General features: G+C 68.1%; 34 protein-coding genes and 1 riboswitch (1 of these 35 only partly in view). Of the genes, 16 read left to right on the top strand and 18 right to left on the bottom strand.

Translation table 11 applies throughout. The annotated features are described in order from the left end of the window. Nucleotides 1-182 precede the first annotated feature (182 nt). The 7 genes from pbpC to prpB all read right to left on the bottom strand — a co-directional run bounded on the left by pbpC (nt 183) and on the right by prpB (nt 15,229). Entirely contained in the window at nt 183-2,558 is a 2,376-nt protein-coding gene (gene pbpC, locus ABE546_RS08705) for a penicillin-binding protein 1C (RefSeq protein ID WP_346463309.1), read from the bottom strand. A gap of 45 nt (nt 2,559-2,603) precedes the next feature. Further along, a complete protein-coding gene (locus ABE546_RS08700; protein ID WP_346463307.1) occupies nt 2,604-7,523 on the bottom strand; it encodes an alpha-2-macroglobulin in 4,920 nt (1,639 codons plus the stop codon). 156 nt (nt 7,524-7,679) lie between these two features. Beyond that, entirely contained in the window at nt 7,680-9,137 is a 1,458-nt protein-coding gene (locus ABE546_RS08695; RefSeq protein WP_070471381.1) for a bifunctional 2-methylcitrate dehydratase/aconitate hydratase, read from the bottom strand. A 20-nt stretch (nt 9,138-9,157) separates the two neighbouring features. Beyond that, a complete protein-coding gene (gene prpF / locus ABE546_RS08690) occupies nt 9,158-10,342 on the bottom strand; it encodes a 2-methylaconitate cis-trans isomerase PrpF (RefSeq protein WP_346463306.1) in 1,185 nt (394 codons plus the stop codon). Nucleotides 10,343-10,398: 56 nt separating this feature from the next. Further along, nucleotides 10,399-13,014 carry a Fe/S-dependent 2-methylisocitrate dehydratase AcnD gene (gene acnD, locus ABE546_RS08685; protein ID WP_346463304.1) on the bottom strand — a complete coding sequence of 872 codons (2,616 nt, stop codon included), beginning with the start codon at nt 13,012-13,014 and terminating at the stop codon, nt 10,399-10,401. Nucleotides 13,015-13,153: 139 nt separating this feature from the next. After that, a complete protein-coding gene (gene prpC / locus ABE546_RS08680; protein ID WP_088432970.1) occupies nt 13,154-14,311 on the bottom strand; it encodes a 2-methylcitrate synthase in 1,158 nt (385 codons plus the stop codon). Between the two features lie 27 nt (nt 14,312-14,338). Beyond that, nucleotides 14,339-15,229 carry a methylisocitrate lyase gene (prpB, locus tag ABE546_RS08675; RefSeq protein ID WP_346463302.1) on the bottom strand — a complete coding sequence of 297 codons (891 nt, stop codon included), beginning with the start codon at nt 15,227-15,229 and terminating at the stop codon, nt 14,339-14,341. 157 nt (nt 15,230-15,386) lie between these two features. Between prpB and prpR the strand changes: the two genes are divergently transcribed. Beyond that, complete coding sequence (gene prpR / locus ABE546_RS08670) at nt 15,387-17,009, top strand: propionate catabolism operon regulatory protein PrpR (protein ID WP_346463300.1); 1,623 nt, start codon at nt 15,387-15,389, stop codon at nt 17,007-17,009. Between the two features lie 12 nt (nt 17,010-17,021). Here prpR and aac(6') read toward each other — a convergent pair whose 3' ends face one another. Then, complete coding sequence (aac(6'), locus tag ABE546_RS08665) at nt 17,022-17,477, bottom strand: aminoglycoside 6'-N-acetyltransferase (protein WP_313210945.1); 456 nt, start codon at nt 17,475-17,477, stop codon at nt 17,022-17,024. After that, nucleotides 17,474-18,073: a pyridoxamine 5'-phosphate oxidase gene (pdxH, locus tag ABE546_RS08660; protein ID WP_313210947.1), complete on the bottom strand. Its 600-nt coding sequence runs from the start codon at nt 18,071-18,073 to the stop codon at nt 17,474-17,476. Before pdxH ends, aac(6') begins: the two co-directional genes overlap by 4 nt. A gap of 41 nt (nt 18,074-18,114) precedes the next feature. Here pdxH and ABE546_RS08655 point away from each other — a divergent pair, with 41 nt between their 5' ends. Next, a complete protein-coding gene (locus ABE546_RS08655; RefSeq protein WP_313210949.1) occupies nt 18,115-18,942 on the top strand; it encodes a kinase in 828 nt (275 codons plus the stop codon). Between the two features lie 26 nt (nt 18,943-18,968). On the opposite strand, the gene ABE546_RS08650 is transcribed toward ABE546_RS08655, so the two are convergent. After that, nucleotides 18,969-19,172 carry a dodecin family protein gene (locus ABE546_RS08650; RefSeq protein WP_123730473.1) on the bottom strand — a complete coding sequence of 68 codons (204 nt, stop codon included), beginning with the start codon at nt 19,170-19,172 and terminating at the stop codon, nt 18,969-18,971. Nucleotides 19,173-19,267: 95 nt separating this feature from the next. Between ABE546_RS08650 and ABE546_RS08645 the strand changes: the two genes are divergently transcribed. The 5 genes from ABE546_RS08645 to mdtD all read left to right on the top strand — a co-directional run bounded on the left by ABE546_RS08645 (nt 19,268) and on the right by mdtD (nt 24,296). Further along, nucleotides 19,268-19,810, top strand: coding sequence for a shikimate kinase (locus tag ABE546_RS08645; protein WP_346463298.1), 543 nt, complete (start codon nt 19,268-19,270; stop codon nt 19,808-19,810). Continuing rightward, nucleotides 19,807-20,916 carry a 3-dehydroquinate synthase gene (gene aroB / locus ABE546_RS08640; RefSeq protein WP_346463296.1) on the top strand — a complete coding sequence of 370 codons (1,110 nt, stop codon included), beginning with the start codon at nt 19,807-19,809 and terminating at the stop codon, nt 20,914-20,916. Before ABE546_RS08645 ends, aroB begins: the two co-directional genes overlap by 4 nt. Before the next feature lie 71 nt (nt 20,917-20,987). Then, the gene (locus ABE546_RS08635) at nt 20,988-21,239 is read left to right on the top strand and encodes a WGR domain-containing protein (RefSeq protein ID WP_346463295.1); all 252 of its coding nucleotides are present in this window, start codon (nt 20,988-20,990) and stop codon (nt 21,237-21,239) included. A 53-nt stretch (nt 21,240-21,292) separates the two neighbouring features. After that, a complete protein-coding gene (gene hemE / locus ABE546_RS08630) occupies nt 21,293-22,375 on the top strand; it encodes a uroporphyrinogen decarboxylase (protein ID WP_346463294.1) in 1,083 nt (360 codons plus the stop codon). Nucleotides 22,376-22,892: 517 nt separating this feature from the next. After that, complete coding sequence (gene mdtD, locus ABE546_RS08625; protein ID WP_346463292.1) at nt 22,893-24,296, top strand: multidrug transporter subunit MdtD; 1,404 nt, start codon at nt 22,893-22,895, stop codon at nt 24,294-24,296. A 38-nt stretch (nt 24,297-24,334) separates the two neighbouring features. Here the strand turns inward: mdtD and ABE546_RS08620 are convergent, their stop codons facing one another. From ABE546_RS08620 to ABE546_RS08605, 4 genes are all read right to left on the bottom strand, one after another. Then, nucleotides 24,335-27,865: an ATP-binding protein gene (locus ABE546_RS08620; protein ID WP_346463290.1), complete on the bottom strand. Its 3,531-nt coding sequence runs from the start codon at nt 27,863-27,865 to the stop codon at nt 24,335-24,337. Between the two features lie 53 nt (nt 27,866-27,918). Next, entirely contained in the window at nt 27,919-31,428 is a 3,510-nt protein-coding gene (locus ABE546_RS08615) for a response regulator (RefSeq protein ID WP_346463288.1), read from the bottom strand. Next, complete coding sequence (locus ABE546_RS08610; RefSeq protein WP_346463287.1) at nt 31,425-34,931, bottom strand: ATP-binding protein; 3,507 nt, start codon at nt 34,929-34,931, stop codon at nt 31,425-31,427. Before ABE546_RS08610 ends, ABE546_RS08615 begins: the two co-directional genes overlap by 4 nt. 194 nt (nt 34,932-35,125) lie before the next feature. Next, nucleotides 35,126-38,674: an ATP-binding protein gene (locus ABE546_RS08605; protein ID WP_313210968.1), complete on the bottom strand. Its 3,549-nt coding sequence runs from the start codon at nt 38,672-38,674 to the stop codon at nt 35,126-35,128. 228 nt (nt 38,675-38,902) lie between these two features. Between ABE546_RS08605 and ABE546_RS08600 the strand changes: the two genes are divergently transcribed. Genes ABE546_RS08600 through ABE546_RS08590 form a run of 3 tightly spaced genes read left to right on the top strand, consistent with a single transcriptional unit; the run spans nt 38,903 to nt 40,721 of the window. Beyond that, nucleotides 38,903-39,583: a YceI family protein gene (locus tag ABE546_RS08600; protein WP_313219757.1), complete on the top strand. Its 681-nt coding sequence runs from the start codon at nt 38,903-38,905 to the stop codon at nt 39,581-39,583. Further along, entirely contained in the window at nt 39,580-40,152 is a 573-nt protein-coding gene (locus tag ABE546_RS08595; protein WP_346463285.1) for a cytochrome b, read from the top strand. The genes ABE546_RS08600 and ABE546_RS08595 overlap by 4 nt, the downstream gene beginning before the upstream one ends. 2 nt (nt 40,153-40,154) lie before the next feature. Further along, nucleotides 40,155-40,721, top strand: a complete 567-nt coding sequence (locus ABE546_RS08590) for a YceI family protein (protein ID WP_019186059.1) — start codon at nt 40,155-40,157, stop codon at nt 40,719-40,721. A gap of 149 nt (nt 40,722-40,870) precedes the next feature. Here ABE546_RS08590 and ABE546_RS08585 read toward each other — a convergent pair whose 3' ends face one another. Next, on the bottom strand, nt 40,871-41,089 hold the full coding sequence (locus ABE546_RS08585) for a glutaredoxin family protein (protein WP_313210975.1): 219 nt from the start codon (nt 41,087-41,089) through the stop codon (nt 40,871-40,873). Nucleotides 41,090-41,186: 97 nt separating this feature from the next. Between ABE546_RS08585 and ABE546_RS08580 the strand changes: the two genes are divergently transcribed. After that, nucleotides 41,187-42,569 carry an L-serine ammonia-lyase gene (locus ABE546_RS08580; protein WP_346463283.1) on the top strand — a complete coding sequence of 461 codons (1,383 nt, stop codon included), beginning with the start codon at nt 41,187-41,189 and terminating at the stop codon, nt 42,567-42,569. Nucleotides 42,570-42,880: 311 nt separating this feature from the next. Next, a complete protein-coding gene (locus ABE546_RS08575; RefSeq protein WP_313210988.1) occupies nt 42,881-43,882 on the top strand; it encodes an alpha/beta hydrolase in 1,002 nt (333 codons plus the stop codon). Between the two features lie 120 nt (nt 43,883-44,002). Here the strand turns inward: ABE546_RS08575 and ABE546_RS08570 are convergent, their stop codons facing one another. The 3 genes from ABE546_RS08570 to ABE546_RS08560 are packed head-to-tail and all read right to left on the bottom strand — an operon-like array spanning nt 44,003 to nt 47,339. Beyond that, the gene (locus ABE546_RS08570; RefSeq protein ID WP_313210978.1) at nt 44,003-45,070 is read right to left on the bottom strand and encodes a homoserine dehydrogenase; all 1,068 of its coding nucleotides are present in this window, start codon (nt 45,068-45,070) and stop codon (nt 44,003-44,005) included. Further along, entirely contained in the window at nt 45,067-46,311 is a 1,245-nt protein-coding gene (locus tag ABE546_RS08565; protein WP_346463281.1) for an O-succinylhomoserine (thiol)-lyase, read from the bottom strand. Before ABE546_RS08565 ends, ABE546_RS08570 begins: the two co-directional genes overlap by 4 nt. Continuing rightward, a complete protein-coding gene (locus ABE546_RS08560) occupies nt 46,308-47,339 on the bottom strand; it encodes a homoserine O-succinyltransferase (protein WP_313219753.1) in 1,032 nt (343 codons plus the stop codon). Before ABE546_RS08560 ends, ABE546_RS08565 begins: the two co-directional genes overlap by 4 nt. A gap of 77 nt (nt 47,340-47,416) precedes the next feature. After that, nucleotides 47,417-47,537: riboswitch (SAM riboswitch) on the bottom strand. 150 nt (nt 47,538-47,687) lie between these two features. Here ABE546_RS08560 and ABE546_RS08555 point away from each other — a divergent pair. The 4 genes from ABE546_RS08555 to ABE546_RS08540 form a co-directional block, all read left to right on the top strand. Then, on the top strand, nt 47,688-48,557 hold the full coding sequence (locus tag ABE546_RS08555) for a M23 family metallopeptidase (protein WP_346463313.1): 870 nt from the start codon (nt 47,688-47,690) through the stop codon (nt 48,555-48,557). Between the two features lie 75 nt (nt 48,558-48,632). Continuing rightward, nucleotides 48,633-50,237, top strand: coding sequence for a peptide chain release factor 3 (locus tag ABE546_RS08550; protein WP_313210984.1), 1,605 nt, complete (start codon nt 48,633-48,635; stop codon nt 50,235-50,237). A 99-nt stretch (nt 50,238-50,336) separates the two neighbouring features. After that, a complete protein-coding gene (locus tag ABE546_RS08545; protein WP_172407499.1) occupies nt 50,337-50,978 on the top strand; it encodes a hemolysin III family protein in 642 nt (213 codons plus the stop codon). A 455-nt stretch (nt 50,979-51,433) separates the two neighbouring features. Further along, on the top strand, nt 51,434-52,376 hold the beginning of the coding sequence (locus ABE546_RS08540) for an AsmA family protein (protein ID WP_346463279.1). 1,040 nt of this gene lie beyond the right edge of the window; the window shows 943 of its 1,983 coding nt (coding positions 1-943); it begins with the start codon at nt 51,434-51,436; its stop codon lies beyond the right edge, outside the window.

Genomic DNA, 52,376 nt, shown 5'->3' with positions numbered 1-52,376 from the left:
CTCCTGCAGCATCCGAACGGCGTGCAATGCCGGCCAGCGGCCGGCACTACCGTTCATGGTGTGATGCCGGCCAGCGGCCGGCACTACCGTTCATGGTGTGATGCCGGCCAGCGGCCGGCACTACCGTTGATGGGATGATGCCGGCCAGCGGCCGGCACTACCCGATCGCGGGCAGCAACCCGTCAGCGCAGGATCCGGAACCGCACCTGCGTCCACGCACCATCGGCGGCCAGCGCGGTCAGCGTGTGCTCACCCACCTCGTCGAAATCGCGCTGGAACAGCCGCGCGCCTTCAGTGCGGGCGATCCAGCGGTCATCCAGCAGCCAATCCACGGTCGTTTCATTGCCCAGTGCACGCAGTTGCAGGCGAACGCCGCGCTCGGCATTCGGCGCGCGTGCGAGGGTGGCGCGGTCGTTGAGCCCCTCGATATGCAGCGTCCCACCACTCTCTCGACCATCGTCGCTGCAGTCCGGGGACAACGCAGGCAACTGCGAGGCCTGACGCTGCGCGTGCGGCAACCACGGCGACAACAGCGCCGGCCAGCGCGCGATCTCACGCGACTCCGCCGCATGCGGTCGGCTGCACTCCGGCGACAGCCGCAGCCCCGTGCGCGCATCCACCTGGAACCGCTGCAGACCCGGCTGCCACAGCCGCGCCTCGCGCTCGGCGAAGGTCGGCGGCACCGCCCCATCGAGCACGAACGCCGGCATCCGCCGCTGGCACAGCGCGGGCGCCATCTGCTCGGCCAGACCACCGGTCGGCCAGCAGATATCGGCCTGCGCCACGCTCGCCGGCATCGGCGCCGCACGGGCATCGCCGGCCTGGCGCGGCAGACTGTCGACCACCTCGAACATCAGCGGCAACGCGGTGACCGCGCCGTACTGCCCGGGCAGCGGCGTGCCATCCGGGCGCCCCACCCACACACCTACCGTGTAATGGCGCGTCGTGCCGATCGCCCAGGCATCGCGGTAGCCGTAGCTGGTGCCGGTCTTCCAGGCCACACGCGGGCGCCCGGTGACATCGAAGGTGCCGGTGCCGTAGCCCGGGCGGGGATTGGACTCGAGCACCTCGCGGGTGATCCACGCCGCGCCGGGGGACATCAGGCGGCGCTCGATCACCGCATCCCCGGCGGTATAACGCACCCGCCCGGCGATACCGTTGCGGTTGAACGCGGCGAAGGTGCCGACCAGATCCTCCAGCCGCGCGCCGGTGCCGCCGAGAATCAGCGAGAGATTGGGCGCACTGCCGTGCGGAAAGCGCAGATTGATGCCCGCATGCGACAGGCGTGCCGCGAAGCGCGCCGAGCCGACGCGATCCAGCAGGTCCACCGCCGGCACATTGAGTGACAACCGCAGCGCCGTGGCGGCACTGACCGGCCCGTTGAAGGCCGCATCGAAGTTGCCCGGCCGATACCCGCCGAAGCTCTGCGGCGCATCCACCATCAGGCTTTCCGAATGGATCAGGCCATCATCCAGCGCCATGCCGTACAGGAACGGTTTCAGCGTTGAGCCCGGTGAGCGCCACGCCTGCACCATGTCCACATGGCCGAGCCGCTGTTTGTCGCCGAACGCCACCGAACCGACGTAGGCACGTGCCTCCAGTGTGCGGTTGTCCACCACCAGCAACGCCGCCGAGGTGCGCTCGGGCAGCTGTGAAAAGTAGGACGACACACGCTCTTCCAGCGTGCGCTGCAGGCCGATATCCAGCGTGCTCTCGATCCGCGCCGCCCGCGGCTGCGCCGAGCGCAGGCGCTGCGCCAACAACGCCGCATGCAGCGGGGGCTGCAGGGCGCGGGTGACCACCGGCTCGATGCGCGCATCGTCGACCTCCTCGCGTGACCACACACCGAGTGACACCATGCGTTCGAGCACCTTGTCACGCGCCCGCTGTGCCGCCTCCGGATGGCGGTCCGGACGCAACCGGCTGGGCGACTGCGGCAGCACCGCCAGCAACGCCGCCTCGGCATGCGACAACTGCGAGGCTGGCTTGCCCAGATAGGCCCAGCTCGCCGCCTCCACGCCTTCGATGGTGCCCCCATAGGGCGCACGTTCCAGATACAGCGCCAGGATCTGCGCCTTGCTCAGGTGCAGTTCCAGCTGCACCGCGCGCAGCAGCTGCTTGGCTTTGCCCCACGGCGTGCGCGTATGCGGATCGAGGATTCGCGCAACCTGCATGGTCAGCGTTGAACCACCGGAGACGATCCGCTGCTCGAACAGCCATTGCTTGCCCGCGCGCAGCAGGCCCCACGGGTTGATGCCGGGATGCCGCCAGAACCAGCGGTCTTCGTAGTTCAGCAGCGCCTGCAGATACAGCGGCGAGACGCTGTCGGCGGAGGCCGGGTAGCGCCACACCCCGTCCGCATCGGCGAACGCACGCAGCGGCGTGCCATCGCGCGCAACGACCAGGGTACTGGTGTCGCGTTGCCTGGGCAGCGGCGGCGGGAACGCGAGGTCCAGCACCAGCAGCAGTGTGAGCAGCGCCGCCGTTCCCCAGCGCAGGCAGGGCAGCACGTTGCGTCGCACGGATGCCCACGACCGTTTGGAAAAAAGAGACATCATGTCCATTCAGCAGGCGGGCCGTCATCGCGACGGCCCGCCCTGCGATCAGGGCTGCACCACGGTCAGCGAGGCCGGGAGGCTGCGCCCCACCCCGCGCAGGTCGGGACGGTACATGTCCTCCACCAGCGGCGGCGGCACGCGGTAGGTGCCCGGCGTGACCGCACGCACCAGATAGAACACCTTGGCAGTGCTGCCCCGCGAGAGTTTCAGCGCGGCCACATAGCGGTCATCGCGGAACTCCTCGTGCTTGATGTTGGCCGCATCGCCGCGGTCGTTGACGCTCAACCCGTCGACCACCACATCGGCCCACTGCTTGGCATCGCCCAGGTTGAAGTTCTCGATCTCCAGCCCGGCCGGGAGCAGATCGGTCAGCAGCGCATCGGGCATGTCCACGTTCGGGGTGACGCTGACCCGCACGATCAGGGCCTCGCCTTCCTTCAGCGGACGCGGCGTCCACGGCTTGCCATCAGTGGTGTACCAGCTGCGCTCCACGCCGAGCGTGCGGCTGTCCGGCTCCGGCGGGTTGCGCGGAATGCCGGCCACTTCCAGGCTGGCGAACATCGGCGGCTCCCCCTGCGGGGTGAAGCGCACGCCCTTGGCCAGCGCGGCGTAGTCGACGCTGCGGCCGAACATGCGGCGTGCCGAGATGCTCTCGCTCTCGCCCCCCACCACCAGTTCGCCCGAGACCAGCTTGGTCTGGTTGGCCGACAGCGCCTTGCCCATGCGCGCCAGCGCCACCTGCTCCTGGGTGCTCAGCCACATCCAGCCACTGTTGCGGCGGGCGTCCAGCGCGCGACCGAGATCGACCGCGCGTGCATCGTAGGCCGGCTTGGACAGCTTGCGTTCGTGCAGCAGCGCGATCATCAATGCGTCATCGCGCACCGCGCTGCCGTAATCGCCGAAGTAGGCCGGACGGTCGTCCGCGCTCTTGGCGAAGCCGGCGGCAATGGCCGCATCGCCGCGCTTGTGATCGCCCTGCAGGGACAGCGCGATGCCCAGGTGCACCAGCGACAGGCCGGTCAGCGACTTGCTGCGTTCGTTGTCGTACAGCGCGCGCAGGGTACCCAGCGGCGCGCGGTTGACCCGGGCCAGCACGTAGCCCGAATACGCCTGGTTGGCGAACTTCAGGTTCTCGCGGCGGTCCTCGCCGTAGAACTGGTTGCCACCGGACAGCAGGTCTTCACTCAGGCGGTTCAGCGCTTTCTGCAGCACGTTGTCCGGTACGGCGAAGCCGGCGTCCTTGGCGTCGAGCAGGAACTCGGCGATATACGGCGTCAGCCACGGATTGATGTAGCCGTCGTCGCCCCACATCGAGAAGTTGCCGTTGGCGACCTGCATCGAGGCCAGGCGGCCGAAGGCACCTTCCATGCGCTCGCGGCGGGTCTTGGCATCCAGCCCGTCTGCACCCAGCATGGCCGAGGTCGCTTCATCCAGCATCAGCGCGGCATAGCCCTTGCTGGTGGTCTGCTCGGCGCAGCCATACGGATAGTTGAGCGCGCCATTCAAGGCACTGGCGAACGGAATCGGCGGCAGCGCGCTGACCAGCATGCGTGCGGTCACCGAGTCGTTCATCAGACCATCGGCCAGGCCGGCGTCCATCGTGACGGCGGCCAGCGGATCCAGCGTGCGGGTCTGTGCGCGCAGCACCTGCGGCCACGCCGCGCGCACCGGCAGGTCATAGCGGCGATCGACCTTGAAGCCGTTGCCGTCCACGCGCACGCGGACCTTGGCTACCGTGTAGCCCTCGCGCGCGGTCAGCGGGAAGCTCAGCGTGCTCTTGGCGTCGGCGTTGAGCTTGAGCGTGCGGCTGGCGTCGCCCAGGGTCAGCGGCCCGATGCCATCGACCTGCACCTTGAACTCGCCCGGCGTGCCGGTGAAGTTCTGCACATCCAGGGTGACCGTGCTGGTATCCCCGGGCGCCATCACGCGCGGCATGCTGGCTTCGGCCAGGATCGGCGCGCGCACCACGGTCTCCACATCGCGCTTGCCGTACTGGTCATCGGCGTACACCAGCGCCGAGACGCGCAGGGTGCCGTTGAAATCCGGCACCTTCAGCGCGATCCGCGCGATGCCCTTGGCATCGAGTTTCACCGGGCCGGAGAACAGGTCCACCGTCTGCACCCGCGCGGTCGGGCGCTTGGCCTGCGGCATCGCGGCCAGCGCCATGTCGCCACCGAACTTCAGCTTGCCGCTGCTGCCGTCGAAGCTTTCGATCACGCGGCTGTAGATGTCATACGCATCCACGCCCAGACGACGCTGCGCGAAGAAGTGCGCAGCGGCATCGGGCACCGGGAAGCGGGTGATGTTGAGGATGCCCACATCCACCGCCGAGACCGTCACATGCGCGACCTTGCCGGCCAGCTGTGGGGCACTGACGGTGACCGGCAGCGTCTGCTCCGGGCGCATCTGCTTCGGTGCCACCAGGCCGACCGCGATCTGCCGCGCCTTGCGGTCCATCGGCACATGCACCACGCCGACCGCACGGGCCGGGGTGATCTTGCTCGGGGCACTGCCGCCACGGAACACCAGCGCGGTGATGTAGACGTCGTGGCGTTCCCATTCGGCGGTGACCGGAATGTCGTAGGTGCTGCCCGGCTTGGCGTCGATATCCTGGACGTAGAGCATCTTGTCGCTCTCGACCATCAGCACGCCCTTGCCGGCATGCGGCGGGGTCACGGTGACGCGCACGGTATCGCCGGCCTTGTAGCCGGTCTTGTCCAGCGCCAGCTTGACCTTGTCCGGGCGTGCATCCAGGCCGCGGTTGTCGTCGTTCCAGCTCCAGCCGGCGTTGAACGGATAGCGGCTGGTCAGCCCGGTGGCCGGATCGAACACGTCCAGCCGGTACTCGCCCCACTCCACCGGGACATCAACGCCGACCGCCGCACTGCCGGCATCGACGGTGCGGGTGTCCTTGTTCTCGAAGCGGCGGGTGAAGTCGTAATCCCAGCGGTTGTCGTTGAAGGTCCAGTGGTAATCGCGCAGCTCGCGCACCAGCGTGACCTTCAGGCCCTTGGCCGGCTGCGGCTTGCCCGCCGCGTCCACGCGCATCAGTTCGAAGCGCGCGTTGCTGTTGGCATCCGCGCCATCCTTGGGATCAAACAACGGGCGCACACCGACCAGCGCGGCGGCCGGCCACATCACCCGCTTCAGGGTGCGGGTCACGGTGCGGCCACCGGTTTCATACACGCTGCCGGAGAGCACCACGGCGATCGGTGCGGTCGGCTTGACCTCCGCCGGCAGCTCCACGTCCTGGCGCAGTTTGCCGTCGGCCGGGAATTCGGTATCGATGACGTCACGCGCCTCGCGCGGCAGCGCGGTGGTCGGGTCGCCGAAGAAGTAGCCCGGCAGCGACTCGACCGGCGACTGCTCGGCCGCCACGGCCAACCGTGCGGTGAAGCGGTTGCCGTCGGCCGGCGCGCCGTACAGATACGCGGCATCGGCCTGCAGCTTGAGCGGCTCGCCCGGCTTGAGCGTCTTCTGCACGCTGTCCAGGTCCAGCTTCATGCGCTCGGGCAGGAACTCCTCGATCCGCAGGGTCATACCCTGGATCGCTTCCTTGCTGGCCGGGTTGGTGCGGAACTCCACCTGCCAGCGCCCGGTCGGGGCCTCGGCGGGGATCAGCTGCTCGAAGCTGAAGTAACCCTGCTCGCCCGGGGTCAGGCGGGTCTCGCGGAAGGTCTTGCCGTCCGGCTGCTTCAGGCGCAGGAAGACGGGCTGCGGCTTTACCGGCTTGCCGTCGTTGTCGCGCAGCAGTGCGGAAATGCGCACGGTCTCGCCGGGACGGTACAGGTCGCGGCCCGACCAGGTGAACACGTCGAACCAGGCGTTGTCGCGCCCGGCCACGGCGAACTCGCTCAGGTCCAGCGCGGGCTGGTTGAACGGCAGCATCGAGGTATCGCCGCCACTGCTGGCGATCAGCACATGGCTGGCATCCAACGTGTAATTGAGCAGCGCATTGCCGTTGCCGTCGGTTGCGCCCTTGAGCACCACCTCACCCTTGCCATCGAGGATGCGCAGCTCGATCTTCTTCAGCGACGCCCCGCTCTGCAGCGAGGCGGTGTGCACGAACAGCTTGTCCTTGTAGGCACGCGTATGCAGGCCGATGTCGCTGACGGTGAAGAAGGCGGTGTCGTACTCGCCTTCGAACGAACCGCTGCGCTTCATCACCGCGAAATACAGGCCGGGCTGCTGCAGCTCCTTGATGTCCTGGGTCGGCAGGTAGGTGAGCACGCGCTCGTTCTGCTTGCCGCCGATCACGAAGCGGTTGACGTACACCGGCTCGGCCAACTGCGACATCGGCGTCTTGTCGCCGTAGTCGCTGTCCAGCTCCCAGCTGCCGCGGCGCCCGCCGCGCTGGTACTGGCTGAAGAAGTTCGGCAGTTCCTTCTCGCGCACGCGCAGGAACTCCACGTCCACTTCCGGCACGTTGACCGAGACCACCGGCAGGCCGCGGCTGTCCTTGGCGGGCAGCACGCTGCCCTGCGAGGCGAACCCGGCCACCGGCTTGAGCTCGCCGGTGAAGACCTTCTGGCGCAGCTCCTTGCCGATCCGGCTGCCATCGGCGGCGAGCAGATCGGGCGAAACGATCAGCGAATATTCCTTGGCCGCCTCCACGAACGGATAGCGCAGGGTCTTGCCGTCATCGGACAGCGACCAGCTGCTGTCCTCGGTGCCGACCTTCTCGGCGAAGCGGACCAGTGCATCGAAATCCTGGGTGCCGACCAGCGGGCGCGAGAACTCCAGCGCCAGCGACAGGCCGTCGCTCTTCTGATCGGGGTAGGCCCGGACCAGGGTGAACTCGGTGACCGCCTCGGCCTTGGCCGTGATCGGCGCGCCGGACGGGGCTGGTAGCTGGCCGCTGTCGTTGCGCTTGCAACCCCCGACGCCGATGGCCAGGCCGGCGACCAGCGCCAGGCCCGCGATTCCCTTCCAGCTCCACTGCCCGAACCGACTGCGGCTAGCCATGACGTCACTCCTTGAACAAGGCGGCCAGTATACGGGCCGTCCCCGTCCGTTCGCGGGCGACCCCGGGCGATCCGGGCGTCATGGGTGACCGGCAGGGCCACCGCCAAGGGCAGCCGCCAAGAGCCATCGCTAAGGGCAGCCGACCAACGGTCGGCTCTACCCGGCGACGTAGAGGTCGACGTACTCGTGCACCGGCATCGCTTCCAGCGCGACCGGGTCCAGCGACGCCTCGATGATCCGGCGCTGCTGCACGGTCGGGAACACCCCGGCCAGGTGCCGGCGGAACTTGTCCTCCAGCAGCGGGATGCCCTCGGCCCGGCGCCGGGCGTGGCCCAGCGGGTACTCGACCACGGCCTCCATCGTGCTGCCATCGGCGAAGGTCACGTGCAGCGCGTTGGCGATGCTGCGCTTGTCCGGGTCCAGGTAGTCGGCCGTGAACTGCGGCTCTTCCACGCAGGTGATCGTCGCCCGCAGCGGATCGATGCGCGGATCGGCCGCCACGTCGTCCTCGTAGTCCTCGGCAACCAGCCGGCCGAAGATCAGGCCGATCGCCACCATGTACTGCACGCAGTGATCGCGGTCGGCCGGGTTATGCAGCGGGCCGGGTTTGTCGATGATGCGCAGGCAGGCCTGCTGGGTGCGCAGGGTGATCTGCGCGATGTCTTCGCTGCGTTTGCCGCTGGCGCGCATCTGCGCATGCACCTGCATCGCCGCTTCGACCGCCGTCTGGCCATGGAACTCGGCCGGATAGCTGATCTTGAACAGCACGTTCTCCATCACGTAGCTGCCGTACGGCCGCTGGAAGCGGAACGGCTGCCCGCCGAAGGAGACATCGTAGAAGCCCCAGGTCGGCGCGGTCAGCGCGCTGGGATAGCCCATCTCACCGGCCGCGGCCATCAGCGACAGGCGCACCGCACGGCTGGTGGCATCACCGGCCGCCCAGCTCTTGCGCGAGCCGGTGTTGGGCGCGTGCCGGTAGGTGCGCAGCGACTGCCCATCCACCCAGGCCAGCGACAGCGCATTGAGCATGCGCTCACGATCCAGACCAAGCAGGTGTGACACCACCGCGGTGGAGGCGACCTTGACCAGCACCACATGATCCAGCCCGACCCGGTTGAACGCATTCTCCAACGCCAGGCAACCCTGGATTTCATGCGCCTTGATCATCGCCTCCAGCACATCGCGCATGGTCAGTGGCGCCCGGCGCAGCGCCTCGGCATTGCGGCTGAGCCAGTCGGCGGTAGCCAGGATGCCGCCGAGGTTGTCGGAGGGATGCCCCCACTCCGCGGCCAGCCAGGTGTCGTTGAAATCCAGCCAGCGGATCATCGCGCCGATGTTGAAGGCGCCCTGCACCGGATCCAGCTCGAAGCGCGTCCCTGGCACCCGGGCGCCGTTGATCACCTGCATGCCGGGCACCAGCGGCCCGAGCAGCTTGCTGCAGGCCGGGAACGATAGCGCCGCCAACCCGCAGCCCAGCGTATCGATCAGGCAGTGCCGCGCGGTGGTGTACGCCAGCGGCGAGCTGACCGGGTAGTCGCGGACGTAATCGACGATGTCGGTCAGGACCGTGTCCCATGGCGGGCGCTGGTTGCTGTGGCTGTCATGACCGGACATCGCGATTCTCCTGTTGGGACTTACAAGGTGGTGGCAGGCACCCTTACCGCACCGTCCATCAAGACGCGGGCACTGCGGCTCATGATGGCCTTGGTGACCGTCCACTGACCGTCAACGAGCGCCGCCTGCGCGCCCACGCGCAACGTGCCGGAGGGATGACCGAAGCTCACCGATTCACGCTCACCGCCACCGGCGGCCAGGTTCACCAGCGTGCCCGGGATCGCGGCGGCAGTGCCGATGGCGACTGCGGCGGTGCCCATCATCGCGTGGTGCAGCTTGCCCATGGACAGCGCGCGCGCGTGCAGGTCGATCTCGCCCGCGGCGATCTGCTTGCCACTGGAGGACACGTAGTCCTGCGCCGGGGCGACGAAGGCGACCTTCGGTGTGTGCTGACGGGTCGCGGCCTGCTCGATGGTCTCGATCAGCCCCATGCGCACCGCGCCGTGCGCGCGGATCGCTTCGAAACGCGCCAGGGCGGCCTTGTCCTCGTTGATCGCCGGCTGCAGTTCGGTGCCGGTGTAGCCCAGATCAGCCGCGTTGAGGAAGATGGTGGGAATGCCGGCGGTGATCATCGTGGCCTGGAAGCTGCCCACGCCGGGCACGTCGAGCGTGTCGACCAGATTACCGGTCGGGAACATCGCCCCGCCCTCGCCATCATCGGAGGGATCCAGGAACTCCAGCTGGATCTCCGCGGCCGGGAAGGTCACGCCATCGAGGTCGAAATCGCCGTCCTCCTGCACCTGGCCCTCCACGATCGGCACGTGCGCCAGGATGGTCTTGCCGATGTTGGCCTGCCAGATCCGCACGGTGCACAGGCCGTTGTGCGGAATCCGCGCCGGATCGATCATTCCGTTGCTGATCGCGAACGGGCCCACCGCCGTGCTGAGGTTGCCGCAGTTGCCACTCCAGTCGACAAATGCCGTCTCGATCGCCACCTGGCCGTACAGATAATCCACGTCGTGCTCCGGCACCGACGGCGTGGAGATGATCACGCACTTGCTGGTGCTGGAGGTCGCGCCGCCCATGCCATCGGTGTGCTTGGCATACGGGTCGGGCGAGCCGATCACGCGCATCAGCAGCGCATCGCGGGCCGGGCCCGGCACCTGCGCGGCGGCAGGCAGGTCGCTCAGCTTGAAGAACACACCCTTGCTGGTGCCACCGCGCAGGTAGGTGGCCGGAATGCGGAGCTGGGGGAGAAACGCCATATCGAAGTCCTGATGGAAAGACGGCCCGTTGCCGGGCCGTCGTGATGCGGGTGGGATCAGGCGACCTGCGCCGATTCCAGGAAGTCCTGGGCGAACCGCTGCAGCACGCCGCCGGCCTCGTAGATCGAGACCTCTTCGGCGGTATCCAGCCGGCAGGTGACCGGCACCCGCAGCTGTTCACCGTTGCGGCGATGGATGACCAGGCTCAGCTCGGCGCGCGGCACGCGGTCGCCAAGCACATCGAAGGTTTCGGTGCCATCGATGCCCAGGGTCTTGCGGTTGACGCCTTCCTTGAACTCCAGCGGCAGCACGCCCATGCCGATCAGGTTGGTGCGGTGGATGCGCTCGAAGCCTTCGGCGGCGATCGCTTCCACACCGGCCAGACGCACGCCCTTGGCGGCCCAGTCACGCGAGCTGCCCTGGCCGTAATCGGCACCGGCGATGATGATCAGCGGCTGCTTGCGGCCCATGTAGGTTTCGATCGCTTCCCACATGCGGGTGACCTGGCCTTCCGGCTCCACGCGCGCCAGCGAGCCCTGCGTGACCTGGCCATCGATCACGGCCATTTCATTGATCAGCTTCGGGTTGGCGAACGTCGCGCGCTGCGCGGTGAGGTGGTCACCGCGGTGGGTCGCATAGGAATTGAAGTCTTCCTCGGGCAGGCCCATCTTCGCCAGGTACTCGCCGGCCGCGCTGCTGGCCATGATCGCGTTCGACGGCGAAAGGTGGTCGGTGGTGATGTTGTCGCCGAGCACGGCCAGCGGTCGCATGCCGGTCAGGCTGCGGGCACCGGCAAGCGCGCCTTCCCAGTAAGGCGGGCGGCGGATGTAGGTGCTCTGCGGGCGCCAGTCGTACAGCGGGCTGATCGGGGCGCCGTGCTCCACCTTGAAGGTGAACATCGGGTCGTAGACCTTGCGGAACTGTTCCGGCTTGACGCAGGCCTTGACCACCGCGTCGATCTCGGCATCGCTCGGCCACAGATCCTTCAGCGTGATCGCGTTGCCGTCGGCATCATGGCCGAGCGCATCCTTTTCAATATCGAAGCGCACCGTGCCAGCGATCGCATAGGCCACCACCAGCGGCGGCGAGGCCAGGAAGGCCTGCTTGGCGTACGGGTGGATGCGGCCGTCGAAGTTGCGGTTGCCCGAGAGCACGGCGGTGGCATACAGGTCGCGATCGATCACTTCCTGCTGGATCTTCGGGTCCAGCGCGCCGCTCATGCCGTTGCAGGTGGTGCAGGCAAAGGCCACGATGCCAAAGCCCATCTGCTCCAGTTCGGTCAGCAGGCCGGCTTCTTCCAGATACAGCTGCACGGCCTTGGAACCGGGCGCCAGCGAGCTCTTCACCCACGGCTTGCGGGTCAGGCCGGCGCGGTTGGCGTTGCGCGCCAGCAATGCCGCGGAGATCACGTTGCGCGGGTTGCTGGTGTTGGTGCAGCTGGTGATCGCGGCGATGATCACCGCGCCATCGGGCATCAGGCCATCGGCCTGTTCCTGCCTGCCCGAGGCCAGCTTGCCTTCATCGGCGATGCCGCGCGCAGCCAGGTCGGTCGTCGCCACACGCTTGTGCGGGTTGGACGGGCCGGCCATGTTGCGCACCACGGTGGAGAGGTCGAACTGCAGCACGCGCTCGTACTGCGCGGTGGCCAGGTCGTCGGCCCACAGGCCGGTGGCCTTGGCGTAGGTTTCCACCAGCGCGACCTGGGCATCTTCGCGGCCGGTCAGGCGCAGGTAGTCCAGGGTCTGCTGGTCGATGTAGAACATCGCCGCGGTGGCGCCGAACTCCGGCGTCATGTTGGAGATGGTGGCGCGGTCACCGATGGTCAGCGCGTTGGCGCCCTCCCCGTAGAACTCGATCCACGCCCCCACCACGCGCTCCTTGCGCAGGAACTCGGTCAGCGCCAGCACCACGTCGGTGCAGGTGATGCCCGGCTGCGGTCGGCCGGTCAGCTCCACGCCGATGATGTCGGGCAGGCGCATCCAGGACGCACGGCCGAGCATGACGCTCTCCGCTTCCAGGCCGCCCACGCCGATCGCGATAACCCCCAGCGCGTCCACATGCGGGGTATGGCTGTCGGTGCCGACGCAGGTATCCGGGAAGGCCACGCCCTCGCGCACCTGCACGACCGGCGACATCTTCTCCAGATTGATCTGGTGCATGATCCCGTTGCCCGGCGGAATCACGTCGACGTTCTTGAACGCCTTCTTGGTCCAGTTGATGAAGTGGAACCGGTCTTCATTGCGGCGGTCCTCGACGGCGCGGTTCTTCTCGAACGCGGCCTTGTCGAAGCCGGGGAATTCCACCGCCAGCGAGTGATCCACGATCAGCTGGGTCGGCACTACCGGATTGATCTGCGCCGGGTCACCGCCGGCATCGGCGATGGCATCGCGCAGGCCGGCCAGATCGACCAGGGCGGTCTGGCCGAGAATGTCATGGCACACCACGCGGGCCGGGAACCACGGGAAATCCAGGTCCTGGCGGCGCTCGATCAGCTGCCGCAGTGACGCATCCAGGGTGGCCGGGTCGCAGCGGCGCACCAGGTTTTCGGCCAGCACGCGCGAGGTATACGGCAGCGTGGCATAGGCGCCGGGCTGGAGCGCGTCGACCGCGGCCCGGGTATCGAAATAGTCCAGCGCGGTGCCGGGAAGGTTCTTGCGGTACTGAGTATTCATGGCTGGCGATAGCTGCTTGTTGGCGGGCCGGGGCGTCGTGACACCGGCGAAGAAGGAGTAGCGACGCCGCAACGGAGCAGACCGGCATCGCGCCGGCCTGGTCCGCAAGGCACCCGCGAACGGGTGCGGTACGTCTGTCTTACTTGCGCTGGTCGATCGGCACGAAGGCCTGGTCTTCCGGGCCGGTGTAGTTCGCACTCGGGCGGATGATCTTGCCGTCGATGCGCTGCTCGATGATGTGCGCGCTCCAACCGGAGGTGCGCGCGATCACGAACAACGGAGTGAACATCGCCGTCGGCACGCCCATCATGTGGTAGCTGACCGCGCTGAACCAGTCCAGGTTCGGGAACATCTTCTTGATATCCCACATCACCGATTCCAGGCGCTCGGCGATGTCGTACATCTTGACGTTCTGCTGCTCGGCGGACAGGTCCCGTGCCACGTCCTTGATGATGCTGTTGCGCGGATCGCTGACGGTGTAGACCGGGTGGCCGAAACCGATCACGACTTCCTTGCGCTCCACGCGGGCCTTGATGTCGGCCTCGGCATCGTCGGGGCTGTCGTAGCGCTTCTGCACTTCGAAGGCCACTTCATTGGCGCCGCCGTGCTTGGGACCGCGCAGTGCACCGATGCCGCCGGTGATCGCGCTGTACATGTCGCTGCCGGTGCCGGCGATGACGCGGCAGGCGAAGGTCGAGGCGTTGAACTCGTGCTCGGCGTACAGGATCAGCGAGGTATGCATCGCCTTGACCCACGAATCCTGCGGCTTCTCGCCGTGCAGCAGGTGCAGGAAGTGGCCACCGATGGAGTCATCATCGGTTTCCACGTCGATCGCACGACCGTTGTGGCTCCAGTGGTACCAGTACAGCAGCATCGAACCCAGGCAGGCCATCAGCTTGTCGGCGATATCGCGCGCGCCGGGATGGTTGTGGTCGTCCTTCTCCGGCGACACGCAGCCGAGCACGGAGACGCCGGTACGCATCACGTCCATCGGGTGCGCCGACGGCGGCAGTTCTTCCAGCGCGGCCTTGACCGCGGCCGGGATGCCACGCAGCGACTTCAGCTTGGTCTTGTAGGCGACCAGCTCGGCGCGGGTCGGCAGCTTGCCATGGACCAGCAGATGCGCGATTTCCTCGAACTCGCTGGTGTTGGCCAGATCGGCGATGTCATACCCGCGGTAATGCAGGTCGTTGCCGCTGCGGCCGACGGTGCACAGCGCGGTGTTGCCGGCGGCGGTGCCCGACAGGGCGACGGATTTCTTCGGCTTGAAGCCGGGGGCGGTAGTGGTGTCGCTCATGATCCCTCCAGAAAACAGTGTGCGGTCTTACTTCTTGGCGGCGAACAACGCATCGAGCTGCTGCTCGAAGGCGTGGTAACCGATACGGTCGTAGAGTTCCTCGCGGGTCTGCATCGCCTCCACCACATTACGCTGGTGGCCCTCGCGGCGGATGATCTCATACACGTTCTCTGCCGCCTTGTTGGCAGCGCGGAACGCGGACAGCGGGAACAGCTGGATGGCGACGCCGGCCGAGGCCAGCTCGTCGCGGCTGAACAGCGGCGTGGCGCCGAACTCGGTGATGTTGGCCAGCACCGGCACCTTCACCGCATCGACGAAGCGGCGGTAGGTATCCAGATCGTAGGCGGCCTCGGCGAAGATGCCATCGGCACCGGCCTCGACGCAGGCGATGGCGCGTTCGATCGCGGCATCCACGCCATCGACCTGGATGGCATCGGTGCGTGCGATCAGGAAGAAGTCCGGATCGGTCTTGGCATCGGCGGCGGCCTTGACCCGGTCCACCATCTCGCCCTGCGACACGATCTCCTTGCCCGGGCGGTGACCGCAGCGCTTGGCGCCGACCTGGTCTTCGATATGGCAGGCGGCCGCGCCGGCCTTGATCAGCGACTTGACCGTACGCGCGATGTTGAACGCGCTCGGACCGAAACCGGTGTCGATATCCACCATCAGCGGCAGGTCGCACACATCGGTGATACGTCGCACGTCGATCAGCACGTCTTCCAGCGTATTGATGCCCAGGTCCGGCAGGCCCAGCGAGCCGGCCGCGACGCCGCCGCCGGAGAGGTAGATCGCCCGGTAGCCGGCGCGCTTGGCCAGCAGCGCGTGGTTGGCGTTGATCGCGCCGATCACCTGCAACGGCGATTCGGCGGCCAGTGCGGCGCGGAAACGGGCGCCAGCGGAAGAAACGGGGGTGCTCATGCGACATTCCATCGTGATTGACCCATTGATAGGCGCAAAGGCCGTGCCAGGTGACAAGTGTCTGATTTCATTGAGGCAGCGAGGTGACTGCGACGTTTCACCTTGAAACATTGAAACATCTGTAACATGGCTGAAACTGAACCATTGAAACAGCCTCATGTCGATCAGCCTGCCCCGCCACCGCGCCCGCCTGTCCGATCCCGATGCCGGCCAACTGCCGGTGATCTGGACCGTCAGCGTGTCGCGCCTGACCGGACTGCTGGGGGATGTGATTCCCGAGTTCGACCGCCGCGCCCGCATCGTGCCGATCAACCTTGGTTTCGAGGAGGCAGTGGATGTCATCGGCCAGCGCCTGCGCCGCGAACACTGCGATGTGGTGATCGCCGGTGGTTCGAACGCGGCCTACCTGCGCAGCCGGCTGGAGGTGCCGCTGGTCCCGATCCAGGCCAATGGCTTCGATCTGATGGAAGCGCTGGCGCGCGCGCGCCGGATCGCCCCGCGGATCGGTCTGGTCACGCATGCCACCGACGTGCCGACGTTCGGCAGCTTCCAGCACAGCTTCGGGCTGGACATCGAGCACCGCCGCTTCGTCACCCGTGAGGATGCGCGCGACTGCATCGCCGATCTACGTGCCAACGGCATCGAGGTGATCGTCGGCACCGGCATGGCGATCGACCATGCCGAGCAGGTCGGCCTGCCCGGGGTGCTGCTGTACTCGGCCGATTCGGTGCGGCAAGCCTTCGAACATGCCTTGGAGCTGACCCAGACCCTGGCCCGTTCCGGGGCATCGTCACTGCGGCGGCGGGCACCGGCCAAGCGCCGGGATGCCGACCACGCCCTGCTCGGTGACAGCGCGCCGATGCAGCAGGTGCGCGAGCACATCGCGCTGTACGCCCCGTACGACAGCACCGTGCTGGTGACCGGCGCGACCGGCACCGGCAAGGAGCTGGTGGCGCGGCAACTGCATACCGCCAGCGGCCGCCGGGGCCGTTTCGTCGCGCTGAACTGCGGGGCGATCAGCGAGTCACTGCTGGAAGCCGAGCTGTTCGGTTACAACGAAGGCGCCTTCACCGGCGCACGTCGTGGCGGTCGTGTCGGTCTGGTCGAAGCCGCCGAGGGCGGCACCTTGTTCCTCGATGAAATCGGCGAACTTCCGCTGCCGTTGCAGACCCGGCTGCTGCGGGTACTGGAAGAGCGCGAAGTGCTGCGCGTGGGCGCTACCGAGCCGACGCCGGTGGACGTCCGCGTGGTCGCGGCCACGCTGCAGACGCTGGAATCGCTGGTGGACACACAACGCTTCCGCCGCGATCTGTACTACCGCCTGGCCGCGCTGCGCATCGCGCTGCCGACGCTGCGCGACCGGCGCGCGGATGTGCCCTTGCTGGTGAGCCACTTCTTCCGGCAGCTCGCGGATACGGATTCGCCGCTCTCGCCGGAGGCGCTCGCGCGGCTGCGCGACTACGCCTGGCCGGGCAACGTGCGTGAGCTGCGCAACATGGTCGATCGCCTGCGCATCCACTGGCAGCAACAGCCGGGCGCGCTGACGTTGCCGCAGATGCTGCAGTGGTTGCCGGAACTGCACGCGGCGCAGCGGCCACTGGCGGTTCCAGGCGGCGGCATCCCGGCAGCCCTCACTGCTGCCTCGACGGCGCGACCGGATGCGACCGCGCTGCGGCGGTTGCTGGCCGACTGCGGCGGCAACCGCGAGCAGGCGTGCGCGCTGCTGGGCGTATCGCGGACAACGCTGTGGCGGTGGCTGCGCGAGGGGTCGGTGGGTTGAACAGACCGCGCGTCAGCCAGCCGGATCCAGCGGCAGCCGGAAATACACCACGCGCTCGGTTTCCTCGAATCCACAGGCCCGGTGCGCCGCCTGGGCAGTCACGTCTTCAAGCCGGCTGTCGGAGGCCAGCTCACTGCAGCCCTTTGCGCGCGTCCACGCCTTGGCCGCCGCCAGCAGCGCGCGGCCCAGGCCACGTCCCTGCCAGTCCGGCTGCACGTACCAGCCTTCCAGGAAGCCGACCGGCGTGGTCTCGGTTCCGTTGACGTAGTCGTGCCGGAGCCGCACCTCGGCAAATCCGACCGCTGCATCGGCGCAGGCCAGGAAGACGGCAGCGTCGGCGTCAGCCAGGGCGTCCTGGAGCTCCCCCAGCGTCTCATCGGCATCAGGCCACAGACCCCGCCGCAGGCTTGCCCACGCCGTGGCGTCCACACGCGTCGCGTGCCGGATGACCGGCGCGGCGGCGTTCACGGGAACAACATCCGCTTGCTCCACTGCCCGTCCACACCGGTCTCATAGCACCAGCGCTCGTGCAGACGGAACTGCGCGCCGTACCAGAACTCGATCCGCTGCGGCACCACGCGCAGGCCGCTCCAGCCGTCCGGACGCGGCACGTCGCGGCCCTCGAAGCTGGCCTCGGTGGCCGCCACGCGTGCGTCGAATGCTTCGCGCGAGGCCAGCGTCTTCGATTGCAGTGACGCCCACGCGCCGATCTGGCTCATGCGCGGGCGCGAAGCGAAGTACGCATCGGCCTCGGCGTCGCTGACCTTCTCCACCCCGCCTTCGATCCGCACCTGGATGCCGGCTTCGCGCAGGCTGCGCCACAGGAACAGCAGCGCGGCGCGTGGATTGGCCTGCAGTTCACGCCCCTTGTGGCTGTCCAGATGGGTATAGAACACGAAGCCGCGCTCGTCGAACGCCTTCAGCAACACGGTCCGCGCGGAGGGCTGGCCGTTCGGGTCGGCCGTGGCCACCGTCATCGCATTCGGTTCGACTTCGCGGCTTGCCTTGGCTTCTTCGAACAGCCCGGCAAAGGTGGACAACGCTTCGGCATACAGATCGGTCATGGCGGTTTTCTTGTCACGCGGTTTGGGTTTATTGTCGCTGCATGCCTGCACCTGCGTACATGCCCCCGACGAAAGGTTTTCCGGATGCACTGGTCGCGCAGGCGCTGGACGACGCGCTGAACTGCGGCGCGGCCGTTCCAGTATTGGCGATCAGCGGCCTGCAGGGGAGCGGCAAATCGACGCTGGCGGCCCAGGTGGTCGCATTGGCGGCATCGCGCGGCCTGCGCGCGGCCATGCTCTCCATCGACGATGTGTACCTCACCCGTGCCCAGCGCCAACGTCTGGCGCGGCAGGTGCACCCGCTGCTGCTGACCCGCGGCCCGCCGGGCACCCACGATCTGGCCCTGGCCCATGCCACCTTGGACGCGGTCGCGGCCGGCGGCCCGGTCGCCCTGCCCCGTTTCGACAAACTGGCCGACGAGCGCCTGCCCGAAAAGGACTGGCCGCGCCTCGACGGCCCGCTCGACCTGCTGGTGTTCGAAGGGTGGTTCCTCGGGACCCCGGCCCAGGACGAGGCCGACCTGGATCCACCGCTCAACGCACTCGAGCGCGACGCCGATGCCGACGGCCGCTGGCGCCGCTGGTGCAATCACGCGCTCGCTCAGGACTACCCCGCGCTGTGGCAGCGTTGCGACCGGCTGTGGTTCCTGCAGCCGCCGGACTTCTCGGTGATCCCGCGCTGGCGCTGGCAGCAGGAGCAGAACCTGCAGGCCGCCCAACCCGACCGCAGCAGCATGAGCCGCGCCCAGCTGGAGCGCTTCGTGCAGTACTACGAACGGGTCAGCCGGCAGGCGCTGCGTACGTTGCCGGCGCTGGCCGATACGGTGATCGCACTGGACGAACAGCGCCGGATCGTCGCGCCGCGCTGACCGCGGCATCGACGGAAACGCAGCACTCAGCCGACCAGGAAGGTCACCCGCAGATTCACCCGCCATTCGGTGATGTTGCCCTCGCCATCGGTGACGACCTTGGTTTCATTGATCCAGGCGCCCTGGATGCCCTTGACCGTCTCGGCCACCTTCTTCAGGCCGCTGCGTACCGCGTCCTCGACGCTGGTCTTGGAGGACGCGTTGATCTCGATGATTTTGGCGACGGACATGGGGCGCTCCGGTAGCGCGCGGGAGAGTCCGCGCCGGCCCACCATGGGGGCCGGCACGTAAAGGCGATGGCACGGAGATGTTAGGATCGAGGGTAATGAATCCCGCGCCGAACCTCATCCTGATTGGCCCGATGGGCGCCGGCAAAACCTGCATCGGGCGCCGGCTGGCCGAGCGCTTCACGCTGGACTTCGTGGACGCCGACCAGGCCATCGTGGACAGCACCGGCGCCAGCATTCCGGCGATCTTCGAGCACTCCGGGGAAGCCGGCTTCCGCCAGCACGAGCGCCAGGTCCTGCATGGCCTGCTGGATGGGCACGGCCAGTTGATTTCCACTGGCGGTGGCGCGGTGTTGGACCCGGACAACCGTGCGGCGATCGCCCGCCGCGGTTTTGTGGTCTACCTGCGGGTCAGCGTGCCGGCCCAGTTGGATCGCTTGGCCCGTGACCGCGGCCGCCCGCTGTTGCAGCGCCCGGACCGCGAGCAGGTGCTGCATGAGATGGCTGCCGCCCGTGACCCGCTGTACCAGAGCCTGGCCGACCTCACCCTGGATACCGACCTCTACACGCCCGCCGAGGCCACCGCGCAGCTGGTGCTGCGCCTGGCCGCGCAGTGGCAGCGACAGGAAACACCTGAATGACCCCCGCCCCGCGTACCGTTGCCGTCAGCGGCGACACCCCCTACACCATCCACATCGGCCCGGGCCTGCTCGGCCAGGGCGAGCTGCTGGCCCGCCATGTACGCGGCCGCCATGTGCTGCTGCTCAGCGATTCCTCGGTCGCGCCGCTGTATCTGGCGAAGGTGAAATCGGCGCTGCAGGCTGCGCGCCCGGACCTGCTGATCGGGGAGCTGGTGCTGCCGGCGGGCGAAGCCTCCAAGACGCTGGCCCACTTCGGCGATGCGATCACCGCACTGGCCGCGCTCGGCGCCACCCGCGATGCCTGCGTGATGGCGCTGGGTGGCGGGGTCGCAGGCGATCTGGCCGGCTTCGCGGCCGCCTGCTGGATGCGCGGTGTCGACTGCGTGCAATTGCCAACCTCGCTGCTGGCGATGGTCGATTCCTCGGTGGGCGGCAAGACCGCGGTGGACATCCCCGAAGGCAAGAACCTGGTCGGTGCCTTCCACCCGCCGCGTGCCGTCATCGCCGATACCGCCGCCCTGCGCACGTTGCCCCCGCGCGAGCTGCGCGCCGGCCTGGCTGAAGTGATCAAGTACGGCGCGATCCGCGACCCGTTGTTCTTCCAGTGGCTGCAGGCCGAACACGCCGCGCTGCTGGCCGGTGACGGCACCGCGCTGGCCCAGGCCATCGCCCGCAGCTGCGAGCACAAGGCCGAGATCGTGGCGCGCGATCCGCTGGAAAAGGGCGAGCGCGCCCTGCTCAACCTCGGCCACACCTTCGGCCACGCGATCGAGACCGAACAGGGCTACGGCGCACCTGGCAACGACAATCTCAACCACGGCGAAGCCGTCGCGGTCGGCATGGTGCTGGCCGCCCGCCTGTCGGCCCAACTGGGCATGAGTGACGACGCCGACACCGACCAGCTGCGCGAGCTGCTGCTGCGCTATGAACTGCCGGTGGCCATTCCGGCCGGCCTGCAGCCCGAAGCGCTGCTGGCCCGGATGCGGCTGGACAAGAAGAACGTGGCCGGCCGCCTGCGCCTGGTGCTGTGGCGTGGCATCGGCCGGGCCGAAGTGGTCGGCGATGTCGACGAGGCCGACGTGCTGCGAGTGCTCGCCGCCGGCTGAGCCTGCGACGTTACGCCGCACCTGTCCCGTCGCTGACGGCCGCGTGCGGCGTTCACGGCTACAATCGGGGCATGCGCGTCTTCCTGCACCAACACGCCCGCGGTGCCGATCCGGCCCGCTATCTCCAGCTCACCCTGCAACCGGATCTGTTCGGTGGCTGGGAGCTGCTGATCGAGTCCGGCCCCATCGGCGGGCGCGGGCAGCTGCGCCGCGAGCTGTACCTGCAGGAAGACCTGGCACTGGCCGCGTTCGAGAAAGTGCGCGATGCACACCTGCACCGCGGCTACGACGTGACCTATACCAGCGGCGATCTGCCGCCCTGAGCGGCCCCCCGCCGCCCTGACCCCATTCGGCCCCGCGCCACCAGATACCAAGGATGCGTTCCGTGACCAGCCCCTCCCGCCATGATCGCCTGCTGCGCGCCCTGCGCCGCGAACCGGTGGATTGCACCCCCGTCTGGCTGATGCGCCAGGCCGGCCGTTACCTGCCCGAGTACCGCGCCACCCGCGCCAAGGCCGGCAGCTTCCTGGCGATGGCCAAGAACCCGGACATCGCTTGCGAAGTCACCCTGCAGCCGCTGCGCCGCTTCGACCTCGATGCCGCGATCCTGTTCTCGGACATCCTCACCATCCCCGACGCGATGGGCCTGGAGCTGTACTTCGTCGAAGGCGAAGGCCCGAAGTTCCGCCACCCGGTCCGCGACGCCGCCGCCATCGCCAAGCTGGCGGTGCCGGACATGGAAACCGAACTGCGCTACGTCATGGACGCCGTCCGCGTGATCCGCCGCGAACTCGATGGCAGCGTGCCCCTGATCGGTTTCTCCGGCAGCCCCTGGACGCTGGCCTGCTACATGGTGGAAGGCGGCGGCAGCAAGGACTTCGCCCGCATCAAAGCGATGGCCCTGAACGAACCGGCCGCCCTGCACCAGCTGCTCTCGGTCGTCACCGATGCTGTTATCGCCTACCTCGCCGCCCAGCGCGCGGCCGGCGCCCAGGTGCTGCAGGTGTTCGACACCTGGGGCGGCGTACTCAGCCCGACCATGTACCGCGAATTCTCCCTGCGCTACCTGACCCGCATCGCCCAGGAGCTCGAACGCGGTGAAAATGCCGAACGCACCCCGCTGATCCTGTTCGGCAAAGGCACCGGCCTGCACCTCGGCGCCCTGGCCGACACCGGCGCCGACGCCCTCGGTGTCGACTGGACGCTGGACCTCGCCGACGCCGTCGCCCGCACAGGCGGCCGCGTCGCCCTGCAGGGCAACCTCGACCCCACCACCCTGTACGGCAATCCCGCCGCCATCGAACGCGCCGCCGGCCAGGTGCTCGACAGCTACGCCCAAGGCAACGGCGGCTCGCGCGAAGGCCACGTCTTCAACCTTGGCCACGGCATGTCGCCCGACATGAATCCCGACCATGTCCAGGTGCTGGTGGAAGCTGTACACCGCTTGAGCCGACGCTGATCGCCATCGGCAGGTAGCCGGCCAGCGGCCGGCACTACCCTGGCTTGGCCGACGACGCACGCGTTCTGCATCCAGGACGCGTGAGCTCGTTTCCACCCTCGAGACGCACCACACGTGCCGTCCGCAGGCGATGGGTGCCAATCATTGCCGCGCTGCGCGCGGCCATCCACGCATGGCGTGGATCTACCCATGTCAGTCCCGGCATTACATCCATTCCAGACGAGCGACTGGTTTCCTGCATGTCCGCTCTTCCCCTGACAGCCAGACAACGGTCATGGGTGTGGCACGGGTGGGTTGGCGGGACCATGAGCGCCATGGATGGCGCGACATGAGCCTCCATGGACGGATTTACGGCGTGTCCCGCCAACCCACCCGTGCCGCACCCTCTCCGCGACACCGACCGAGCCGATGCTTCGGCTTCGGCTTCGGCTTCGGCTTCGGCTTCGGCTTCGGCTCTTGACCACACCCTGATCCCACATCGGCGATCATATCGCCCTCGTTGACGAAGGCCCGCACCATGACGACCAGCAGCTACGCCTCGATCCGGCCCCTGTTGTGGCTCGTATCGCTGGCCATCTTCATGCAGATGCTGGACTCCACCATCGTCAACACCGCATTGCCTGCCATGGCCCGCAGCCTCGGCGAAAGCCCGCTGCAGATGCAGTCCGTCGTCTTCAGCTACGCCCTGGCCGTCGCCACCTTCATCCCTGCCTCCGGCTGGATCGCCGACCGCTTCGGCACACGACGCACCTTCCTTGTCGCGATCATCCTGTTCACCCTCGGCTCGCTCGCCTGCGCGCTCGCCCAGACCCTGCACCAGCTCGTCGGCGCACGCGTCCTGCAGGGCATCGGTGGTGCCATGCTGTTGCCGGTCGGCCGCCTGGCCGTCATGCGCTCGGTGTCCCGCGAAGAATTCCTTCGCGCCATGAGTTTCATCGCCATCCCCGCCCTGATCGGCCCGCTGATCGGCCCCACCCTGGGTGGCTGGCTCGTCGAAGTCGCCTCCTGGCACTGGGTGTTCCTGATCAACCTGCCGATCGGCATCATCGGCTACGTCGCGGCGATGAAGATCATGCCGGACCACTACGCCGAACACCGCACACGCTTCGACATCGCCGGCTACCTCATGCTGGCCTTCGGCATGGTCGTACTGTCCCTCGCGCTGGACGGCATCTCCGGCATGGCCACCCCGCATGCACTGGTCATGCTCATGACCGTCGCCGGCCTGGCCGCCCTCGTCGGTTACTGGCTGCACGCCGCCAACTCCACGGCGCCGCTGTTCTCGCTCGCGCTGTTCCGCGTGCCCAGCTACCGCATCGGCATCCTCGGCAACCTGTTCTCACGTATCGGCAGCAGCGCCATGCCGCTGCTGATTCCACTGCTGTTGCAGGTCGGCATGGGCATGAGCCCGATGAATGCCGGCCTGTTGATGATCCCGGTCGCCGCGGCGGGCATGGTCTCCAAGCGGTACGCGGTCAAGCTCGTCGAGCGCTTCGGCTATCGCCGCGTGCTCATGGTCAATACCGTGCTGGTCGGCCTGGCGATGGCCAGTTTCATCTTCATGACGCCCGGCCAGCCGCTGTGGATCCGCATCATCCAGCTGGCCCTGTTCGGTGCCGTCAATTCACTGCAGTTCACGGTGATGAACACCGTGACCCTGCGCGATCTGGACCGCGACTTCGCCAGTGCCGGCAACAGTCTTCTTTCGATGGTGATGATGCTCGCAACCGGCTTTGGTGCGGCCGCTGCCGGCAGCCTGCTCGCCGCGTTCAATCATCTCGATGCTTCGCATGGCGCGACGGCTGCGCTGCACGCCACCTTCGTCTGCGTCGGCGCCATCACCCTGACCTCCACACTGATCTTCTGGCAACTGCCGGACACGCGGCCCTCGCCACGCGACGTTGAGGAAGTCGCCGAGTAACGGCGGGCACGCACCGTCAGCGGACCACCGGTCCGCTGCTACCGGGTGGCGTGCAATACGCGCGCGATCGCCTCCACCAGCAGATCGCCGGTGACCGGCTTGCGCAGGAAGGCATCGAAGCCTGCGTCGCGGGCCTGCTGCTCGATCGATGGATCGGTGCGCGCCGTGACCGCGATCAGCGGCATCTCGAACCCTTGGCTGCGCAGGTGCTCAGCCAAGGCGATGCCGCCCAGTCCTGGCAGATCCAGATCCATCAACACCACCTCGAACGGTGCCTCGCTGACCTCGCGCAGCGCCGCCAATGCGTGCTCGGCATGGACCACCTGGTGGCCACGCGCCGATAGCAGGCCACTGACCACCTCGGCCACGGTCAGATCGTCCTCCACCAGCAGGATGCGCAGCGGCGGCAATACCCATTGCTCGCCCTCGGCCGCGCCCGGCGCGCCGGTGGTTCCCTGCTCCAGGGGCAACGGCAGGGTCACCGTGAAACGCGTTCCCACGCCGAGCTGGCTCTGCACGCCGATCTGCCCCTGCATCGCCAGTGCCAGCTCGCGGCAGATCGCCAGACCCAGCCCGCTGCCCCCGTACTGCGCGGCGGTGCGGGCGCCATCGGCCTGCTCGAAGCGGCGGAACAGTCGCTCCTGTTGATCGGTGCTGATGCCCGGCCCGGTATCGGATACCTCGATGTGCAACCCGCGGCCGGCCGTGATCGCGCGCAACGTCAACCGTACTTCGCCGTGGCTGGTGAACTTGACCGCGTTGCCCAGCAGGTTCAGCAGGATCTGGCGCACGCGCAGCTCGTCACCGACCGTGCGGGTGCCGGCCGGCAAGGTGTTGTCGACCACGAACCGCAGCCCCTTCTGCCCGGCCAGCGCGGCCATCAACGCGCAGACGTCGTCGATCGGTCGCTGCAGCTGGAACGGCTGCGCCTGCAGTTCCAGGCGCCCCGACTCGATCCGGGCCAGGTCCAGCGCGTCGTTGACCAGATGCAGCAGGTGCTCGCCTGCGTGGCGGATCGACTCGGTGTAGCCGCGCTGCTGGGGGTTCAATGGCGAGGACAAGAGCAGCTCGCTCATGCCCAGCACCCCGGTCATCGGCGTGCGCACCTCATGGCCCAGGTTCGCCAGGAAACGGGTCTTGGCCATCGAAGCCTGCTCGGCCAGCTCCTGCTTCTGCAGTGCCAACTGGTACGCATGCCGGCGCTGCAGCCGGCGCCGGTACAACCAGGCGAACAGACTGAGCAGCAGCAACACGGCCGAGGTCAGCAGCAACAGGCCCGACAGGCTGCGCCACCACGGCGGCAGCACCCGGAACTCCAGCACCTGCACCCGCGACCAGATGTGGTCGGCCGAACGGGCCTGGATTTCCAGCCGGTAGCGGCCCGGCGGCAGGCGCGAGAACAGGCGTTCGCCGCCGGGCCCCACTTCCACCCAATCCGGGTCGTAGCCGGCCAGCCGGTAACGGTAGTTGTTCGAGGTGGAATCGGCGAAGGACAGCAGCCGCGCGACGATCCGCAGATCGCGGTCGCCGTCGGCGATGTCCAGCGGAACCGCATGGGTCAGGTCCAGGACACGCTCGCCACGACGCACCTCGACCCGCTCGATCACCAGGGGCGCGCGTCGCGTCGCCGGCTTGACCTGTGCCGGATCGAATACCACCACCCCGGCAGGCGTGCCACCCACGATCCGACCACTCGGGGTCAGCGTCAGCGTGCGGCGGCGAAATTCCTGGCTGGGCAGGCCATCATGTACGCCGTATTGGCGCACGCTGCCCGCCTCCGGATCGACACGCACCAGGCCCCGAGCATTTGCTGCCCAGACCACGCCCTGCCGGTCCACCACCAGGCCGGTGGCGGTGATCGCGGGGTAGCCGGCACTGCTGCCGATCACTTCCTGCAGGGTCAACCGATCGCCCTGCCAGCCGTAGTGCGAGAGCTTGCCTTCCTCGGAAAGCCAGACACTGTCATCGCCGGCCAGCGCCATCGCATGCACGCTCGCCGCGGGGCCACCCGGCAGCGGCTCGAAACGCGAGCGCGCCGCGACCCACTGCAGCAGCCCCCGCCCGGTGGCCACCCACAGGCGGTCCTGGGGACCGCACCGGATATCGAGCGCGTTCTGGCCAGCGCTCAATCCGGCGTGGCCGAGCGCGACGCGATGCAGGACGCGTCCATCGAGATCGCGCTGCTGCAGCCCGTTGGCCGAGGCCGTCCACAGGCGCTGCCCGTCGCACAACGCCAATGATTCGATCGCGCCCTCCATCGTGGCGTCCACCGCCGCGTCGCGCCCCCAGCGCCGCATCCGCTTCTGCCGGGGGTCATAGCGCAGCAGCGCGTCCCAGGATCCGATCCAGACCTGGCCGCGCGGATCCTCCAGCACCGACTGCAGCCATTGCGTGCCGTCCACCCAGGTCCGGTGCTGTTCGATCTTCCCGCTGACCGGGTCGAACTTGTCCAGGGCACCATGCGTACCCACCGTCCACACGCCGCCGTCGGCGGCTGCGCCCATGCCCAGCACATACGCATTGCGCAGCGAGGCCGGGTCATCTTCCAGGCGCGACAGCACCGAGAACTGCCACCATCGCGGCAGCAGATGCCACAGGCCGCCGTTGGTGCTGGCCAGCCAGATGCCGCCCTCGCGATCTTCGTAAGCGCCGGTCCAGTTCGGCCGCACCTGCCCGCGCGCGATCGCGCTGTACAGTGGCACCTGCTGGAACTGACCGTCCATCGCACGGCCCAGGCCCGAGCGGGTGTCCAGCCAATACCCGCCCTGCTCGTCGCGCAACATCATGCCCAGGATCTGATCGCCATCGGCAACGGCCCAGGGAGCCGGTTCGAAGCGGCCATCCGGGCGGCGCACCGCCACCCCGACATTGCTGCTGATCCACAGGCTGCCATCGGGCTCGGCGGTGAGTCCATTGATGACGCGCGCCGACAACTGGGCACTGGGCACCGGTTCGAAATCGTGTCCGGTCCAGCGCGCCAGGCCGGCTTTGGATCCGATCCACAAGGTGCCATCCAGGGTGGTGGCCAGATTGCCGACCGATGCCGCCGGCAGGCTGCGTGGATTGCCCGGCTCGGGCATGAAGCGGGTCAGCGTGCCATCACGCTCCAGCCGGTGCAGGCCGCCCTGGTAAGTGCCGAACCAGATCGCACCGTCCGGGGTGGACGCCACGCTCCAGATCGTGTTGCTACCGATTTCCGGATGGCTGTCGCGATCGTAGAAGCGGATCTCGCGGCGATCGGCCGACATCATCGCCAGGCCGGCGTTCTCCGTGCCGATCCACAGCTGATTTCGCGCATCCACGTGCACGCTCCAGACGTGGTTGTCGCGCAGGCCGTCCTCGGCACGCCAGATGCGGTAGTTGCGGCCGTCGTAACGGGCCAGGCCATCATTGGTGGCAATCCACAGATAGCCGTAGCGATCCTCGGCCATGCGATTGACGGTGTTGGATGGCAGGCCATCGAACACGGTGAGCTGCCGCGGCGTCGGCGGTACCGGCTGGGCCGACGCAAGCGCCGGCCAGAGCACACACAGGCCGATCAGCAACGGCCACAGCACACGCAACACCAATGGCTCTCCCGGGTCTGTCCCTCGATTCACTGCCGTCGCCCGGAACGGGCCTGTCACCCCTGACCACCCCGGTCGTCGGGCAACGCCCCGCATAGTAAACCGTTCCCTGCGCCGGCACGATCCACGCGCGGCAAGGCGAGCCGTTGTATCGCCGCGTGCAGCACATCGCCCTGCAGCGGCTTGTGCACCACACCGTCCGCCCCTGCGGCGATGACCTGCATCTCCAGGTCCGGCTCCCGTCGCGCCGTGAGCACCAGTACCGGCAGGCCTTGGCCCTGCTGACGCAGCAGGCGCAGCAATGACAGCCCGTCCATGCCCGGCAGGTCCAGGTCCAACAGCATCAGCTGTGTGCCGGGGCGGGCCAGCGCGGTCAGTGCCGCCAGCGCGTGCGCGGCATGGACGACGGTGTGACCGCGCAGCCGCAGCAGTGCGCCGACCACCTCGGCCACCAGGGGATCATCTTCCACCAGCATGACCTGCAGGGCATCGAGCGCGTCGCCCTGCGGTGCCGCCGCGTGGGGCTCGATCGGCTGGCAGCCTTCCAGCGGGACACTCAGCGTGGCCTGCCAGCGGTGATCAGGCAGCCGCACCACGCTCACGTGCCCGTGCATCGCGCCGATCAGTACATCGACATCGGCCAGCGCCTCGCGCACCTGCAACGTCGCTGGAGACGGACAGGCCCCCGGTTCGGCGAGCACATCCATCAGCAGGCCACTGCGGCCTGGCCGCCAGCCGATGCGCAGGGTCAACCGCACTGCCCCGATCTGCTCTGCCAACCCGCACGCGAGCAGTGCCACGGCTTGCCGCAACCGGTCCGGGTCGCCCACGACGCTGGCGCCGGGCTGCACTGGCGGGGCCAACGCGAGGCGGCAGCCCCCCGCCTCCAGACCACCGGCCACGGCGGCGTGTACCTCGTCCCACCACGGCCCGATGGCAAAGCCCCGCGGATGCAGCGTCACCTTGCCGGCCTGCAGCCTGGCCATCTCCAACGCCTCGTCCACCACCTGCAGCAATGCACGCCCGCCCTGCTGGATATGCAGCACTTGTTCGTGCGCGCCGGCTGGTAGCGGCGTGGTCAACAGCAGTTCGCTCATGCCAAGCACACCGGTGAGTGGTGTCCGGACTTCATGCCCAAGCGTGGCCATGTAGCGCGCCTTGGCCTGCGCGGCCTGCTCGGCCCGTGCCTGGCGACGCGTGGCGGCCCGCCAGGCGAGCGCGCGCTGCCGCCGCTGCCTCAGCGCCCACACCAGCAACGTGCCCGCACTGGCGGCGAGCAGCCACAGCAACACCCACGCCCCGGGATGCGCCCACCCGTTGTAGGCCACATGCAGGTGCACCTGCTGCAGGGCCGACCATTGCCCATCCACGTCACGTGCCTGGAATTCCAGTACATGCTCACCGGCCGGCAGACGGGGGAAGCCGCGCGTGCCGCGTCGCCCGGCGCGGACCCATTCGGGGTCTTCGCCCCGCAGCCGGAATCGATACCCCGTCACCCCATCGGGTCGGCCGCTCAGCAGGCGCGCCGACAACTGGATGTCGCGATCATCGGCGTTGAGCTGCAGCGGATCGGTGGAAGGCAGCTCGACCCAGCGCCGCTGTCGGCGCACCTTCACCTGGTCGATCACCAGCGAGGCCGGTGTCGTGGCGTCGACCATGCCCGCCGGATGCAATACGAGCACGTCGCCTTTGGCCTCCATGGCGAGCAGATGCGCTCCGGCAGCAACCAGTCCGTTATCGAACACGATCATCGGCAGGCCATCATCGGCGGTGTACAGCCGCGCACTGCCGCGATCCGGGGCCAGACGCACCACCCCGCGCGCCGTAGTGGCCCATAGCGCACCATCCTGGGCCCCGGTCAATCCGCGTGGCAATGCGGCTGGTATTCCCTGCCCCGCGTCAACCCGCCGGCTGTGAGGCGGGCGGCCAGGCACATGCTGGTAGGCCGACCATCCTTCCGCATCGGCCGCCCAGAGCCACCCATCGGTGCCCAGATGCAGCGCGCCGATCTCCCGCCGCCCGCTGCCCGGCACCGGGAGAAAGCGGCTGGCGGCCACGTGCCACTGTTTGAGACCCTCGCCATCCCCCAGCCATACCTCTCCGCCGGGGCTGCACTTGAGCGCGAATCCCGCTACGCCCGGACGCAGGCCCGCCGCCTCGTAGGCAGCACCGGCCAGGACCCTGCCATCGCCCGAACGCTGCTCCACGCGGCCATTGCCGGCGAGCCACACTCGATCGCCACAGGCCAGCAATGCGGCCTGCGGCGACGTCCCCGACGACACACCGGCCGGCCCCACCTGCCAGCGCTGCCGACGCCGGCGCGACGGATCGAACCGGGTCAGCCACGGCGCCGCGAAGACCCACACCACGCCCTGCGGATCTTCAACCACCACGTGGCGATCGGCACGGGCTGGATCCTGTGCATAGGACCACCGCGTTTGGGAGAAGCCCTGCTCCGGCGAGAGACGGGCGAGTGTGCCGCCGCGTGCCCACCATGCGTGGCCATCTGCCGTCGGGGCCAGGCTGCCTGCCGCAGCGGAGATGGGTCCCGCCGGTGCGGCAAAACGCTCCAGGTGCCGCCACTGGGCGCCGAGTCGCCACACGCCCTGGCGACTTCCCGACAACCAGACCCGCCCCTGCCGGTCCTCGAACACCCGCCCGATGCGCGACACATCGCGCCCGTGCGGCCGGGGCAGTTGGAGTGCGTGGTGGTTCCGGCCGTGCTGATCCTGCCACCACACCTGGTCGCCATCGCCGAACCAGTCCCCGCCGCGCCACGCCGCCCCGAGCCAACGGGCCGGTGTGCGGTGCCCGGCAACGGGTTGCAAGGACGGCAGCTGCCGCACCCGCGACCCCTCGGCCGTGCTGGAATGCAACCGCCCCTGCGAATCCAGGCCGAGCGCGGTCACCGGCCGCGTGGAAGCCCCCAGCATCGCAGGCGTCTGGAACCGATCGTGCTGCCATCTCGCCAGCCCGGCGGCACTGCCGATCCACAGGCCGCCGTGCGGATCGGACACGAGCCGCTCCACCCGTGCCGACGGCAAACCACCACCGCCAGCGGCCGGCAGGTGCTGACGCAGGAGGTGATCGCGGTCGAGCCGGAACAGACCGGCATCGCGGGTACCAAACCAGACGCTGCCATCGTCCATGGGCTGGATCGCCAGAATCGGGCTGGCCGCCACGGTGGGTGCCGGCGGCCCCGCCCACCGGGCGAACTGTTGGCGGTCCGACGAAAGACGCTGCAGATAGCCGTTGCCGGTGCCGATCCATAGCTGGTCACGGCCATCCAGGGCCAGGCTGCGCACCACGTTGTCGGCCAGACCGTGTTCCATCCGCCAGATCCGGAACCCGCTGCCGTCATAGCGCGCCAGGCCGTCGCCGGTCGCGAACCAGAGATAGCCCTTGCGGTCCTCCACGATCTGATGCACCACGTTGGACGGCAATCCGTCGACTGTCGTCATCCGTATGCCATGGCTGGACAGCGCCAGCACCGGAAACGCCTGCAGCAGCCAGAACAGCAGCCCCCACCGTCCGCACCGGCGCCATGGGCGCGGCAGGCCGCTCATGCGCTGCGCCGGCATCTGGCCAGCCCATCGCCCAACGCCGCCCGGCTCACCGGCAGGCGCAGGAACAGCTCGAAGCCGGCCGCGATCGCCTCGCGCTGCGCAACGGCATCCGCGCGCGCAGACAGCGCAACCCGTGGCACCCCCGGCCACCTCCGCGACAGGCGTGCCCCCACGCGTTCGCCATCGATCCAAAGGGCTGGATCGACCACGATGACGTCCCAACCCGCGCCGTCCGCGGCGGTGGGCGGCAATGCATCCGCGCCAGAAAAGTGCACGGGCAGATGGCCCAGAGAGGCCAGCATGGCCAGCAGCACTTCGGCAACGACCGCTGACGGACAGACCACCAGCACCCGCAGTGCGCCGGCCGCAGCCGGTCCCGGCGGCGCACACGATGCCACGATGGCGGTGGGGAGCTCACCGCGCGGCAATGGCAGCGCCACCTGGAAACAGGTGCCCTGGCCGGGAACGCTGGTCACGGTGATATCGCCGCCCATGGCCACCGCCAGATCGCGTGAGATCGACAATCCCAGCCCACTGCCGCCGTAACGGGCCGCGGTCCGCGCGCCATCGGCCTGTTCGAAACGCTGGAACAGGCGCTGGCACTGCGCCGGCGTCATGCCCGGCCCGGTATCGCACACCCGCAGCACGACCCCTTGGCCATCGCTTACGCCGTGCGCCTCCAGCCGTACCGTTCCCCATGCGGTGAACTTCAGCGCGTTGCCGAGCAGGTTGAGCAGGATCTGGCGCAGGCGACGCGCATCGCCGATGACACACGCCGAGGCCGGCAGCGTGCTGTGCCACTCCAGCGCAAGCGCCTTGCCCTGCGCCACCGGCAGCAGCAGCGCGTGCAGCGCTTCGATCATCTGCTGCAGCACGAACGGTGCAGGCTGCAACTGCAGTTCCCCCGATTCGATGCTTGCCATGTCCAGCGCGTCATCCATCAGCCGCAGCAGGTGTTCGCCGGCGTAGTGCAGGCTGCTGACCCGGCTGCGCTGGGGTGGCGGAAGCGGCAAGCGCAGCAGCAGTTCGCTCCATCCCAGCACCGCGGTCATCGGCACCCGGATGCGGGTCCCCAGCGAGGTCAGGAAGCGGGTGCGCTGCACGGATGCGCGCTCGGCATGCCCCTGCCGGGCGCGCAGCCAGCGCCAGCGCCGCTGTCGACCGCGGCGTACGTGCAAGCGCCATCCCCAGAGCCACACCGCGCCCAGCCCGGCGGCCGTGGCTGCCCACCGGGCCGGCGGCGCCTGCCACCATGCCGGGGCCACCTGCAATGTCACCCGGCGCACCGGCGACCACCGGCCGTTTGCCTGCCTGGCCTGCACCTCCAGCGTCTGCAGCCCCACCGGCAGACGCTCGAACACGCGCAGGCCGGTGGCATCACTTTCCTGCCACTGGGCCTCGTGATCCTGCAGCCGGAACCGATACTGCATGTGCGACGGCGCACCGCCACTGAGCAGCCGCGCGGCAACGCGCACGTGCCGATCAGCGCCGGTGAGCGGCACCGGGCCGGCGCCGACCGGCAGCGTGATCTGCGCCTTGCCACGGCGAGCGGTGATCGCATGGATGACCAGGCCCGGCGCGCGTTCAGGGCCCGCGACACCGGCCGGATCGATCAGCAACAGCCCGCCTTCGCTGACCGCTGCGGCGAGCCGACCCTCGGCGGCGCGCACCAGACCGTGCGGCAGCACGCCCTGGGCCGGCAGCCCCTCATCGCCGCCGAACTGACGTACGCCGCCGCCATGCGGGTCAACCCGGATCAGGCCACGTGCATCGCCTGCCCATGCAATGCCCGCTGCGTCGACCACCAGTGCGCGTGCCAGCAGACGCGGGTACCCGTGCGTGGGCCCGAAGCTGTGGGTCTTGCGCAGCTGCTGGCCATCCCAGCGGTAGCGGCGCAGTACCCCGAGGCTGCTGATCCAGTAGTGGCCATCCTCGCCGCGGGCGATCGCCCCGGCTTCACCGCGCGGCGCTCCCTCGACGGCGGCGAAACGTCCCTGTGCCGGCAGCCAGCGTTTGATGCCGCTGCGGTCGGTTGCCCACAACAGGCCATTGTCATCGCACAGCAACTGGGGGCCGTGGCTCGGTGGCACCAACCCGAGGGTGTGCGGCGCGGCGGACAACTGCAGCACACCGTCGGCATCGCGTCGCTGGATACGGTCGGCACGGCCGAGCCACAACGATCCGTCGCCGCAGGCCTGCAGATCGACCCTCCCCGCATCGCCGTCCACGCCCAACAACCAGTGACGACGCCCATCGCTGCCCGGCAGGTAGCGCGACAACGTGTTGCCACTGGCCACCCATACCTGACCGCGACGGTCTTCGGCGATCGCCACGGTGCCCGCACGCAGGTGATCGGGGCGGTAGTCGAGGCCCAGGTCACTACGCCCGCTCACCGTGTCCACGCGCTGCAGGCGCCCGTGGTCGCTGGCGATCCACACCCGCCTGCCATGGGCGGGCGCCAGGGCCAGCACGTGGTCGCCATCGAGTCCGGGCCAACCGTCACGGGCGGCCGCCAGCAGCGTGAACTGGCGCCACCGCGCCGGCAGGTGCCACAGGCCCTCGCCGCGGCCGACCCACCACAGACCGCCGACCCGGTCCTCCATCGCCTGGCTGACCACGGCAGTGCTCATCACGGCCCCGGAGTATCCACGCAGCGGCACCGGCTGCGACGTCTGCCCGCGCGCGTGAAGTCGCAGTCCGCTTGCGCCGGCGCTCCAGAGGTCGCCCGCGGTACTGCGCAGCACCGGCATCTCCGTGTCCTCCGGCATCCGATGCACCGCGCCGTCGCGCCACCGGTGGACGCCCCGCGATGTGCGCACCCACACCCCGCCGTCCGGATCGGGCCAGAGCACGTGCACGTCAACGTGCTGGTCATCGTGCAGCGGTACCTGGATGAAACGATGTTCCTCACGCCGCAGTGCCCCCGCCGGCGTCCCGATCCAGAGCCGTCCCTGGTGGTCTGTGATCAGGGCAGTCACCCGGCGCACGGGGCCACCGTGCAGCTGCAACGGCACGCGTTGCCAGCGGCCGTCAGGCTGCCGTGCAAACAGGCCATCGTCGAGGGTACCCACCCACACCACACCGTCGGGGGTGCTGGTGATCTGCTCGACGCCGATGCGGGGCAGGACCACCGCGCCATTGCCCGGCATGCTCTGGATCACGCGGCGATCAGCAGACAGCGTCAGCAGGCCCTGCGAGGCGGTCGCCAGCCAGAGCTGGTTCTGCGCATCGAGATGCAGCGCGCGCACGTCCACATCCGGCAGCCCCTGCTCCCTTCGCCACGCGCTGAAACGATGACCATCAAAGCGCAGCAGTCCATCGTCGCTGGCGAACCACAGATAGCCGTCGCGGTCTTCCACGACCGCACGCAGCGCCGCAGTCGGCAGCGCGTCTGCAGGGCCCAGCGGCCGGGGCCAGGGCGCCGTGACGGGATCGCCGGCCAGAACAGGGACCGGCAGCCAGAGCACGAGACCCAGCATCACCGCAGCCCAGCGATTGCCCATCGGTGCGGATCGGCCTCCCCCCACGCGTACCCCGACCTTGCTCTCCGGCATGAACAGCACGGTATGTCGAAGCCACGCGAAGGGGGCTGGCAGGATCTGGACCCGGTCACAGTCCGATCAATGAAATTTCAGATCAAAAAAGAAACTTCGAGGAATGGCATTGATCGCACCGATGCGCACAGCGCCTCGGCTGATCAGTGTCGCGGCGACTTCCCGGCGCGGGCGTGCACGATCGCATCGATCAGCATGTCACCGGTCACCGGCTTGCGCAGGAAACCGTTGAATCCGGCCGCCCGCACCTGCTGCTCGGCGTAGGCATCCGAGCGTGCGGTCACCGCGATCAAAGGAAGCTCATAGCCCATTGCGCGCAGCTGTCCGGCAATGGCAATACCATCCAGCGCCGGCAGATCCAGATCGAGCAACCCGACATCGAAGCTCCCCGCAGCGACTTCGGACAATGCCGCCAAGCCGTGCAGCACATGCACCACGTCATGCCCACGGGTGCGCAGCAGCCCGGCGATCACATCGGCCACGGTGGCATCGTCCTCCACCAGCAGGATGCGCAGGGGCGGCAGCTGCGTGCGCGTCTCCAGGCCGGTTTCACCCGACGCCGCAGCCGACTGCACGGTCCACGGCAGCGGCAGTTCAACGGAGAAGCGGGCGCCATCGCCCAGCCGGCTGTCGATCCGGATGTGGCCGCCCATCGCCACCGCCAGTTCCTGGCAGATCGCCAGGCCCAGGCCGCTGCCGCCATAACGCGATGCGGTGCGAGGGCCATCGGCCTGTTCGAAGCGGTGGAACAACCGCTCCTGCTGGTCCTGGTTGATGCCCGGCCCCGTATCGGAGACCTCGAAGATGATCGCGCGCCCGCCGTCGAGCAGCTCGACGCCAAGGCCCACATGGCCATGCTCGGTGAACTTGATCGCGTTGCCGAGCAGGTTCATCAGGATCTGGCGCACGCGCATCTCGTCGCCACTGACCTGCACCGGACCGGGCAGGTTGAAGCTGCGCTCGAAGGCCAGGCCACGGTGATGGGCCATCGGTTCCATCAAGGCCTCGACCTGGTCCAGCAACGACATCAGATCGAACGGCCGCAGATCCAGTTCCAGTCGCCCAGCCTCGATGCGGGCCAGATCCAGCGCGTCGTTGACCAGCCGCAGCAGGTGTTTGCCGGCATGCTGGATCGAGCCGGCGTAGCCGCGCTGCACGTCATCCAGCGAGGTGGACAGCAGCAGTTCGCTCATGCCCAGCACACCGGTCATCGGCGTGCGCACTTCATGCCCCAGCGTGGCCAGGAACCGGCTCTTGGCCTGTGACGCCTGCTCGGCCAACTGTTGTTTGTGCACCGTCAGCTGCCATTGCTGGCGACGGCGCAGGCGCGCACGTGCCACGTACGCCAGCGCGGCGATCCCGATCAGGCCCAGCAGCGCATAGCCCACGATCGCCCAGCCACTGCGCCACCATGGCGGACGCACCTCCAGATCCAGCGTGCTGGGCGGCGTCCACGCGCCCTGCGAAGTCGCGGCCTGCACCTCGATGCGATAGTGCCCGGCGGGCAGGCGCGAGAGCAGGCGTTCGCCGTCGGCCGCCTGCATCACCCAGTTCTGGTCATAGCCGGACACCCGGTAGCGATAGCGGTTGCCGTGCGGGTTGGCGAATGAAAGCAGACGCGCGGACACGATCAGATCGCGGTCCTGCGGCCCCAGCACGATCGGTGCCTGCGTCGGCAGCATCTGCTGCCCTTCGGCATCGTCGCGGCGGACCTGCACGCTGTCGATCACCAGCTGCGATGGCGGCAACAGCATGTCCGCCGCATCCGGATCGAAGCCGACCAACCCGGTCGCGGTCACTGCCAGGACACGACCGCCGCGTGCCTGCACCGGCGGGCGGTTGCTGAACTCCACATCCGGCAGCCCATCGCGTTCGCCATACAAGCGCAGCCGACGCTCGGCGCCCTGCCAGCAGATCAACCCACGCGGGGTGGTTGCCCAGACCTGCCCGTGCCTGCCCAGCGCCAGCCCGCCCATCGACACAGCAGGCAGGCCCTGGGCAGCGCCGACACGTTCGCGCAGGCTCATGCTCAGGCCATCCCAGCGATAGCGCTCCAGCGCGCCCTGGCGTGCCAGCCACAGTTCATCCGGGCCGGTCCAGGCCGCATCGTAGATGCTGCCGCGGGAAACGCCCGGCACCTGCTCGAAGCGGCCATTGCGCCACCGCATCAAGCCCATGCTGTCGCCCATCACCCACAGCTGCCCACGCGGATCGAACACCATCTGTTCAACCGGGTTCTCGGTCAGCCCACGGTGCTGGTCATTGCGGATGGTGTCCAGCACGTTGCCCTGGGCATCCCGACGCTGGATGCCGAAGTTCATGATCGACAGCCACAGGTCGCCATTCGGCGCCTGACGGATCAGATCGATGCGTTGGCGCACGTCCGCCCCGCCACCGATCTTCCACTCGCGCAGCGTGCGCGTGGCGGGTTGATAGAGGCTCAATCGACCGGCGCGTCCGATCCACACCGCACCATCTTCGCGCGGCAGCAGCGACCACGCCGCGCCCACGCCGATCTGTTTGTCGTCGGCGATCTGGCGCAGCTGGCCCTGCGCATCCAGCGTATAGAGACCGTGCGCACCGGAGATGTAATACGTATCGCCCAGCGCTGCCGCGCCGAGCAGATAGGCGCTGTCCAATGGCTTGCCGTCGAGCTGGTACCAGCTGGAGAAGCGCTTCCAGTCTGGCGGCAGATACGCCAGCCCCTGGGTCAGCATCGCCACCCACAGTCCACCTTCGTGGTCCTGCAGCATGTCCAGCACGCCGCTGCGCGCGGTCAGGAAGCCACTGCCGGCGTCGCCGGCGAGCAGCCGCACCGCACTCGCATCGCCGCGGTACAGGCCATCAGCCGTGCCCAGCCAATAGCCGCCATTGCGGTCATGGATGACCGTGGCCGCACGCACATCGGCACTGAGCGTCCAGGGTGCGGGCCGGACCTGATCATCGGCACCGATCTGGAACAGCCCACCTTCGGTGCCCGCCCAGACCGTGCCATCAGGCTCACGGGTGAGGCGGAACACGCTTTTTCCACCGAGCAGGGCCGGCGCGATCCGGGTGAAGCGATCGCCATCCCAACGGGCAACGCCATTGGAAGTGCCTACCCAGACACGCCCTTGCGGATCGGCCAACAGACTGTAGATGGTGTTGTCGGGCAGGCTGCGCGGATCGTCCGGCGCGGCCTGGTACCTGACCAGCGTGCCGTCCTCGCTGCGGCGGCAGATGCCGTGCTGGTTGGTGCCGATCCACAGCGATTGGGCGGCATAGGCCAGCGACCAGAACTGGCCCTCGCACGCGGCGTTGAGCTCGGGGAACCGCGCGAACGCGCTGCGGTCGGGGCCGAGCATGCTCAGGCCAACCCCATTGCTGCCCACCCAGACCCGGTCCTGTGGATCGATGAGCAGGGTTTCCACTTCGTTGCCGGGCAGCGAGCCGGGCGCGTCCGGATCATGCCGCCACACCCGCAGGCCAACGCCGTCCACGCGGGCCAGGCCATCATCGGTACCGGCCCAGATATAGCCCTGGCGATCCTGGGCCAGCGCCAGCACCATGCGCGACGGCATGCCCTCGGCCGCGCCCAGACGGCGCAAGCGTGGCGTTTCTGCCGATGTCCCTGCGGCTTCCAACACTGGCGGCACTGCGCACAACCACAGCCCCAACAGCACGATGCCTGCACCCCAGCGGCGCGTGCTCATCGATCCGGTCTCCCTGTTGGTGCGGATTGTCACACAGCGATCAGGACGGTGTCCGCATTCTGAGTCGGCTGCCGTGGATGGAACGGGCTGTTTCCGCCCTGGGCGAGCCAGACAGCACAGGCGGGCGGCGCTGTTGTCCGCCGCACCACGATCTGTTGCAGCCATGACGCTGCATCCGATGACGTGGCTGTGCGTATGATCGCCCCAGACCCTGATGGAGGCTGCGCCGTGCTCAAGCGCCTGACACTTTCCCTGCTGCTGGCCGCCACCCCGCTGCTCGCCACTGCCGCCCCCGACAGCTACCGCATCGATCCGGTGCATACCCGCGTGCTGTTCGCGGTGGAGCATGCCGGCTTCTCGCATGCGCTGGGCACCGTGTCCGGCAGCGAAGGCGTGCTGGTATTCGACCCGGACGACTGGCGCACGGCACGCCTGGAGGTCAGCGTACCGATCCAGCGGCTGGACCTGGGCGATGACAAATGGAACACCGCCACGCTGGCGCGCAACCTGCTCGACGGTGAGCGCTTCCCCCAGGCGCGGTTCGTCTCCACGCATGTCGAGCCCATCGACCCGACCCACGCCAACGTTACCGGCCAGCTCACCGTACGGGGGGTGACCCGCGAGGTCACGCTGGCCGTCACCCTCAATGCGCTCAAGCGCCATCCACTGCCGCCGTTCCGCCGTACCGCCGGCTTCTCGGCCACCGCCACGCTCAGCCGCAGTGCCTTCGGCGTGGATGGCTGGGCCTCGATGATCGGCGATGAGGTGCAGCTGCGGATCGAGGCCGAAGCCGTGCGTGATCGCAACGCCGGCGATCCTGCCGATGCCGCGCCCACCGATGCGCCGGGAACTCCAGCCGCGCCAATCGACTCAGATACCCCACAGCCGGTCCAGGAGACCACGCCATGACCGCCAAGAACACGCCGACCCGCTGGGGCGGTGTCAGCCAGACCCTGCACTGGCTGATCGCCGTGCTGATCCTCGCCCTCGGCATCGTCGGGCTGACCATGGGCGAACTGCCCAAGACCCCGAAGTACTTCTGGGTCTACACCATGCACAAATCGATCGGCATCACCGTGCTGGCGCTGGTCGTGACCCGCCTGCTGTGGCGCCTGTACGCCGGCGCACCCCGTCCGGTCCCAGGCACGCCGACCTGGCAGGAGCGCATCGCCTCGGCCACGCATTGGCTGCTGTACGTGCTGATGTTCGGCATTCCGCTGTCGGGCTGGCTGTACGACTCGGCCAGCGGCCTGCGCCCGTTCCGCTGGTTCGGCCTGGTCGACGTGCCGAAGCTGAGCCCACCGGACGAACGCGTCACCCAGATCTCGCACACCATCCATGAGTGGGGCTTCTGGCTGCTGATCGCCGTGGTCCTGGCCCATGCCGGTGCCGCGCTTTATCACCATTTTTACCAACGCGATGCCACGCTTGCGCGCATGCTCCCGCAGCGCTGGCTTGCCTCCCCCCAGAAGGATTGACCATGAACATCAAGCTCACCTCCCCCGCCGCGGTCGCCGCCGCCCTGGCCGGCCTGCTGGCCACCGCCCCGGTCCTGGCCGCCGATTACGTGCAGGCGCCTGGCTCGGTACTAGCCTTCGCCACCAAGTACGACGGCGAAGTGTTCACCGGCACCTTCCCGGGCTTCGATACCCGGATCAGCTTCGATCCGGCCAAGCTGGACGATGCCAAGCTGGAAGTGACCATTCCGCTGGCCAGCGCCAAGAGTGGCAACAGCGACCGCGATTCGACCCTGCAGGGCGCGGACTTCTTCAACGTGGGCAAGTTCGCCCAGGCCAAGTACAGCGCCACCAAGTTCCGCTCGCTGGGCAACAACCAGTACGCCGCCGACGGCACGCTGGAACTGCGCGGCGTGAGCAAGCCGGTCACCCTGACCTTCACCTGGACCCCGGGGGCGCAGCCCGTGCTGGCCGGCAAGGCCACGGTCAAGCGGCTGGACTTCGGCGTGGGCGGCGGCGACTGGGCCGATACCAAGACCATTCCGAACGAGACCGCGATCAGCACGAAGGTCGTGCTCAAAGCAAAGTAACCCGACCGGACGGGTGCCGGCCGGCTCGCCCAAACCGGGTAGAGCCGACCGTTGGTCGGCCTCCAGAGCAACGACGCCCGCGGTAGAGCCGACCGTTGGTCGGCTGCCAGGACGTCATCGTCGCCAGGGCGGCCGACCAACGGTCGGCTCTACCGGATCCAGGCGTCTACCGCCGCCACATCGAACGGCCAGTCCAGCTCGCGGCCCCGCGCATCGCGCAACACCGGCACCCGCAGCCCGTAGCGGGCCTCCAACGCGGGGTCGTCATCGATGAACACACTGTCCAGATCGGCCACCCGGGCCTGCGCCAGCACCGTCAAGGCCTGGTCGCACAACTGGCAGTCATCACGCTGGTACAAGGTAAACACCGGCCCACCCACCTCGGAAAATGTTGCGCCGCAGCCAGAGCCGGCGGCACGAAGCGCATAGAATAGCGCTCCATCCGATACCCGCAGTTTGGCAATCATGGCTGTCAGCACGTTCGACGTTTTCAAGATCGGCATTGGCCCGAGTTCTTCGCACACCGTAGGACCGATGAAGGCTGCCGAACGTTTCGTGCACCGCTGGCTGCTCGATCCGGGCCATCTGCAGGACGTGGTGCGCATCCGCGCCGACGTCTATGGCTCGCTGGCCCTGACCGGCCGTGGCCATGGCACCGACAAGGCCGTGCTGCTCGGGCTGGAAGGCCAGCGCCCGAACCTGATCGATCCGGACATCATCCCCGAAACGCTGGACCGGATCCGCAGCAGCAAGCGCATCCGCCTGATGGGCCAGCACGAGATCGCCTTCGACGAGAAGCGCGACCTGGGCCTGAACAAGCGCCAGAAGCTGCCGTACCACACCAACGGCATGCGCTTCACGGCCTACGGTGCGGACGAGCAGGTGATCGCCACGCGCGATTACTACTCCGTCGGCGGCGGTTTCGTGGTCAACCAGGATGACGCGGCCGATGACCGCATCGTGCCCGATGAAACCCCGCTGCCCTACCCGTTCAAGAGCGGCGATGAGCTGCTCGCGCAGACCGCCCGCAGTGGCCTGAGCATCGCCCAGATGATGTTCGAGAACGAAAAGTGCTGGCGTACCGAGGACGAGATCCGGGACAGTCTGCGCGAGATCTGGAGCGCCATGCAGGCCTGCGTGGAGCGCGGCATCCGTCAGGAAGGTACCCTGCCCGGCGGCCTGCATGTATCACGCCGCGCCCCGGCGCTGTACCGCGAACTGTCCTCCAAGCCGGAAGCGGCGATGCGCGACCCGCTGACCACGCTGGACTGGGTCAACCTGTACGCGCTGGCCGTGAACGAAGAAAACGCCGCCGGTGGCCGCGTGGTGACCGCACCGACCAACGGCGCAGCCGGCGTACTGCCAGCGGTGCTGCACTATTTCGACCGCTTCTGCCCCGGCGCCAACGAACAGCGTGTGTTCGATTTCCTGCTGACCTCGGCGGCGATCGGCATCCTGTACAAGGAAAACGCCTCGATCTCCGGTGCCGAAGTGGGCTGCCAGGGTGAAGTGGGCGTGGCCTGCTCGATGGCCGCCGGCGGCCTGGTCGCCGCGCTCGGCGGCAACCCGAGCCAGATCGAGAATGCCGCCGAGATCGGTATGGAACACAACCTCGGCCTGACCTGCGACCCGATCGGCGGGCTGGTGCAGATTCCCTGCATCGAGCGCAATGCGATGGGCGCGGTCAAGGCGATCAATGCCTCACGCATGGCCATGCGCGGCGACGGCAAGCACAAGGTCTCGCTGGACAAGGTCATCAAGACCATGCGCGACACCGGCCGCGACATGCAGGACAAGTACAAGGAAACCAGCCGCGGCGGGCTGGCGGTCAACGTCATCGAGTGCTGATCCACCGCCCCCGGCGGTAGAGCCGACCGTTGGTCGGCTGCTCCCGTTCGCATCATCGGCACGCCTGCACATCCGCTCGGATGTAGAGCCGACCGTTGGTCGGCTGCTCCCGTTCGCATCATCGGCACGCCTGCACATCCGCTCGGATGTAGAGCCGACCGTTGGTCGGCTGCTCCCGGTGGCATCGTCGGTACGCCTGCACGGCCACTCGGATGTAGAGCCGACCGTTGGTCGGCTGCTCCCGGTGGCATCGTCGGTACGCCTGCACGGCCGCTCCGGTACAGTCAGGACTTCCCCCCATGGAGACTGCCATGCGCATCCTGGCCGCCGCCCTGCTTGCCTGCCTGCCGCTGACCACCTTCGCCGCTGAGACTTACGGCCCGCGGCTGGAAGGCTTCGACTATCCGTACCCCGTGAAGATCTTCCGGTTCGAGTCCCAGCGCCAGCCGCTGGAGATGGCCTACATCGACGTGCCCGCCGGTGGCAAAGGCTTCGCCGGGACGGTCGTGCTGCTGCATGGCAAGAATTTCTGTGCGGCCACCTGGAAGGACACCATCGCGGCATTGAGTGCGGCCAGTTACCGGGTGATCGCGCCGGATCAGATCGGCTTCTGCAAATCGAGCAAGCCCGAGCGCTATCAATACTCGTTCGGCCAGCTGGCTGCCAATACCGAAGCGCTGCTGGAGCATCTGGGCTACGGCGAAGGCAAGCTGCACATCGTCGGCCATTCGATGGGAGGCATGCTCGCGGCCCGCTTCGCGCTGATGTACCCGCAGCGCACCCTCAGTCTCTCGCTGGTCAACCCGATCGGACTGGAAGACTGGAAGGCCAAGGGCGTGCCATGGCGCAGCATCGACGCCTGGTATGCGGGCGAGCTGAAGACCAGCTTCGACAGCATCAAGACGTACCAGCTCGACGTCTATTACAACGGCCAGTGGAAGCCCGAGTACGAGCAATGGGTGCGCATGCAGTCACGCATGTACGACGGCCCCGGCAAACAGGCGGTGGCATGGAGCCAGGCGCTGACCTCGGACATGGTGTTCAACCAGCCGGTGGTTCATGAGCTGCCCAGGCTGACCGTGCCAACCACGCTGTTCATCGGCCAGACCGACCGTACTGCAATCGGCCGCGATCTGGCACCGCCCGCCCTGAAAGCGACGCTCGGCAACTACCCTGCGCTGGGCAAAGCGGCGGCGGCAGCGATCCCAGGCGCCACCCTGGTGAGCTTCGAAGACCTCGGCCACTCGCCACAGGTGCAGGACCCGGACCGGTTCAATGCGGCACTGCTGAAGGCAATCTCACAACACGACTGACCTGCCCAGCCCCCCGGTAGTGCCACGCCATGCGTGGCAGCAGCCGTCCTCAGCGTTCTCCGCCGACGCAGCAAGCCCACCCTTGGCGCTAGCGTGTGCGTTGGTGCGATCGCACGGCATTCAGCGCCGCACGATCGCCAGCACGTCGTCCAGCAAGGCGGCGGCGGTAACCTCCGCCCCGGCGCCCGGCCCCTGGATCAACAGCGGCTGGGCGTGATACCGGTCGCTATGAATCGCCACCCGGTTGTCGGTCTGCGCGCCGCCGGCCAGCGGATGGTCGCGCGGGAGCACACGCAGCCCCACCGACGCACCGTCGTGATCGAAGCCACCGACGAAGCGCAGGCACCCACCTTGGTCGTTGGCCTGCTGCCAATACTGCTGCAGCGGTGCATCCAGCAGCGTCAGCTGCGCCAACGCATCCGCCGGGGACAGCCCAGCAAGTGCATCCGGCACCAGTGAGGCAACCTGCACCTGCTCGGCACGCAACGCAATGCCGCTGGCCCGCGCCAGGATCAGCAGTTTGCGCCGGACATCTTCGCCGGACAGGTCCACCCGCGGGTCCGGCTCGGTGTAGCCGGCCTCGGCCGCCTCCCGCACCCACGCAGAGAACGGACGCTGGCCATCGTAGTGATGGAACAACCACGCCAGCGAACCGGACAGCACGCCCTCCACGCGATGGATGCGGTCGCCGCCGGCGACCAGCGCGCGCAGGCTGCTCAGCAGCGGCAGGCCTGCGCCCACGGTGGCACTGTCGCCATAGCGCGCGTCACCCTGCTGGCCGCTGTCGGCGATGGCCTGCGCACGGGCCAACTGTGCGCCTTGGCCGAGCTTGTTGGCGGTCACCACGTGCACGCCCCGTGCCAGCCACTGTTCGTGCCAGTTGGCTACGTCGTCACTGGCGGTCGCATCGACCACCACATCGCCGCGCTGCAGGCCCTCGGCTTCCGCCCACGGCTGCAATGCGACCGCACCGCGCGCGGCCAGGTTGGCCTGTGCAAGCTCATCCGCGGGGGTCTGTTCGCAGGCACGCGCCGTGCGTGAGTTGGCCAGCCACGAGAACGAGGGCAGCGTGACACCGCGATCCTGCAGCGCGGCGTACCGCTGCACGAACGCGGTGCCGACCGTGCCGGTACCGAGCAGGGCCAGCTTGCGATGGGCCGCCAGCGGCAGGTTCAGCACCGCGCTCATGCATCCACCTGTTTACGGCGCTGCACATCGCGGTGCTGATCGATCACAACCTGGGCGCGTTCCAGCCCAGCCTGCAGATCGGCCACCAGGTCTTCCGGTGACTCGATACCGACCGACAGGCGCAGCAGCCCTTCGCTGATCCCGGCGTGCGCACGCGCTTCCGGGGTCATCGCCGCGTGGGTCATGGTCGCCGGATGCGCGACCAGGCTTTCCACGCCGCCCAGCGATTCGGCCAGGGTGAAGCAGCGCAGGCCATCCACGAAGGCGCGCACCGCCGCATGCGGATCCTCGCCCGGGCACGAGGCCAGTTCGAAGGACAGCATCGCGCCAAAGCCGCTCTGCTGACGGGCTGCGATGGCGTGGCCGGGGTGATCGGCCAGGCCCGGGTAGTACACGCTGGCGACTGCATCGCTGGCGGCCAGCAGCTCGACCACGGCCGACGTGTTTTCCTGGTGTGCGCGCAGGCGTGCACCCAGCGTACGCAGGCCACGCAGGGTCAGGAAGGCATCGAACGGCGAACCGGTCAGGCCCAGCGCGTTGGCCCACCACACCAGCTGCTCGTGCACCGCCGGATCACGCGCGATCACCGCCCCGCCGACCACGTCGCTGTGGCCGTTGATGTACTTGGTGGTGGAGTGCAGCACCAGATCGGCACCGAAGCTGATCGGCTGCTGCAGCGCCGGGGACAGGAAGGTGTTGTCGACGACTACCTTGGCACCGGCCTTGTGCGCGGCATCGATCACGAAGCGCAGGTCGGTGATGCGCAGCAGCGGGTTGGACGGGGTTTCGATCAGCACCAGCGTCGGCGACTGCGCCAGCGCGTCGGCCAACGAGCGCGGGTCGGTCAGGTCGGCGGTGATCAGGCCGAAGTGGCCCTTCTTCGCCAATGCGTTGAACAGGCGCCAGCTGCCGCCGTACGCATCGTGCGGCACCACCAGCGTATCGCCGGGCTGCAGCAGCGCATTGAGCACCAGATTGATCGCGCCCATGCCGGTGGAGGTGATCACCCCGCCCGCGCCGCCTTCCAGTTCGGCCAGCGCTTCACCGAGCAGATCGCGGGTCGGGTTGCCGCTGCGCGTGTAGTCGTACTGGCGCTTGTTGCCGAAGCCATCGAAGCTGAAGTTCGAGGACAGCACGATCGGCGGGGTCACCGCGCCGTGGGCGGTGTCACGGTCGATGCCGGCACGCACGGCGGCGGTGACGCGGCTACAGGACGGCTCGGTACCAGCGGAACGGCTCATGCGGTTTCTCCGGGGGATCGAAAAGCGGTGGCGAGGATCGCGTCGATGCGATCGGTTTCTTTCAGGAAGGCGTCGTGGCCATACGGCGAGCGCAGCACGCGCAGGCTGCCGCGCGGGCCCAGCCCCTCGACCAGGCCGACGCAGTCGGCCAGCGGGACCAGGCGATCGCCTTCCACAGCGACCACGACGGTCGGCACCTGGATGGCGGCCGGGTCGATGCGGTGCAGGTCGATGGATTCGGACAGGCGCAGGTAAGCATCGACCGGGGTGCGGGCGACGTACTGCGCACCGGCGGCATCCAGATAGTCTTCGGCGGCAACGCGCACGCGGCCGTTGACCACTTCCGGCGCGGCGTCGAAGCGTTCGCCGAATTCTTCCGGCGTGCGGTAGCTGAGCATGGCGAACTGGCGCGCCAGCGACAGCCCGTGGCTCTCGGCGCACTGAAGCTGGCCCAGCGCAACCGCACGGCGCTGCAGCGCACGCCAGGCCGCGGCATACGGATGCGGGCGATGCGCACCGCTCACCGCGATCAACTTCTGTACGCGCTGGCGGTGACGGATCGCGAACTGCTGGCCGACCAGCGCGCCGTAGGAGTAGCCCACGAAGCACTGCAGGCGGGCGATGCCAAGATGGTCGAGCAGCAAGGCCAGCGCATCGGCCTGGTCGGCGGTATCGATCGGCAGGTCGAGCGCGCCGTCGGCGCCGATGAAATCGAACGCCAGGATGCGCAGCGAGGCCGGATCCAGCGCGCGACCTGCGGCCACCAGGCCCTCGGCCCAGCCCTTTTCGGGGAATTCGGCATTGGCCGCCACATGGCGGTGCGCGGAGATGCCGCCGGCCAGCACCACCACCGGCGCATCGGCACGGCCGACGCATTCGTAGCGCAGACGTACCGGCCGCGGTCCGCCGTGACGCATCGACAGTACCGCCGCGATATCGCCGCGCACGGCGTTCAGCCCGGCGTCGACGGGGACGCTGAGCGGGGCGAAGGAGTCGGTGGCGACAGGGGCGGCGGTGGCGAAGCGCATGGCGGTATCCAAAGTAGGAGTCGGCCATCGAGCTTTCGCGGAGCTCGCGTTCGAAGCGCACGCACGGTGCACGGTTCGAACCATCTTTCGGAAGACACCAACGGTCTCCGCAGGATTTGGCACCTACGCAGGTCGCTTTCGCGTCTGCGGGCTGCCCCGGCTTCAAAGGGCCTGTCCCTCTGCCGGTCTCGATGGTGGAGCTACGATGCCAGCGCTCCCGGCCCATGTCAATCCCTTCATCGGCATGAAGCGATATATATCCCAGATGATCATCAGTCGCGCATACTCCGGGATCCTCCCTGACCGGCCGACGCCTTGCGCTGCTTACGTTTCACCGCGGTGATTCTGATGATGATGCCGGTGCTGAACGCCTGGGCCGGCCCGGGGGCGAACTGGCGGAACGGCTGGCGGGTCGACCGGCCTGCAACCGCTGCCCCGGCGCAGCGCACCGCTGGCGCGCCGGTGCCGGCCCTGGCCGTACTGACCCTGGAAGGGGCTGGAGACCGCTGGCAGGCCCGGGTCGACAACCGCGTGGCCGGGCCGGTCCAGGTCGAACTGCGCGCCGCCGCCGGCGCCCCCGCGCTGCCGGGGCTACCCGTTCAGACGGTAGTGGCCGCCGGCGCCAGCGTCGTGGTGACCCGCCTGCAGCCGCCGGCCGGTAGTACCACGCTCCGCCTGGATCTGACGGCCGTTCCGGGCGACCCCGGTGCGCGCCCGCAGAATGTGACCTACCTCCTGCCGTTCGATGCCGCGCGCATCCAGGTCAGCCAAGCACCGCAGGGGCAGTTCAGCCACAACGATGCAGAGAACCGCGAGGCCATCGACTTCGCCCTGCCCGAGGGCACGCCCGTGCTCGCGGCGCGGGCAGGAACCGTCATGCAGGTCCAGGCCGGGTATCAGGGCAATGGGCAGGACCGGGACCACGATCTGGGCCGGGCCAACCTGGTGCGGGTGCTGCATGAGGACGGCAGCATGGCCGTGTATGCCCACCTGCAGCACCACGGCGTACTGGTCCGCCCGGGCGAGCAGGTCCAGGCGGGGCAGCGGATCGGGCTCTCGGGCAACACCGGCTACAGCGCCGCGCCGCACCTGCACTTCGCGGTCCAGGTCAATGCGGGCATGCGGCTGCGCTCGATCCCGGCACGGATCGTCAGCCCACACGGCGAGCTGCACTTCGCCCGGACAACGGACGAGGCCGGCGCATCCGCCCTGCCCTGACCCCGGCTACGCCCGCCCCCGTTATACTGGGCGGCTCATCTCCATGAAAAGCGCCCCGGGCGGGCGCGTCACGCCATGTCCGAAGTCGCTACCGAAGCTGCGCGCCGCCGCACCTTCGCCATCATTTCCCATCCTGACGCCGGCAAGACCACGCTGACCGAAAAGCTGCTGCTGTTCGGCGGTGCGATCCAGATGGCCGGTTCGGTCAAGGGCCGCAAGGCCGCGCGCCATGCGACCTCCGACTGGATGGCGCTGGAAAAGGAGCGCGGGATCTCGGTCACCTCCTCGGTGATGCAGTTCCCGTACGAAGGCAAGATCGTCAACCTGCTCGACACCCCCGGCCACGCCGACTTCGGCGAGGACACCTACCGCGTGCTCACCGCGGTGGACTCGGCACTGATGGTGATCGACGTGGCCAAGGGCGTGGAAGAGCGCACCATCAAGCTGATGGAAGTCTGCCGCCTGCGCGACACCCCGATCATGACCTTCATCAACAAGCTCGATCGCGAGGGCAAGGAGCCCATCGATCTGCTGGATGAAGTGGAAAGCGTGCTCGGCATCCAGTGCGCGCCGGTCACCTGGCCGATCGGCATGGGCCAGCGCCTGAAGGGCGTGGTCCACCTGATCAGCGGTGAGGTGCACCTGTACGAGCAGGGCCGCAACTTCACCCGCCAGGATTCGACCATCTTCCCGTCGATCGATTCGCCGGGGCTGGCCGAGAAGATCGGTGAGCGCATGCTGGCCGACCTGCGTGACGAGCTGGAACTGGTGCAGGGCGCCAGCCATCCGTTCGACGTGGAGGCCTACCTGGCCGGCAAGCAGACGCCGGTGTTCTTCGGCTCGGGTGTGAACAACTTCGGCGTGCAGCCGCTGCTGGATTTCTTCGTCGAGCATGCACCGTCACCGCAGCCGCGCGCGACCACTGGCCGCATCATCGCGCCGCAGGAAAACAAGCTGACCGGCTTCGTGTTCAAGATCCAGGCCAACATGGACCCGCAGCACCGCGACCGCGTGGCCTTCATGCGGGTGTGCTCGGGCCGTTTCGTGGCCGGCATGAAGACCTTCCATGTGCGCACCGGCAAGGAAATGAAGCTGGCCAATGCGCTGACCTTCATGGCCAGCGACCGCGAGATCGCCGCCGAGGCATGGCCGGGCGATGTGATCGGCATCCACAACCACGGCACGATCTCCATCGGTGACACCTTCACCGAGGGCGAAGCGGTCAGCTTCACCGGCATCCCGAACTTCGCGCCGGAACTGTTCCGCCGCGCACGCCTGCGCGATCCGCTCAAGCTCAAGCAGTTGCAGAAGGGATTGGCGCAGCTCTCCGAAGAGGGCGCGACGCAGTTCTTCCGCCCGCTGATGAGCAACGACCTGATCCTGGGCGCGGTGGGTGTGCTGCAGTTCGATGTGGCGGCGTATCGCCTGAAGGACGAGTACGGCGTGGAAGCCACCTTCGAGCCGGTCAGTGTGACCACGGCGCGCTGGGTCACCTGCAGCAACGAGAAGAAGCTGGAGGAGTTCCGCGAGAAGAACGCCGGCAACCTGAGCATCGATGCCGCCGGCCAGCTGGTCTATCTGGCACCGACGCGGGTCAACCTGCAGCTGGCGCAGGAGCGCGCACCGGATGTTCGCTTCGCGGCCACCCGCGAAGCAGCGCACAGCATCTCGGTCAGCTGATCGCTCCACCGGTCTACCGGCTGAACAGGCGCGCGTGCATGCGCGCGCCATCGCGGCGATGATAGGGGGGAGCGGGCTCCCCCTCCCCGCACTCCGATCATCGCCATGACCTCTGTCGTTTCCGTTCGAGAAGAAATCGCCAGCGCCCTGACCCACGGGCTTGGCGCCGTCGCTGCACTGGCCGGCAGTGCGGTACTGATCACCCTGGCCGCCATCTATGGCGACGGCTGGCAGCTGGCCAGTGCGATCGTATTCGGGGTGGCGCTGTTGCTGTTGTATACGGCGTCCACGCTCTATCACGCGATCCAGCATCCGGTCGCCAAGGGCCGGCTGAAGGTGTTCGATCACTGTGCGATCTACCTGTTGATCGCCGGTACGTACACGCCGTTCACGCTGATCGGTCTGCGCGGGGGTCCGTGGGGCTGGGGGATGTTCACGGCAATCTGGGCGCTGGCGCTGTTCGGGGTGGTGTTCAAGTTGTTCTACACGGGCCGGTTCAAGCTGCTGTCGACGATCATCTATATCGCGATGGGCTGGATGGTGATGGTGGCGATCAAGCCGATGTGGCATTCGCTGGATGCGTGGACGCTGGGGTGGCTGTTGGCCGGCGGGGTGTTCTATACGTTGGGGACGGTGTTCTATCACCGGGAGTCGGTGCCGTATTCGCATGCGATCTGGCATCTGTTCGTGATCGGTGGGAGTGTGTGCCACTTCGTTGCGGTGACGGCGCAGATTCTCTGAGTGCTGTTTTCTGCCAGGCAAGTGCGACGGCACCCGGACCAGCGAGAGCACTAGGACTAGCACTAGCACTAGCACCAGGACTAGCAACAGCAACGGCAACGGCAACGGCAACGGCAAGAGCAAGACCAAGAGCGACTCGGGCGTCAGGAATGCGCCAGGCGGGGTCGGCACGGGTGGGTCGGCGGGACACGCCGTGAATCCGTCCCTGGAGGCTCATGTCGCGCCATCCATGGCGCTCATGGTCCCGCCAACCCACCCGCACCGCCCCGCTCACCCTTGGCCGGTGGCCTGAGAAGGTCAGAATCCTGGTTGGACCGGATGCCAAGCATGGCCGACGCACCGCGCCTGGAGCAGTCATCGACAACGGCGGCGCCGACGGTCGACACGCCTCACCCTGACAGTACCCTTACCAATGCTTCGCGCTGCCTGCACGATGCAAGGGCAACCATGGGGATGTGAATACTGTGCCCTCCCCTGTTCCGTCCGATGCCCCTTCCCGTTCCCGCTGGCGCTGGCGTCGTCCTGGCAAGCGGGGGCAGCGGTGGTTGGCGATCCTGGTGTTTCTGTTCGCTGCGCTGTTGATTCTGATCGCATTGTGGGATTGGAACTGGTTCAAGGGACCGGTGGAGCGGGCGGTGCAGGCCAAGACCGGGCGTGAGTTCCATATCACGGGCGATCTGGATGTCGATCTGGGTCGGGTGACGACGCTGCGCGGTGATGGGCTGACCTTTGCCAATGCGACGTGGGCCAAGCAGCCGCAGATGGCGACGGCGGATCGGGTGGAGATCGATCTGCGGGTGTGGCCGCTGCTGCGTGGGCAGGTGCGGATTCCGGAGATCCGCTTGACGCGGCCGGATCTGTTGCTGGAAACCGCGCCGGAGAAGAATCAGCCGGGCAATTGGGATTTCCTGGGGCCGAGCGACGGTGATCCGCCGGTGCTGCAGCGGTTGTTGGTCGATGATGGGCGGCTGCAGTTCCGGGATGCGGCGGGCCGGACCGATGTGCTGGTGTCGCTCGACAGTGGCAAGCCACGCGACAAGGACAGTGGTCCGCCGCTGCTGGTGAAGGGCAAAGGGCGCTGGCAGGGCAATCCGTTCTCGCTGGAGGGCAATACCGAGTCGCCGCTCGAGCTGACCAATACCGGCCATCCGTTCCGCATCCATCTGGATGGGCGCGCCGGGAATACGCATGCGATCGCCAGTGGGACGTTGACCAATCCTTTCCAGTTGCGGGTGTTCAATCTGGAGTTGATGCTGAGTGGCCAGGATATGGAGGATCTGTACCCGCTGATCGGGGTCGCCATGCCCTCCACGCCGCCGTACAAGCTCAAGGGACAGCTCAAGCGCGACAACGCGATCTGGCGCTATGAGAATTTCACGGGCACGGCCGGTGACAGCG

The sequence above is a fragment of the Stenotrophomonas sp. TWI377 genome (assembly GCF_039674525.1).
GTDB lineage: Bacteria > Pseudomonadota > Gammaproteobacteria > Xanthomonadales > Xanthomonadaceae > Stenotrophomonas.
The sequence above is the reverse complement of the archived record's forward strand: the minus strand, read 5'-3'. Positions and strand labels throughout refer to the sequence as shown.

What these genes read in the sequence shown, in the direction of transcription:
- pbpC (WP_346463309.1), bottom strand. Translation starts at nt 2,558, where the DNA reads ATGATGTCTCTTTTTTCCAAACGGTCGTGGGCATCCGTGCGACGCAAC.
- ABE546_RS08700 (WP_346463307.1), bottom strand. Translation starts at nt 7,523, where the DNA reads ATGGCTAGCCGCAGTCGGTTCGGGCAGTGGAGCTGGAAGGGAATCGCG.
- ABE546_RS08695 (WP_070471381.1), bottom strand. Translation starts at nt 9,137, where the DNA reads ATGTCCGGTCATGACAGCCACAGCAACCAGCGCCCGCCATGGGACACG.
- prpF (WP_346463306.1), bottom strand. Translation starts at nt 10,342, where the DNA reads ATGGCGTTTCTCCCCCAGCTCCGCATTCCGGCCACCTACCTGCGCGGT.
- acnD (WP_346463304.1), bottom strand. Translation starts at nt 13,014, where the DNA reads ATGAATACTCAGTACCGCAAGAACCTTCCCGGCACCGCGCTGGACTAT.
- prpC (WP_088432970.1), bottom strand. Translation starts at nt 14,311, where the DNA reads ATGAGCGACACCACTACCGCCCCCGGCTTCAAGCCGAAGAAATCCGTC.
- prpB (WP_346463302.1), bottom strand. Translation starts at nt 15,229, where the DNA reads ATGAGCACCCCCGTTTCTTCCGCTGGCGCCCGTTTCCGCGCCGCACTG.
- prpR (WP_346463300.1), top strand. Translation starts at nt 15,387, where the DNA reads ATGTCGATCAGCCTGCCCCGCCACCGCGCCCGCCTGTCCGATCCCGAT.
- pdxH (WP_313210947.1), bottom strand. Translation starts at nt 18,073, where the DNA reads ATGACCGATCTGTATGCCGAAGCGTTGTCCACCTTTGCCGGGCTGTTC.
- ABE546_RS08655 (WP_313210949.1), top strand. Translation starts at nt 18,115, where the DNA reads ATGCCTGCACCTGCGTACATGCCCCCGACGAAAGGTTTTCCGGATGCA.
- ABE546_RS08650 (WP_123730473.1), bottom strand. Translation starts at nt 19,172, where the DNA reads ATGTCCGTCGCCAAAATCATCGAGATCAACGCGTCCTCCAAGACCAGC.
- ABE546_RS08645 (WP_346463298.1), top strand. Translation starts at nt 19,268, where the DNA reads ATGAATCCCGCGCCGAACCTCATCCTGATTGGCCCGATGGGCGCCGGC.
- aroB (WP_346463296.1), top strand. Translation starts at nt 19,807, where the DNA reads ATGACCCCCGCCCCGCGTACCGTTGCCGTCAGCGGCGACACCCCCTAC.
- ABE546_RS08635 (WP_346463295.1), top strand. Translation starts at nt 20,988, where the DNA reads ATGCGCGTCTTCCTGCACCAACACGCCCGCGGTGCCGATCCGGCCCGC.
- hemE (WP_346463294.1), top strand. Translation starts at nt 21,293, where the DNA reads ATGCGTTCCGTGACCAGCCCCTCCCGCCATGATCGCCTGCTGCGCGCC.
- mdtD (WP_346463292.1), top strand. Translation starts at nt 22,893, where the DNA reads ATGACGACCAGCAGCTACGCCTCGATCCGGCCCCTGTTGTGGCTCGTA.
- ABE546_RS08615 (WP_346463288.1), bottom strand. Translation starts at nt 31,428, where the DNA reads ATGAGCGGCCTGCCGCGCCCATGGCGCCGGTGCGGACGGTGGGGGCTG.
- ABE546_RS08610 (WP_346463287.1), bottom strand. Translation starts at nt 34,931, where the DNA reads ATGGGCAATCGCTGGGCTGCGGTGATGCTGGGTCTCGTGCTCTGGCTG.
- ABE546_RS08605 (WP_313210968.1), bottom strand. Translation starts at nt 38,674, where the DNA reads ATGAGCACGCGCCGCTGGGGTGCAGGCATCGTGCTGTTGGGGCTGTGG.
- ABE546_RS08595 (WP_346463285.1), top strand. Translation starts at nt 39,580, where the DNA reads ATGACCGCCAAGAACACGCCGACCCGCTGGGGCGGTGTCAGCCAGACC.
- ABE546_RS08590 (WP_019186059.1), top strand. Translation starts at nt 40,155, where the DNA reads ATGAACATCAAGCTCACCTCCCCCGCCGCGGTCGCCGCCGCCCTGGCC.
- ABE546_RS08580 (WP_346463283.1), top strand. Translation starts at nt 41,187, where the DNA reads ATGGCTGTCAGCACGTTCGACGTTTTCAAGATCGGCATTGGCCCGAGT.
- ABE546_RS08575 (WP_313210988.1), top strand. Translation starts at nt 42,881, where the DNA reads ATGCGCATCCTGGCCGCCGCCCTGCTTGCCTGCCTGCCGCTGACCACC.
- ABE546_RS08570 (WP_313210978.1), bottom strand. Translation starts at nt 45,070, where the DNA reads ATGAGCGCGGTGCTGAACCTGCCGCTGGCGGCCCATCGCAAGCTGGCC.
- ABE546_RS08565 (WP_346463281.1), bottom strand. Translation starts at nt 46,311, where the DNA reads ATGAGCCGTTCCGCTGGTACCGAGCCGTCCTGTAGCCGCGTCACCGCC.
- ABE546_RS08560 (WP_313219753.1), bottom strand. Translation starts at nt 47,339, where the DNA reads ATGCGCTTCGCCACCGCCGCCCCTGTCGCCACCGACTCCTTCGCCCCG.
- ABE546_RS08555 (WP_346463313.1), top strand. Translation starts at nt 47,688, where the DNA reads ATGATGATGCCGGTGCTGAACGCCTGGGCCGGCCCGGGGGCGAACTGG.
- ABE546_RS08550 (WP_313210984.1), top strand. Translation starts at nt 48,633, where the DNA reads ATGTCCGAAGTCGCTACCGAAGCTGCGCGCCGCCGCACCTTCGCCATC.